We start from the raw sequence: 56951 nt of genomic DNA, 5'->3' as shown, positions 1-56951 counted from the left end.
TTTTGCCTGCCGCGCTGATGGGTAAAGACTTTGCTACCTTGCGGGAATTCGACGCAGCACTGGCTCAGCTCGACCCGTCGCCCCAGTTCAACCTGCTTGGCGGTAACGTCGCGATTGCTGCCTCCTTTGCATTCGCAAAGGGCCTCGCAGTATCACGTGGCGTTCCCCTGCATCGGGTGCTGTCGGACACGGAAGTGGAGCGGTTCCCTCTGCCCATGTTCAACATTATTGACGGCGCGACGATAGCGGGTTCGGGAATCGGCGGAGTTGAGTTTTTGCTGATTCCCGACCGCGGGATCAACATCGAGCTCGCGATTCAGATGGGCATCGACATCCGGAACGCAGCGCGCACGTTGCTTGCGCGTCGGAACATCGTTACTGGCGATAGTCCACAGGGAGCCCTTCTGCTCGCATCGGCCGACTGCGAATATCCGTTAGCTACGATTCTGGAGGCTGCCGCGGAGGTCGGCTACAAGGCCGGTACTGATTTCACGCTTGGACTGGACCTCGCAGCGTCGGACTACTACGGCGAGAATGGCTGCTATACCTACCCGTGGCCGGCGCTCGGCGCGGACAATGCAATTGGCCGTTCCCAGAACCTTAATGCCCTGTGTGATGAATATCAGCGGCTGATTGCCAACTTCCATCTGTCGTTCATCGAGGACGGATTCGCCGAGGTGGATACGGACGGATGGTGCGCCTTCGCACGGCAGCGCGGGCAGACGCGGATGATTGCGGACGATCTGTGCGCGTCGAGTCCCGCCCGTATCGAAGACGCCGCCCGTGAAGGTCTGATTCAGGGTGTACTGATCAAGCCGAATCAGATCGGCAGCCTGACCGGAGCGATGGATGCACTGCGAGTGGCGAATGCGCACGGCTTGCTCAGTATCGTTTCGCAACGTAGCGGTGAGAACGACGACGACCTCATCACACATCTCGCGATCGCGGGTCAGGCCGATTATCTGAAATTTGGCGGCCCGGCACGCATGGATCGCATTATCAAGCTCAACTCGCTGCTGAAGTGCGCCCGAGCAGCGGCACTTCTGAGTTCATAACGTCGGCTGAGGAGGAAGGAGATGGAAGAGGTAATTGGTCGCGTATTCGTTGAAAGGAATCATTCTGGAGCCGTGCCAATCGGATCCATGCCGGAGCGCTACTTTGTCCCACGCATGATGCACGCATGGGTGTTGATACCTGGTCAGCATGGCAACCCATCCACGGCATTTTGTCAGAGGCTGGTTCCCGTGCCGCGGCCGAAGTATGGGGAAGTGCTTATATTCGTGATGGCGGCTGGCGTGAACTACAACGGCGTATGGGCTGCGCGCGGCGAGCCGGTTTCTGTATTTGACATGCACGGTGCGGCTAGCCATATCGCAGGATCCGACGCATCAGGTATTGTCTGGGCGGTGGGTGAGGGCGTGACACGATGGAAAGTCGGTGACGAAGTCGTCGTACACTGCAATCAGATCGGCTACGAGGATATTGAGTCGAATGGGGGTGATCCCATGTTGTCGCCGAGTCAGAAGATCTGGGGCTATGAGACACCCGGTGGTTCGTTCGCGCAATTCACAGTGGTTCAGGCGCAGCAGCTACTGCCGCGACCGAAGCAATGCTCGTGGGTGGCTTCCGCCGCGTACCTCCTAAAACTGGCCACGGTTTATCGAATGCTCTACGGCCATCCGCCACACGTGTTGCGGTCCGGTGTCAGCGTGCTGATCTGGGGTGCCGCGGGTGGCCTTGGTGTCTTTGCGGTCCAGTTATGCAGGCTGGCTGGCGCGAAGGCGATCGCCGTCGTGTCAGACGAAAAAAAGGTGCAATATGTACAGGCGCTGGGGGCGTCTACGGTTATTGTCCGCACCCGTTTTCCCAGTCTTTTCACTAACGCATCTCATGGCAGTACTGATTGGATGCAGGAGGCCAAAGCGTTTGGCGGCGAAATTTGGGCGGCCACGGGTAAGGGCAACAATGTGGATATCGTTCTCGAACATCCGGGGCAGCAGACTTTTCCGCTGTCTTGCTTTCTCGCGAAGCGCGGCGGGCTTGTCGTATTCTGCGCTGCTACGACGGGTTACAGGTTCGAATTCGACGCGCGCTACGTGTGGATGCAGCAAAAGCGGATTCAAGGATCGCACTTTGCGCACATGAAGCAGGCCCATGAGGCGAACTCACTCGTGATGGATGGGCATGTGGACCCATGCGTTTCGAGGGTTTTCAATTGGGAAGACTTGCCGTTGGCGCATGAATTGATGGCGAGAAATGAACACCCTCCCGGCAACATGGTGGTGAAGGTGGGGTGTTGAGATTGCGTTTGGATGTGTGCTGAATTATCCATATAGAGACTAATGAATCACGATGATGACCACATCGGTCTCCAGAAAACATTTTCGACATCTACCATGCCGTTGAAAATTGCAATGTTGTGCGGAGGCACGAGCGAGGAACGAGAAGTGTCCCTCGCGAGCGCCGCCATGGTGGTTCCGGCGCTGCGCGGCTTGGGACATTCGGTGCGGGTGCTGGATCTCGGGCGCGGACTGCTCGTGGAGGACAGCAGCGAGGAGCGACGCGCGCTGTCCGCTCCGCCAGCGCACCACGAATGTCAGGAGCACGCAATCAGCGCTCTTATGGCTTGCAGGCCCAGTGTTCTGGAACTTACGCGATCATTCGACCTGGTGTTTATCGCGTTGCATGGCGGGACGGGAGAAGATGGGACGGTGCAGGCGACGCTCGATCTCATCGGCATTCCCTATACGGGCAGTGGTCACGTTGCCAGCGGTGTCTGCATGGACAAGGATTTGACGAAGCACCTGTTGCGAGCGGCTGACATCACCACGCCCGACTGGTGCCTCTTGACCACTGATTCTGCAATCTACCCCGGCGACTGCAGGTATCCAGTGGTAGTCAAGCCAAACCGGCAGGGCTCGACTGTGGGCCTTTCCATCGTCAGACACCCCAACAAACTCGAGGCGGCCATTCAACATGCGTTCCGCTTTGATTCGGAGGTCTTGATCGAGCAATTCATTGCAGGGCGGGAATTCACGGTGGGCGTGCTGGACAACGAGCCCTTGGTGGTAGGCGAGATTCTGATCCAAGCGGACAGTGCGTTCGGTTACGAGGAGAAGTACACACCTGGTGCGATCAAAGAACAGTTTCCGGCGCGGATCGGGTCGGAATTGACCGAACAAATGAAGGACGTCGCACAAGCTGCGCATCGGCTCCTGAAGTTGCGCGGCTATAGCCGCGCAGATTTCCGGGTCGACAGTGCGGGCAAGGTCTGGCTCCTCGAAGTGAATTCCCTGCCCGGTTTGACGGGCACCAGTCTGTTCCCACAATCGGCTCGTGCGCATGGCATCGAATTTCCGCAACTGTGTGGCATGATCTGCCAGCTCGCGATGCGTCATGGCCATCATGATCGGGAGGCGTGATGGTGAGCCGCTCGCGGCGCTCCTTTACAGACGCGGTATGGGAAAACGGCGAGGCGAGCAGCGCGCAGATAGAGCGGTCAGTGGGATACTGTACACAGTGCTAGCTACGTTGCTGCTGACCGTTGGCTTGTATCTGCCGCGACTGATTTCGTCCAATGCCGACCCGGTACAAGTCTCATTTCTCCGCTACGCGGGTGGCACGCTGTGGCTTGTGGCCATTTACTGCGTACGGCGTCGAGGCGGGAGAGCCGCGCTTTTTAGTGGGGCCGATCTGACCACCCAGGCGTGGCATATCGCGAGAGCCGTGGTCGGATTTGGCACGCTTACTTTGACCGTGATGGCGTCACGGCTGCTGCCCATCGGCAACGTTCAGGCTATTCTTGCCTGTAACGGATTGCTGGTACTCGTGTGGCTGATTCTTCGCGGCATTGAACGCATTCAGGGTTCGGTCATTGTCGGCACGCTGCTATGCGTTACTGGCGCGTTGCTCGCCAGTAACGTTAAAGTGACGATGCATGAGATGGTGGGCTACGGCGCGGCGTGGGCGGCTTGCGCGTGCTGGGCCACGGAGATCGTCATTTTCCGGCACGCCGTGGTGAGATCGCCTGGAAAAACGTCGTTGCTTTTCATAAATCTGGTGGGCGTGATCCTGCTTATAGTGCCGGGCGTGCTGCGCTGGCATAGCGTCCCGGTCACGCACTGTCTGCTGCTGCTCTCGGTGGGTGTCATTCTAGTGGCTTCTCAGGCTGCGTTGATCAAGGCGCTGGAGCGTGTTCCGCTGTCGGTGACTGTCCCTTTTCGGTATCTGAACGTGCCGGCGGCTTTACTGCTCGGTTTCCTCGTATTGAATCAGACGCCGTCGCTGGTCGAACTGGCGGGTGCGGCGCTCGTCATGATTGGCGGTACGGTCCTGAGCGAGCGGCTGGCGCGCAAGACGGCATGATCATACGGCTATGGCTTCCTCGTTGACTGCCAGTTTGCGGTCGGCTTGCACCGATTTTCTCTGTTACTACGCCTCGAGCTCGTTAGTCACTCCCGGCTCCGCGGTGGGAACTGGTTTGTCAACAGACGCAATGCTGCATACAGGGGGGCACTTCGAGACCATGGCAGACGACCGGCGTTCGATCATCCGTGTCGAGTAAGGCCATAAGCGTAGGCCTGGCACGGGCATATTCAACGGGTACACATTGCGGTCGACAAACGAAGCCATAGCCGCTCCGGTGACGAAGGATACAAACGCACGCGCAGCAGCAACGTCCATATGGCCGTCGGAATCTTGGACAGTTTCTCTCTGTGCCCCAATCTGTCATATATATTTAGGACGTAGAATGCGTTGGAAGATCACGTCGGAACAGGATTTTCGGTTAGGGTAGCCAGACTGACGAGAATCTCGAATTGAGCGTTGAACAATTCGAGCAATTTGTTGTTTTCAACTTTGATTTGAGTGAGATTCTGTCGTGGTGGCTGATGCTGGAAGCCAGCACTGCCCGTGCAGACCAGATTGACTGAACTCAGTCCAGTAATCCCTGCCTGGCCGCGTAGGCCGCTGCTTCGAGTTTGGTGCTGACGCCAAGTTTCCGGCGTGTGTTGTGCAAGTGGAAGTTGATGGTCGACTCGGAGATGCCCAGTATGTCGGCCACTTCGAAGGCCGTCTTGCCGTTCGCACTCCAGCGCAGAATTTCGATTTCGCGTTCGGTCAATGACGTGCGCTGAACTCTCGGCAGCGAGCCACCGAGAATATCCTGTGCTCTCAACGTTACGATATTCGACAGTAGGAGAACGTACGGTTCCAATTCTGCTGCAGTTTGGCTATCGAGTGGTACGCTGCTTCGTGCCAGGGATAGGACGGTGTAGGTGCCATTGCGCGACCATGCTGACTGTGATACGCCTACGCTCAGCCCTGCCTGTTTCGCTTCCTTCCAAAAACTGGATGCACGTGAAAATAGATTGTCCGACCAGACCACAAGACCGCAGGTGCGTGCACCCTGTCGGAGGATCGGATCGACCTTGCTATAACTGCTTCGTTTGTAATGCTCGATCCAATGATTTGGATAGTTGCTGAGCAAATGTGATTGAAGTCCAGTGCCAGGGAGCGATTGTCGGAACACGAATGCGAAAAATTTGAAATCCAAACGCGCTGCGAAATGTGCCATTGCTAGAGAAAGCGCGGGTTCGTCCATAACCCGTTCGAATTCGTTGCTTACTTCCTCCCACCACCGCGTCAAATTGTTATTCAACATAGGTTCTCAATTCGATCGAAGTTTGTGCAACTTATCCTATCCAGCTGATTGCTGCCCTTTTTGAGAGCACCAATCTTTTACGCCAATCGCGCTGGGGCTGGATTGGCAGTCAGGATAGCCTGATCGGCTAAGATCTGGCGCCTCCGGGTGTATCGCATAAATGAAAGCCAACGCTGGCACGTGATCCACGTGAAATAACGGACCTTAATAGTACTAGAAATTAGTTTACCTAAGATATTGGTGTGAGGAAATGTTGGCATGCATTCCATGCTGGCATTGCACAAGCTCGTTAGGGGGTGTTAGGCACTTTCTGCCAGAACAGAGAGGATTCTCGTTTCGATTAATGAAACAGGAATGTACGTGAGATGAAACTCAGATGAAAGCTGTCGTTAAGCTGGTTCGACCTGGTCGAGTGCGCTGTCAGTTGCGCGTACCGTTGTTCTTCCACTCCGAAGGCGGCGTGGTGGCTTCCATGAACAGGTCTATCTGCTCGGACGGCAGACCGAAACCGGTCCAGCCGAACCCGGAGTGGCGCAGGAACAGCAGCGCGCCGTCGAACAGCGGATTCTGGTGAACGTGCCACTCCGTATTCGTCTCCACCGCGTAGCGCTCCGCTTTGGACACCGTCTGCTCCGGTGCGGACGTGAGGTCGGCTCGCAGGAGGCCGAGCACCTCGATAAGCTCGTCCAGTTCTTCAGCCGCGAGCGCCGCGGTCCGGCCGTCGAGCGTCAGGAGCAGCGACGGCTTGCCGTATTCGTTGACCAGCTCCAGTTTGATTTGCTGTGTCATCAGCTTCTCCCTCTACCTCGGTGTCTGGTTCGCGTTCCGGCTGCGCGGCGCGGCAGCAATCCGGCATGTTCCCGCATGCTATCTCGCGCCGCTGCTCAGACCGGTAGCGCGAAGATGAAGGAATATTTCATGCCGGAGCGCCGCCCGTAGTGCGACGGCTCCGCTTACGTCGACGAGCCCGGCGTCTGATGCAGGCAGTCGCGGGCGTAATCGCTCTGAAGCAACTCCTCGGCGTGCTGGATGCCGGCGGGATAGTCGTTGTCGTCGTCGCCCGGCGTGTAGCCCTCGCCTTCGACCAGCGCGAGTTCGAGTTGAAGATCGTCGTGCGTCGGCTTGTGGTTATGGACGAACGGGTAGCCGTTGCATTGTTGCGGCGTCAGGTGTTCTGCGTGTGCCGAAAGGCTCGTGATGCCGACGAGCGAAATGGCGGCCAGCTTGATCCATGTTTTCATGTGTGCTCCTGCAATGAAGTCGAATGTCGTGCTCAGGCCGGTTTTTGAGTCCGCACCATGCGAACGAGGCAAGTGAACCGGCAGCGAGGCGAGAATAGGCGTCGGCAGGCGAGCGCGCCAGATCGTGAGCATGAAAACTTCTTCATTGCGTTGCGAGCGCAGGCGTAAAAAAATCCCCGACGCGCCAACGTGTCGGGGATTAACGCGTGGATAAAAGTCCCGGAGAACGTTCGAGACCGGCCGCAAGCTTAACCCGGAACGCGCGTGCGTTGCGCGCGTAATTGGGCAATTCAGTTTTTCGGCATTGTGCATTTCACGTAGAACGCACGTCTCGCCTGGCTTCGCAGCTAACATTAAAGACTCTTCATGTTTGTGGAGAGGACGGGTTAGTCGCATTCGACGATCATCCGTCGCATTCCGACGAAACGATGTGCCATGAAACGTCTACAGATCGATTCCTCCCCGGGCCTGGCAGCAGGACTCGCACGCCGCCCGCACGCAGTGGTCCGCGAGGCGAGGTCATGACGCGCGTTCTCTCGGTCGACGACGACGAGCTCGTCGCGAAGGCCATCCGTTCGTCGCTCTGCGCGTTCGGGCACGAGGTGGACATCGCCACGACGGGGCGCGATGGACTTGCGAAGGTGATGGTCGGCAGCTACGACGTGGTGACGCTCGACCGCGTGTTACCCGACCTCGATGGTCTTGCCGTGCTGTTGACCATGCGCAGCGTGGGCATCATGACGCCCGTGCTGCTCGTGAGTGCGATGTCGGCCATCGACGAGCGCGTGCGCAGCCTGCGGGCCGGTGGCGACGATTACCTGACGAAGCCGTTCTCGGCCGACGAGATGGCGGCGCGCGTGGACGTCCTGGCCCGTCGCGGCAGCGTTGCTTCGAGCGCCGCGCCGCGACTCGCGCTCGGCGCGCTCGAATGCGATCTGCTCGCGCATGCGGCGCGCTTTCACGGCCGTGCGCTCGACATGCTGCCCACCGAGCAGCGGATTCTCGAATACATGATGCGCCACCCGGGCCAGCTGCTCACACGCACGATGATCTTCGAGGGCGTGTGGGGCTACCGCTTCGATCCTGGCACGAACGTGATCGACGTCCACGTCAGCCGCCTGCGCAACAAGCTCGCGCAGGCCGGCGCGTCGCCCGCCATCCGCACCGTGCGCGGCACCGGCTACATGCTGTCCGAATGACGCGCTCCGCGCGCAAGCTTCGCTTACTGAAATGAACGCCATTGTCCTGGTTGCGCTGCGACGTCCGCTGACGTTCGTGGTGATGAGTCTCCTTATCGTGCTGTTCGGCGTCATGGCCGTGTTCCACATGCCGACCGATATCTTCCCGGCCATCCGGGTTCCGGTCGTGGCGGTTGTCTGGACATACAACGGTCTGTCTCCGCAGGACATGTCCGGGCGTGTCATCTACTACTACGAGCGCGCGCTGACCTCCACCGTCGAAAACATCGAGCACATCGAAAGCCAGTCGCTGTACGGGCGCGGGATCGTCAAGATCTTCTTCCAGCCGGGCACGAACGTCGCAGCGGCGCAGGCCCAGATCACGTCGATCTCGCAGACGGTGCTCAAGCAGATGCCAGCCGGCATCACGCCGCCGCAGGTGCTCTCGTACAACGCGTCGTCGGTGCCGGTGCTCGATCTGGAGGTGTCCGCCAAGGGCATGACCGCGTCGCAGGTCTACGACATGGCGTCGAACCTGATCCGGCCGCAACTCGTGGCCGTCCGCGGCGCGGCGATTCCGACGCCATACGGCGGCGCGTCGCTGAACGTCGAGATCGATCTCGACCAGAACAAGCTGCTCGTGCACGGGCTCAGCGCCTCCGATGTGGCCGCCGCGCTGCGCGCGCAGAACGTCGTGTTGCCGGCCGGCGACCAGAAAATCGGTGCGCTCGACTTCATGGTGCGGACCAACTCGAGCCCGATCGAAGTTGCGAAGTTCAACGACCTGCCGATCAAGACCATCAACGGCGCAACGGTGTATCTGCGCGACGTGGCCTACGTGCACCGTGGCTCGCCGCCGCAGACGAACGCCGTGCTCGTCAAGGGACAGCAAGCCGTGCTGATTGAGGTGCTCAAAAGCGGCGACGCTTCGACGCTGTCGGTCGTCAACGGTGTGAAAAAGGCGCTGCCCGGCATCATGCGCACGCTGCCGCCCGGCGTGAAGATCAAGGTGCTCAACGACGCGTCGGGATTCGTGCGCGACTCGGTGGCAGAGGTCGTCCAGGAGATGGTCACGGCGGCCCTGCTCACGGGGCTTACGGTCCTGCTGTTTCTGGGCAGTTGGCGCTCGACGCTGATCGTCGCCACCTCGATTCCACTCGCCATCCTCAGTTCGATTCTCGCGCTCTCGTGGCTCGGGCAGACGATCAACGTCATGACGCTCGGAGGACTCGCGCTCGCGGTCGGCATTCTCGTTGACGACGCAACCGTGATGATCGAGAACATCGACACCCACCTGGAAGCCGGTGCGCAGCTGGAGGGCGGCATTATCGCCGCCGCGAACCAGATGGTCGTGCCGACCTTCGTCGCAACGCTCTGTATCTGCATCGTCTGGCTGCCGCTGTTCGAACTCGGCGGCGTAGCGGGTTATCTGTTCCTGCCGATGGCCGAAGCGATCATCTTCGCGATGGTGGCCTCGTTCATCCTCTCGCGCACGCTCGTGCCGACGATGGCGGCGTGGCTGCTAAAGGGGCAAGTCCGGGGGCACGAGCGCAGGCACGCAGCCGGGCACCACGGCCACGCGCTCGCGCACAGTACGGGCGGCAACCCGTTCACGCGCTTTCAGCGCGGCTTCGAGCAGCGTTTCGACCGCTTTCGCGCGCGCTATCGCGTCGTGCTGACCGCAGCCGTCGCGCGGCGGCGCGGGTTCGTCATCGCGTTCGCGGCGGCTGCGCTCGCATCGCTCGCGCTCATCGGCCAGCTCGGGCGAGACTTTTTCCCGGGGATCAAGTCCGGCGAAATCGACATGCACATGCGTGCCCCCATCGGCATGCGTCTGGAAGAAGCGTCGAAGCTCGCCGTGCTCGTGAACGGGGCGATACGCGAGATCCTGCCGGGCCAGGTCACGAATGTGCTTGATAACTGCGGCTTGCCCGCGAGCGGCATCAACGAGGCCTACAACTCGTCCGGGACGATCGGGCCGCAGGATTGCGATATCACGATCAGCCTGAAAGACGAGCACTCGCCCGTCGACGACTACCGTTTTCAGCTGCGCCGCGAATTGCCGAAGCGCTTTCCCGGCACGACGTTTACGTTCCTGCCCGGCGACATTACCGCGAAGATTCTGAACTTCGGCTTGCCCGCGCCGATCGACGTGCAGATCGCCGGGCGCGGCCAGGTCGCGAACTTCAATTACGCACGCGAGCTCGCCGCGCGCCTGCGGCGCATTCCCGGCAGCGCCGACGTCAACATCCAGCAGGCGTTTTACGAGCCCACGCTGCAGATCGACGCGTCGCGCTCCTACGCCTCCGGCATCAACCTGACCGAGGCCAATATCGCCGACAACACGCTCGCGACGCTCTCCGGCAGCGGGCAGACGGCGCCGACCTACTGGCTCGACACGACCAACGGCGTGTCCCACCTCGTCAACATGCAGACGCCGCAGACGCAGCTCAGCTCGATGAACGATCTCGAAACGATTCCGATCGACAGCGGCACGGGCGGCCCGAATGCGCCGCGCGCGCAGTTGCTCGGCGCGCTGAGCCGGATCACGCAGACCGGCACGCCGTTGCTCGCGTCGCACTACAGCATCCTGCCGGCCATCGACATCTTCGTGAGCAGCCAGCGCCGCGACCTCGGCGCGGTCTACGACGATGTGGCGAAAACGGTCGCGCAGATGCAGAAGGATCTGCCGCCCGGCGCGAGCATTCACCTGCGCGGCCAGGCGCGGACGATGTCGAGCGCCTACGTCGAGTTGATCGGCGGCCTCGCGCTCTCGATCCTGCTCGTCTATCTCGTCATCGTCGTCAATTTTCAGTCGTGGCTCGACCCGTTCATCATCATCACCGCGCTGCCGGCTGCGCTCGCGGGCATCGTCTGGAGCCTCTTCATCACCGGCACGACGCTCTCGGTGCCTGCGCTCACGGGCGCAATCATGTGCATGGGCACGGCCACGGCTAATTCGATCCTCGTGGTGTCGTTCGCACGCGAACATCTGGAGCGCTACGGCAACGCCGTCGAAGCCGCCATCGAAGCCGGTTTCGGCCGCATCCGCCCCGTGCTGATGACGGCACTCGCCATGATCGTCGGCATGCTCCCGATGTCCTTCAGCAACACGCAGAACGCACCACTCGGCCGCGCCGTCATCGGCGGGCTGCTGTTCGCCACAGTGGCGACGCTGCTGTTCGTCCCCTGTGTGTTCGCGCTGCTGCATCGCGACCGGGAGCAGCCCCCAACGGAGAAGCAAGCATGAGCATCAACATCAACAGAGAGGCGCCGCTGCCCGCGCGCGTTCGTCCGCGCGCCTGGGGGCTCGTGGCCGCGCTTGCCGTCGCGGGCGTTGTCGCGCTCGGCATGATCCAGCGGCATCGCAATCTGACCGAGCTGACCCAGGTGGCGAACGAAGACGCGACGCCGATGGTGCAGGTGGTCTCGCCGAGCCCCGGCCCGGCCACGCGCACGCTGACGCTGCCCGGCAACATCCGCGCGTGGTATTCCGCGCCGATTTACGCGCAGGTGTCCGGTTACGTGCGCCGCTGGAACAAGGACTATGGCGCGACCGTGAAGGCGGGCGAGGTGCTCGCGACCATCGATGCGCCAGCCGTCGACGAGCAGTACCAGAGCGCGCAAGCCGATCTAGACGTGGCGCGCACGCGCTACAACCTCGCGCAACTGACGGCGCAGCGCTGGCTCGCGCTCGCCGGTACCCAGGCCGTCGCGCAACAGGACGTCGACGTCAAGGTCGCCGATGCCGCCGCGCAGAAGGCGCAGGTGCGCGCGGCCGAGCACGAAGTCGCGCGGTACCGCGTGCTCGAAGGCTTCAGGAATATCGTTGCGCCGTTCGACGGCGTCGTGACCGCGCGCAGCACCGACGTCGGCAACTACGTGAACGCCGCGGGCGTCGACGTGGGTTCGCGCGGCTCGGCTGACGAACTGTTCACCGTCGCGAATATTCACGAGATGCGCGTGTTCGTGTCGGTGCCGCAGGACTACGCCGCGATACTGAAGCCGGGGCTGACCGCGACGCTGTCGTTGCCGCAGTTCCCGGGCCGCGAATTCAAGGCGTCGTTCCAGACGGCCGCCAACGCTTTCGACCCGCAGACGCGCACCGTGATCGCCGAGCTGCTCGTGCCGAATCCCGATCGCCTGATCTGGCCGGGCGCCTACGCGAGCGTGCATCTGAACGTTCCGCTCGACCGCAGCACGCTCGTCGTGCCCGAGCAGGCGCTGCTGTTCCGCGCCGAAGGGATGCAGGTGGCGGTTGTCGATGCCAACGACAAGGTGCATCTGCGCAACGTGAAGCTCGGCCTCAACTTCGGCAAGACGGTGCAGGTGCTCGAAGGTGTGAGCGCAACGGACCGGATTGTGATGAGCCCGTCGGCCGGTCTGCTCGACGGCCAGGCCGTGCATATCGAGCCGGGCGAGAACGGTGTGGCGGTCGCTTCGGCCGCGCCCGGCGGCCACGCGGAGGTGGCGCGATGAGGGCGAGGTGCAGCGGCGCGTGCGACCGCCTCAGCCGCCTCGGCGGCATGGCCGTGCTCACGCTGACGATGCTCGTCTCCGGATGCAATCTCGCGCCCGTCTACCATCCGCCGAACATGTTGTTGCCGCCGCAATATTCGGGCATGGGACCGTTCGTGAAGGCCGATCCGTCCGACCCGCCGGAACAGAGCGCATGGTGGAAGATTTTCGACGACGCGGAACTCGACACGCTGGAGCGCAAGCTCGACGCATCGAATCCCGATCTGAAAGCGGCCGTGCAGACGTATGCCCAGGCCCGCTACACGGTGGCGGCGGCGCATGCCGGACTGCTGCCCGAACTCGGCATGAACGCCTTCACGAGCGAGAACCACGAGTCGGCCCACACGCTGTTCCATAGCGGCACGGGCCCTCGCCAGCAGATGTCGAACGGGTACGGGCTCGAAGCCTCGTGGGCGCTCGACTTCTGGGGCGAAACCGGCAATCGCGTGCGTGAGGCGCAGAGCGGCGCGCAGCGTGCAGCTGCGCAGCTTGCGCTAGCGCGGCTCAGCCTCGAAACCGAACTCGCAAGCGACTACATGGCGATGCGCGGGCTCGATGCCGAGCACGCGGCCTACGGCCGGGCCATCGCGCTCTATCAAAACGCGCTGGAAATCACGCAAACCCGCTACGCGGGGCGGATTGCGGCAGGGCTCGACGTTGCGCGCGCACAGAACCAGCTAGCCTCCGCGAAGGCCGCCGACACCGAGGTGGTCTCCCAGCGCCGCGTGCTCGAACACGCGGTGGCTGTGCTGGCGGGCGAGAACCCGATCGGCTTCCATCTGGCGAGCGAGTCGGTCATGCATGTGGCCGTGCCCGTCGTGCCCGTGAGCATGCCATCGCTGCTGCTGCAGCGGCGGCCCGACATCGCGGCGGCCGAGCGCCGCATGGCCGCCGCGAATGCCGCAATCGGCATCGCGCGCGCCGCGTTCTATCCGAACGTTCGGCTTGCCGCGCAGGCGGGCTTCGAGGACACGGCGTGGGGCCTCGCCTCGCTGCCCAACACCCTTTGGGCAGTCGGTGCGTCCGCGATGCTGCCGCTCTTCGAGGGCGGCCTGCGGCGCGCCCAGTTGCAGGCGAGCTGGGCGCAGTTCGCGCAGACGGGCGACCAGTACCGCGCGGTGGTGCTGCAGGCGTTTCGCGAAGTCGAGGACAACCTTGCGCTGACCGATGGTCTTGCGCAGGAGTCGCAGCAACAGGACGCGGCGCTTGCCGCCGCGAAACAGGTGCAGAAGCTTGCGCTGACGCTTTACACGGGCGGCATCGACAACTATCTGAACGTGACCGTCGCGCAGATCGCGGCGCTCAACGCACGGATCGCCACCATCCAGTTGAAGACGCGCCGCCTGCAGACCTCGGTTGCGCTGATCGGCGCATTGGGCGGCGGCTGGAGCCGGGCGGACCTGCCGGACGAGGCGCAAACGATGCCGGGCCGCGACGATGTCGCCCGCACGCGCGAAGCCGCCGTGGCGGCAGGCGCGCAACTTTAGAAACTTGACGCTCTCTTCATGGAAATGATGTCGTTGCGCCGCAGCACGGAGGCCAGGATCGCTGCCCGTCTGGAAGGATGGGCGCGAGGCGGGCTGAAAATGCGTGGATATCGGACAGGGTCGACGTGTTCACTGGATTGACGCCCGAATGATGAATCTGTCCCGACCGCTGGCCATGCCCGTTGTGCAGGCAAGGATTCGCGTCCCCGTTGCCGACCCGCGGCACGAGCGCTGGCGAAGCACCGTGTTCCGGTGGTTCATCGCCTACGCCGTGATTTTCTCCGTGGCATTCACGGCGCTGCTCGGGCTCATCGAGTATTCCGTCAACGCGGCGATGCAGCGCGAGACCGATAGCGGGCTGCGCTGGCAACTGCGCTATTTCGACGGCTACGCGAACGACGATCTCGCAACGTCGATCGACGCGCGCATCCGGCGCCAGGCGCACCAGCGCAACTACTACGGCCTCTTCGCGCCCGACGGCCGCCGGCTCGCGGGCGACCTCCTCAGCGTTCCGCCCGCGCTCGTATTCGAGCGCTTCACCCATCCGCACGATCTGGAGCAAGGCAACACGCTGTGGTTCGATGTCGGCGCATGGCGTGTGCGCGTGCGGGCGATGGGCGAAGTGCGCGCCGACGGCTCGCGGCTCGTGGTCGCGCGCACGCTCGACGATGTGCAGCGCGTGCGCGACGAGCTGCTGAAGGCGCTCGTGGTCGGCGGCTGTGCGTGCCTGCTTGGCGGCCTCGCCGCAGGACTCTTGCTCAGTGTCCGGCAGATGCGGCGCGTCGCCGATATCCGGCGCGTGACCTCGCGCATCGCGGGCGGCGATCTCGCGCAGCGTCTGCCCGTGAGCGGGCAGGACGAATTCGACATGCTCGCGCGGCTCGTCAATCAGATGCTCGATGAGATCGAGCGGCTGATGGACGAAGTGAAGGGCGCGTGCGATGTCGTCGCGCACGACCTGCGCACGCCGCTCGTGCAGTTGAAGCTGCGTCTCGCGACGCTGGCCGAGTCGTTGCCGCACGCGGGCGCGGCCGAATCCGCGAGCGTGCTGGCGGCTGCGCGCGACGACACCGATGCGATCCTCGGCCGCTTCGCCGCGTTGCTGCGCATCTCGGAGATCGGCTCGCTGCGGCGGCGCCGCGCGTTTTCAAGCGTTGCGCTCGACGTGCTCGTCACCGAACTGTGCGATCTCTACACGCCGCTCGCGGACGAGCGGCGCATTGCGTTCACGGTCAGCATCGAAAACGTCGGGGCGGTCTGGGCCGACCGCGCGCTGCTCTTCGAGGCGTTCACGAACCTGCTCGACAACGCGATCAAATTCACGCCCGATGGCGGGCACGTCGGCGTGCGGCTGCGCCAGCTCGAAGCGGGACCGCAATTCTCCGTCGTCGATTCGGGGCCCGGCATTCCCGAAGACGAGCGGCAGTGCGTGCTGACGCGCTACTACCGTGGCGAGCGCACGCGTCACGTGCCGGGCACGGGGCTCGGGCTCGGCATCGTCACCGCCGTCGTGCGGCTGCATGACTTCCGGCTCTCCATCGCGGACGCGGACGGCCCCGCATCGGGCGCGTTTATCCGCGTGGATTGCTGGCCGCACGATTCATGACGGACCCGACCCACCGATGAGAATCCTGTTGAGCTGCGCATCCGACGCGGAGCGGGTCTATCTTTGCAAGGCGCTGAGCGAAAGCCTGCACAGCGTCGAGGCGACCGACGATCTGCGCTTCGCGCATTACCTCGCCGCGCAGGAGCTGTTCGATGCGCTCGTGGTCTGCGTGGCAGGCGGACCGTCGCAGACCGGTCTCGAAGCGGCGCTGCCGACGCTTGCGCGTCTGCCGGGCCGGCCTTCGCTCGTCGTCGTGCTGGACGCGGCCTCGCCGGCCGACTGCGCGAGACTGCTGCGCGCCGGGGCCGACGCCTGCTTTGTCGCGCCGTATTCGGTGATGGAGATCACCGAGCGCATGCGCGCACTGTCGCGCCACGCGCCGGGCCGCGCGGGGGGAAGCGGACGCGAAGTCCGCCTCGATCCGGCCACGCGCGAACTGGTGGAGGGCGCGCAACGGGTCGGGCTGACGCGGCGCGAATATCTCGTCGTCGAATGCCTGCTGCGCGAGGCGAATGCGCCGATTGCGCGCGACTATCTGATTCGCTATGCCTGGCCCGAGAAGGAGGGCGTGGAGCCGACGAGCCTGAATCTCGTCGTCCTGAGACTGCGGCGCAAGCTTGGCGCGTGCGGGATGCGCACGAGCATCGAAACCGTGAGCCGCTATGGCTACCAGCTTTGCACCGGCTGAGCGCCGCACACTGCGTGGAGGACCGCGCGCCGCTTGCGGGGCTGCTATCGTAGGGAAAATGAAATTATTTTCATGAAAATATCGGCAGGACGGCGCAAACGCGCCGGTAAAATTCCCCGCTTCTGAGCGATTCGCGCTCGCTGGCTGCCGGAGCCCCCCATGAACGAGGTACGCGTGCTGACCGTTGAAGACGACGCCATTACCGCGAACGAAATCATCGGCGAGCTAACTCAGCACGGTTTTCAGGTTAATTGGGTCGACAACGGCCGTGACGGCATGGCCCATGCGCTGAGCGACCAGTACGACGTCATTACGCTCGACCGCATGCTGCCCGGCGTCGACGGCCTCTCGATCCTGACCGCCATGCGCACGGTCGGCGTGCAGACCCCCGTGCTGATGCTGAGCGCGCTCGGCGACGTCGACGAGCGCGTGCGCGGCCTGCGCGCGGGCGGCGACGACTATCTGACCAAGCCCTTCGATCCCGACGAACTCACGGCGCGCCTGGAAGTGCTGCTGCGCAGGCGGCAATCCACGGGCGCGGCGCCCGAGACCGTGCTGCATGTGCGCGATCTCGAGATCGATCTCATTTCCAGACGGGTCAGCCGGGGCGGCGAAGACATTGCGCTGCTGCCCACCGAGTTCAAGGTGCTCGAATTCATGATGCGCCACGCGGGCAAGACCATCACGCGCACGATGCTGTTCGAGGCCGTATGGGGTTACCACTTCGATCCGGGCACAAACCTGATCGACGTCCACATGGGGCGCCTGCGCAAGAAAATCGATCCGCCGGGTGTGGAGCCGATGATCCAGACCGTCCGCGGTTCCGGCTACATGCTCGGCTAGGAGGACGCAGTGAGTCGTTCCACGCCGGAGGCCCACGATCTGGCCGGCCATCGCTGGCATACGGCCACGGTGCGCTGGCTCTACGTATTCACCGCGCTGTTCGGAGTCGTGCTGACGCTGCTCGTCGGCGTCATCTCGTGGGTGGCGACGGGCTCGATCGAGCGCGACACCGACGCGATTCTCAACTGGCAGCTCAACTATTTCGGTTCCGTGCCCGATGGCCAGCTCGCCGGTGTGATCACCCGTCGCCTCGAATACGGGCACAGGCATTCGAACTACTACGGGCTCTTCGACAGTGCGGGCCGGCATATCGCGGGCGACGTTGCCGTGTTGCCGTCGCACGGCGTCACCGACGGCACCGGCCGCACGGGCGTCACGCTCAGGCATACGCTGCTGCTGCTCGATGGCGTACGCTCGCCGATCGTCCGGTCAATGACGGACAAGCGGCCGGATGGCCGGCAACTCGTCGTTGCGCGCGACATGACGAGCGTCCTGCTGATCCGCGAGATCGTGATCCGGTCGCTCATGGCGGGCGGCGGCATTGCGGTGCTGCTCGTCATCGCCAGTTCGCTCGTGCTGGGCGTGCGGCAAATCCGGCGCGTGTACGAAATGCGCCGCGTGACGCTCTGCATCGCGCAGGGCGACCTCGCGCAGCGCCTGCCCGTGGGCGGCAGCAGCGACGAACTCGACATGCTCGCGCATCTGGTGAACCACATGCTCGACGAGATCGAGCGCCTGATGGGCGAGGTCAAGGGCGCCTGCGACGGCATCGCGCACGACCTGCGCACGCCGCTCGCGCGCCTGCACACCGTGCTCGGGCGCGTCGCCGCGCTCGAATCCGTGAGCACCGACGCAGCGGGCGCGGCGCTGATCGATTGCGCACGCGACGAGACGGATCGCCTGCTCGAACGGTTCCGCGCCATGCTGCGGATTTCGGAAATCGGCACGCTGCAGCGTCGCGGCGGTTTCGGGTTCGTCGATCTGGCGGAGCTCGTGCAGGAACTCGCGGAACTCTACGAGCCGCTCGCCGAAAGCCGCGCGCTGAAGTGGCGCGCACAGATCGATGAGGCCGCACCGATTCACGGCGACCGCGCGTTGCTGTTCGAGGCGTTCAGCAACCTGATCGACAATGCGATCAAGTTCGCGCCGCAGGGCGGCAGCGTGAGCGTGGCGTTGCGCGCGACGGCGTCTGGCGCGGTAGTCGAGATCGCCGATAACGGCCCCGGCATTCCGGATGTGGAGCGGGCCGCGGTATTGCAGCGCTTTTATCGCGGCAGCGCCGCACGCCAGGTGCCCGGTTCGGGACTCGGGCTCAGCATGGTCGCCGCGGTGCTGAGGTTGCACGATTTCAGGCTTCGCATCGAAGACGCGAACGGCGAACTGAACGACAGCGCGAACCACGATGCAAACGAAAGCGCGGAATCGGGTGCGCGTATCAGCGTCGAGTGCTGGCCGGGCGCGCTCGTGGCGAATGAGCCGGATGCGCGATGAGGATCCTGTTAGTGTCGCCGCCACGCACCAAGGTACGTGAATTGCCCGTTCGCTTCACGAGCACGCGCCTGGCCTCAAGGAAGCTCGGGCAGCGCAGCTACGTCGCGCGCTTATTGTGCGATTCGTTGTTCAGGAGAGGTTCAGGCGGCGCTGCGCAGCCCGTTCGACGCTTGCGCCGTATCCGTTCTGAAGTGGTCGACGGCGAAGTCGATGAAACTGCGCACCTTCATCGTCAGATAGTTGCGGCCCGGGTACACGATCGAGATATGCAGCCGCCCGCCGTTGACGTCATGCCGTTCGAGCACGCGCCGCAGCGCGCCGCTTTCGACATCCTGCTCGACAAGCTTCGCCGGTAACAGCGCGATGCCCATGTCCGCCAGCGCCGCCGCGCGCGCCATGGCGTAGTTGCTCGTGGTGAGCGGCCCGTTCACGGTGATGCGCTGGATGTTGCGATCGATGCCGAATTCCCAGATGCGCGGCCCGTCCGCGAGCGCGATCAGTTCGTGCGCCGAGAGATCGGATGGTTGATGCGGCTGGCCATGCGCGGCCAGATAGGCGGGCGAGGCGACCGCGATTTCCTGCTCCGACGTGAGGCTTCGGCTCACGAGCGAAGCGCTGGCCGGATGCCGGCTGGTCGCGAAGCAGATGTCGTAGCCGCCGTCGATCAGGTTGATCGGCGTATCGTAGACCGTGACCGCGAAATCGACGCGCGGGTTGCGCTCGCGGTACTCGCGGAACAGGCCCGCCAGATCGCCGCCGGCGAATACGGCAGGCGCCGCGATGCGCAGCACGCCGATCGGCGCGCGCGTGGCGCGGACGAGATCGGACTCCACTTCGTCGAGCTTCTCGACGACAGCACGGCATCCTTCAAGATAGAGCTGTCCCGCTTCTGTGAGCGAGAGGCTGCGTGTGGAGCGATTCAGAAGCCGCATGCCGAGATGCGCTTCGAGCATGCCGATGCTGCGCGTGACCGCCGCGCCCGACATGCCGAGCTGCTTCGCGGTCAGATTGAAACCGCCCAGATCGACAATGCGGATGAACACCCGCATGGCTTGCAGTTGGTTCATTCACGATTCCGTTTTGACCCGGGGAGATGCCGCATCGGCTCGTCCGGGTTTTCCGATTTTTAAATACGTGAGCATTATCGAAGAGGCTCGAAGCATGTTGTTTTAAGAAGCGCTAAGAAGAAGATGAAACGAAGTTTAGTAACTGAAACGAAGCGCAAAGATGTGCAACGCGCGGGCTGCGGGCAACGCCACATACGATGTGGACGCGCGAAGCGAAGGAGCAAAAAAACGCCGCGGACATGACGTGCGCGGCGGGGCCGAATCCGGCCCGCAGGCCGGAGACAGGGGAGGGATCGTCGCGAGGCGACGACCGATCAGAAGCGGTGGCGGATACCGACCATGACCATGCCCTGGCGGTCGTTGCTCGCGTCGTTGCCGAAGTCGCCCATCGACGCAACAGCCGTGGACAGGACGCCGCTCGAGTTGAACGTGTTGCCCGAAGCTTTCTGGTAGCCGCCGAGCGCATAGATGTCCGTGCGCTTCGACAGCGAGTAGATCGCGCCGAGGCTGACCTGGTTATACGTAACGTCCACGCCGTTGCCGCCGCCCTTCGTGTAGTTGTAGCCGACGCCAACCACCATTGCCGGCAGGAGCTGGTAGTTCACGTAGGCTTGCCCGGTGTTGAACTCCGTGCGGTTGTTCGAGCCGGACGTTGCAGTCTGGTAATTCTGGTACTGGACGTTGCTGTACGAAATGCCGGTCGTGACGGGGCCGATCGCGTAGCTGCCTGCCGCACGCACGATCTGCAGCGAGTTGGCCGACACGAAGCCGCCCGAGATGCCTGCGGAATCGTAGTCAACGCCGCCGGTCGTCGGGCTCTGGAGGCCGTCGAACGAAGACACGGTGCCGTTGCCGCTCGTCGCGCGGAAATAGCCCGCGGCGAGGCCGATCGGGCCGTTGTTGTACGACACGGCTGCTGCGTAGGTCTGGCCTGCGCCCATGCTGCCGGCCGCGCCGCCGAAGCCGTACATGGCCGACACCTTGAAGCCCGAGATATCGGGGCTCATGTACTTGATCGCGTTGCTGGTGCGGAAGCTGTTGTCGTAGTTGTCGATGTCGCCCGGCGTGGCGAACGTCGAAGCGAAGACGTCGTCATTCGTGAGCGGCTGGATCAGCTCGATCAGCGGATCGTACTGGCGGCCGAGCGTCACCGTGCCCATGTTGTTCGACTGCAGGCCGACGTAGGCTTGACGGCCGAAGAGGCGCTGACCCTGGTTCGAACTACCCGTGTTTAAGTCGAAACCGCTCTCGATCCGGAAGACCGCGTGCAGGCCGTTGCCGAGATCCTCGTCGCCCTTGAGGCCCCAGAGGTTCGGCGAGACGTTGCCGGCCGACATCTTGACCAGATTGCCCGAGCCGTTGGCGCCCTTGACGTTGCCGAACCAGGCGATGGCGTCGTCGAGCGTGCCGTAAAGCGTGACGCTGCTTTGCGCATGAGCGGCGGTGGCGAAAGTCGCCAGCGCTGCCGTTGCGATCAGGAGTTTTTTCATGGACGTTTTATTGATGAACATTTATGTCGTCTATCTCCGGTCTCCAGCGAAGCTGGAAGGCCGGTCCGGATTGAATGGGCCTCACCAAGGGTGGAATGGCATGAGCCGCGAGTCCAATCAATTCGCGGCGATTATGCAAAAGGCCGGAATGTCCAAAATGCAAAAAACTAAAACTCTGAATTTCAGAATGCCGTTGGTCCCGCGAGCCCTGTCGGCAGGGCGCCGCAAGGCCGGATGGTGATCGTGGCGTTGTTTTTACGTCAGCGAAAAACAACGCGTGGCGAGCACCGGAAGATGATGCGCATGCCCGTGGCCGCGATGTAGCCGGTCGACTGGTTCGGCCGATTTTGACGATTGAGTGTTGGCCGGAGCCGAATGAATATTTGTTCATGTGTTCGTCGATATCGGTACAGGCGCGCACCGTTATCGTAGCTTCGCCTCCTGGCTCGTTGTCGCTTCGTCACGCGCGATCAAATGCGATCGAACGCAAAAGCGGCGGCCATGTGGATCGTGAAAGACTTATCGACGCGGAGATTGAAGATGAAGAAACGGGTGCAATGGACTGCCGCGCTCGGCGCGGCGCTACTTGCATGCGGGGTCGCGCATGCACAGGACGCGCCAACGACGCCGGAGCTGCAGCTCGCCGCGAGTCCTGCCCAGACCGGGCAGGCCGCAGCGACTGCAAACACGCGCGGCAAGACACGGCAGCAGATCAAGGACGAATACATCGAAGCTGTTCGCAGCGGCGAACTAAAGGAACTGAATCGTGAGTTTTATGCGCATCACTAAATGCACAGGGAAAAACGCCATGCCGAATCGCCATGATGAGCAACCGCGCAAGCGCCGCAGTTGGACGCGTTTCGCGCTCGGTGCAGCGCTGACGTTTGCGCTGGCCGGCTGCGCCGGCCTGCATGGACAGCCCGACGGACCGGACGCCTGCGTTGGCCCGGCTGGTTTTTGTCAGCCGTATTTCGGCGCGGGCTGATGAAAGCAGTAGGGAAAGCGGTAAAGGCGTCGCAACAAAAGAGCCCTCGACACCGGCGGGTGTCGGGGGTGCAATGAGCGTCTGAGAATGACCCATTCTGTTATTGCACGTGGCATTTTCAGCGACGTGAACGATTTTTCATCGAGGCGAAATTGAAGGCCCGGGCAGACGGTGCCACGATTGCCGTCAGGAACGGTTTTTCTGGCGAAACGGGACAGGGCGCGAACAGCGCGTTGGGGAGCGAAGATGCGCGAACAAGGTGGGTTGCAAGTCGCTCGTGTAGAGCGTGAAGGCAAGGCTGCCTTGCTGATCGAGTGCGGCGGGGCCTCGACGATACTCGACGGCGCGCAGGCCGAAGCGCTGATTCAGAAACTGGCGCTCTGCCGGTCGGCGATGAAACCACCCGTCGCGCCGCGGCTTTCGCCCACGCACAACTATCACATCACCCTCCAGCCGCTCTGGTTCGCGGAGCCCAACCTGACAATCGACGGCATCGTGCTGTTGTTGCGCCACGGCGGGTTCGGCTGGATCGGATTCTCGTTCGACCGTGCGGCGCTCAAACGAATGCGCCGCGACCTGAGTCGCGCCACCGCCGCATCGCATCGCGTTCGGCTGGTGGAGTCGCTGGCGACCCAATAGCGGTCCAGCTTTACGGCGCTTACCGCTGCTCTTACCGCGGCTCTTGCGATCACCCGGGCGCCTTCCCGAGCGTCTGGGCAGCCCGGCTTTCGCGTGCGGCAACCCTCTTCTCGCGCGAACCCGACACAACATCTCACTCGATCGAATGCTGCGTCCGGCAGATGCGCGCTGCCGGACAGCCTGCGCATGCTCCATGCGCGCCTACATCATGATCGATGCTGATTCTTTGCGGATGTATCGATCGTATCGGACGATCGGGCGCCCGGTAACGCACCGAACATATGCTGGCCGGATTTCGCTTCGCGCCATGCGGCCTTCAGCCTGAGACCCGAAAGTACATGGCGCGCGATGGGCAATATCTGCTCGCCCGCCAGCATGCCGAGCAGGCCCGCCAGCGCAATTGCGGGCGGAGCCGGAGATTGGACGCCGATCGTGTAGTAGACGATACCGGCGAGGATACCGGCGAGTAGCGAAAATGCATACGATTTCATGAAGCGAATCTCGTTGACAATTTGCTGGGTATCACGAACTGGATCGCGAATTTTTTAAAGCGTATCGGGTTTGATGCAACAAGAAAAGGCTAAATGCGCGGTAAGCATGGTGATTTGACATTCAACTTTCGGGGTTGCTCGAACGCTATTTATTTGTTTTCCTCTTTTTTGATTTACATGTTAAATGGCGCGGGCTGGACGGCGAATTGCCAGCTCATCCTCTATTCCACCCATTCCGGTTATTCCGGTCTGGTGGCTCTTTTTACGCATCAAACGTCAGGTGCGCCATGACCAATTCGAAGCTCGAATTAATTACCCCGCAGAACAGCCAGCTGATTTTCATCGATCAGCAGCCGCAGATGGCGTTCGGTGTTCAGTCGATCGATCGGCAGGTGCTGAAGAACAACGTCGTCGGGCTGGCCAGGGCGGCCAAGGTGTTCGAGATTCCCACCACGATCACGACAGTCGAATCGACGAGCTTCTCGGGATTCACTTATCCGGAATTGCTCGACGTGTTCCCGGGTAAAACGCTGCTCGAGCGCACCTCGATGAACTCATGGGACGACCAGAAGGTTCGCGACGCGCTTGCCGCGAACAACCGCAAGAAGGTGATCGTGGCGGGCCTGTGGACCGAAGTCTGCAATACCACCTTTGCGCTGTGCGCGATGCTCGAAGGCGGCTACGAGATTTATATGGTAGCCGATGCATCGGGCGGTACGTCGAAGGAGGCGCATGACTACGCGATGCAGCGCATGATCCAGGCGGGCGTCGTGCCCGTCACCTGGCAGCAGGTCCTGCTCGAATGGCAGCGCGACTGGGCTCGCCGCGAAACCTACGATGCGGTCATGGCGATTGCGCGGGAGCACTCGGGCGCATACGGCATGGGCATCGACTACGCCTACACGATGGTTCACAAGGCGCCCCAGCGCGCGGCGAAGCTGGGCGAGGTGCTGCCGGCGGTTGCAGCGCACTGATCGTTATCGTCGCGATTCCCGAAGCTGATCGCGTGAAGCCGATGCGCCGCTTTCCACGCGAAGGCGTCGCACCGGCCGGTCGTAAACCTTCGGAGAGACTGATTGTATGGAGCCGTATCTGGTGTCACTGGGCGCGGGCGCGTTGATCGGCGTGATCTACAGCGTGATCAAGGTCCGCTCGCCCGCACCGCCGCTGGTTGCTCTCGTCGGCCTGTTCGGCATGACGATCGGCATGCAGGCCATTCCGTTGCTGAAACCGTTTTTGGGCCTTTAATGCGCGGCCTTTGGTTCGGTTTTGAAGCAATGCAAGCGCGAATTGATTTCGAAGTCAACGAAGTGAGGACATTCCCATGAGTGCAACCGCAGCCCAACCCGATCTCATTCTGTATAACGGACGGTTCATCACATTGGACCGCTCGAATCCGGGTGCCACTGCGGTGGCGATGGCCGATGGCCGCTTCGTCGCGGTCGGCAGCGATGCCGATATCGTGCCGCTCGCGGGCGGCGCGACGAAGCGCATCGATCTCGGTGGTCGTCCCGTGTTGCCCGGCCTGATCGACAATCACCTGCATCTGATTCGTGGCGGCCTCAACTACAACATGGAGCTGCGTTGGGATGGCGTGCGCTCGCTCGCCGTCGCCATGGAAATGCTCAAGCAGCAGGTGGCGATCACGCCTGCACCGCAATGGGTGCGCGTGGTCGGTGGCTTCACGGAGCATCAATTCGCGGAAAAGCGCTTGCCGACGATCGAGGAACTCAACGCAGTCGCGCCCGATACGCCGGTGTTCATCCTGCATCTTTACGACCGCGCGCTGCTCAACGCAGCCGCGCTGCGTGTGGTCGGTTATGGAAGGGACACGCCCGATCCGGCAGGGGGCAAGATTTTTCGCGACTCCGCGGGCGATCCAACCGGTTTGCTGCTGGCGAATCCGAATGCCGCACTCCTGTATGCGACGCTTGCGAAAGGCCCCAGGCTGCCGCTGGAGTATCAATACAATTCGACGCGCCATTTCATGCGTGAACTCAACCGCCTCGGTGTGACCGGCGTCATCGATGCGGGCGGCGGTTCCCAGAATTATCCGGAGGATTATGAAGTCGTCAGCAAGCTGCACGAAGCGGGCGAGATGACGGTGCGTGTCGCGTATAACCTGTTCACCCAAAAACCGAAGGCGGAGAAAGAGGATTTCGTGAACTGGACCCGCACGGTCAAGTATCACGATGGCACGGATTACTTTCGCCATAACGGCGCTGGCGAGATGCTCGTGTTTTCCGCGGCCGACTTCGAGGACTTCCGTGTTGCGCGCCCGGATCTGTCGCCGGAGATGGAAGGCGAACTCGAAGGCGTGGTGCGCGTGCTCGCGCAGAATCGCTGGCCGTGGCGGCTGCACGCCACGTACGACGAATCCATCAGTCGCGCGTTGGACGTCTTCGAGAAGGTGGACAGAGACATTCCGCTCGACGGCATCAACTGGTTCTTCGATCACGCGGAAACTGTCTCCGAACGTTCGATGGACCGCATCGCGGCGCTCGGGGGCGGCATCGCGGTTCAGCACCGGATGGCGTATCAGGGCGAATACTTCGTCGAGCGATATGGTGCGGTCGCGGCGGAAGCGACTCCGCCCGTCGCGAAGATGCTGGAAAAGGGGTTGAAGGTTTCCGCGGGCACCGATGCGACGCGTGTGGCTTCGTACAACCCGTGGGTGTCGCTTGCGTGGCTGGTGAGCGGCAAGACGGTCGGCGGAATGCGGATGTATCCGCAACGTAATCTGCTCGACCGCGAGACGGCGCTGCGCATGTGGACGGAGTACGTGACGTGGTTCTCGAACGAAGCGGGCAAGAAGGGCTGCATTGCTGTCGGGCAGCTTGCCGATCTGATCGTGCCGGACCGCGACTTCTTTTCGTGTCCCGAGGATGATATTGCAGACACAACCGCATTGCTGACGGTCGTTGGCGGAAGAATCGTCTGGGGTGCCGGCCCGTTCTCGCAATACGATGCGCCGATTCCGCCAGCGATGCCCGACTGGTCGCCGGTGCACGCGTTCGGAGGCTATGGCGGCTGGGGCGCGCAGCAACGCAGCGTCGCACCGCTGCAGCGTGCTGCTGCGGCGGCAATGTGTGGTTGCGCGAGTGCGTGCAACCTGCACGGTCATGCGCATGCGCTCGCGTGGAGCCGCGTATTGCCGACCTCGGATGCGAAGGGTTTCTGGGGCGCGCTGGGCTGCTCCTGCTGGGCAGTGTGATCGGCTTTTTTCGAGCATCTCGGTTCGATCGCGGCACGCGTGCCTGCGGCCATGATCGGCGATTCAACACGTTCCGCCTGCGATCGCCGCGCGTGATCAATCGAACGTTACGCTGCAATCACAGGAGAATTACGTTATGAAAATCATTCGCCCGGTATTGATCGGCGCAGCAATCGCGTTTGGTTTTTTGGCTACGCCAGCGTCGTTTGCGAAGCCGCCGGTGATTGCAGCCGCATCGCCGTCCGTCGCAGTCGGCCCGCAGTACGACACGACACACGTGTATGTCGCGCCAGAAAACTTCGACCGCTTCACGGATAGCGTCGTGGCGACATTCGGCGGCAGCAAGTCGAAGCAGGGCGTTTTCCAGGTCACGCCGACGCCGAGCCAGACGATGTCGCAGCTCGTATTGACACCCGTGGGCACGATGTCCGTGTTCGGCTTCAAGACGCCTGTGCCGTATCCCTTCGGCGCCGAGCGTACGGGTTACCTCGTCACGGACATGGATGCCGCCGTGAAGGCGGCGCGCGCGCATGGTGCGGATGTGATCGTCGATCCGTTTCCCGATCCGATTGGCCGCGACGTGGTGATCAGATGGGCGGGCGGCGTGAATATGCAGCTCTACTGGCACAACCAGGCGCCGCAATACGATGCGCTGCAGACCATTCCCGAGAATCGCGTCTACGTTTCGGCGCAAAGCGTACGCAAGCTGGTTCACGATTTCGTGAAGTTCTCGAATGGCAAGGTGGTGTCCGATGTGCTGAAGGCGCCGGGTATCGAAATTGGCCGCCCGAACGACACGTATCGCCGCATTCGCATCGAATCGGGCTTCGGCAAGATGACCGTGCTCGTAACGGATGGTCAATTGCCATATCCGTTCGGGCGCGAAACGACGGGATATGAAGTCGCGAATCTCGACGACACGCTGCAAAAGGCGAAGGCCGCTGGCGTGAGCGTGCTCGTGCCGCCGTTCACATCGGACGGACGTGAAGCCGCGATTGTCCAGTTCCCGGGAGGTTACATCGCTGAAATCCACGCTGGCGTGACTAAATGAAATCCGAGGACACGGTCCTTGCAGCCATTGCCGGTTTTGTCGATACGTTGAGTTTTGTCGCGCTGTTCGGGTTGTTCATCGCCCACGTGACGGGCAACTTCGTGTTGATCGGTGCGGGTGTTGCAGGCTTCAGTGGCGGAGTCCTGCTGAAATTGATCGTGTTGCCTGCTTTTGTCGGCGGGGTCGTCCTCAGCAGTCTGCTCGTGCGGTCGCTGTCCGGGCGGCATGCGCGCCAGGGCGCGCGCATGCTGCATGCGGTCCAGGCCGTGCTCATGTTCGGCTTTTGCTTCGCTGGCGTCTGGGCAACGCCGATTAGCCAGCCCGATGGTCTCCCGGCCATTGTGGCGGGCGTGGTCGGCGCGATTGCGATGGGCGTGCAGAATGCACATCCGCGTCTGATCAAGCGTGCCGGTGTGCCGAATACTGTGATGACGGGCAACGTCACACAGTCGATCCTCGACGTGATTGACATGCTATCCGCGACCACCGAGATCGGCGTGCGCGCGGCGGCACGCGCACGATTTGCCAGAATGATGCCGGCCATTATCGCGTTCGCGTTGGGCGCGGTGGCAGGCGCGATGGGCATGCTTTACGTGGGATTCTGGGCGCTGCTCGCTCCCGCATTCGTACTCGCGGGGCTCGTTTTTACCACTGGCGAGCAGGATCGCGTGTCCACCTCGGGGCATCCATGATTTCGCGAGACCGGGACGACCGGCGCGGATTCCGTGCGCCGCGCGAAGGGGCGGAGAGATATCGCCACACGCTCGTGGCCGGAAGGGAATGGATGGCGTCGATCGGAAGGCGCAGGCGTCGCTTCGAAAAGGCTGCGGGCGCCACGGCTTTTGTGGGTCTGTTGCTGACCGCGACAGAGGCGGCACAGGCGGATACGGCTTCACAACCCGCAGCAGCGGCAAACCATGCGGTCGATGCGGGCGCAAGCACTTCGGCTGGCACAGGGACATCCACGTCCGTGTGCGCCGCAAAACGGCCTGTGGTGCTGTTCAATCGCTGGCAGGAAGACTGGTCGGTGCTCGCCAATCCCTGCGTTGCGCGCGAGCCGCTCGACGGCCTGAAGTACATCGCGCGCAGCGATGATGCCGCGTCCTGGCTGTCGCTCGGTGCGAATCTGCGCGAGCGCGTCGAAACTAACAATGCGCCGTTGTTCGGAATCGGTTCCGCGCAGTCGGACACGTATCTGATTCAGCGCGTCGAGGTCCACGCGGATGCGCGTCTGGCCAAGCATTGGCAGTTCTTCGTGCAACTCCAGGATGCGCGCGCGTTTGGCAAGAATCAGGTCACGCCGGTCGACAAGAATCCGCTCGATCTGGAGCAGGCATTCGTGACCTATACGGGCACGCTCGGCAGCGGCACATTCAAGTTTCGCGTTGGCCGCCAGCAAATGGCATTCGACCTGCAGCGCTTCATTTCCGTGCGCGACGGACCGAATGTGCGTCAGGCGTATGACGCAATCTGGGCAGACTATGAATACCAGAAGTGGCGCTTCATCGCCTACGCCACACAGCCTGTGCAGAACCGCGATGAAACGGCGTTCGACGACGTGTCGAACCGCGATCTGACGTTCAGCGGAGTGCGTTTCGAGCGCCAGTCGGTGGGGCCGGGCGATTTGTCGGGCTACTGGTCGCGCTACAACCGTAGCAACGCACGGTTTCTCGATGCGAATGGCGTCGAGCGCCGCGACGTCTGGGACATGCGCTATTCCGGTACGCGTGATCGCTTCGACTGGGACGTCGAAGGCATGCTTCAGACAGGGACCGTAGGCGGCAACACGATCCTTGCGTGGGCAATGGGTTCGATTGCGGGCTACAAGCTCGACCTGCCGTGGTCGCCGCGCGTCGCATTGCAGATCGATGCGGCTTCGGGCGACCGCCATCCGCATGACGGCCGCGTGGAGACGTTCAATGCATTGTTTTCGAATGGCTACTATTTCACGCTCGCGGGCTACACGGGTTATTCGAACCTCATTCATATCAAGCCATCCATCGCGCTCAAGCCGAGCGCGAATCTCGCGCTGCTCGGTGCGCTCGGCTTGCAGTGGCGCGAGACAACCGGGGACGCCGTCTATCAGCAGGCGAACCGGCCCGTGCCGGGCACCGCGGGCAAGGGCAGCCGGTGGACGGGGATGTATGTGCAATTGCGCGCCGACTGGACGATTGCAGCAAATCTGATCGGTGCGATTGAAGCGGTGCACTTCCAGGTGGGCGACTCGATCCGGCAGGCGGGCGGGCGTAACGCGGACTATGCCGGTGTCGAACTGAAGTATGGGTGGTAGGCAGGGATGCATTGGTTGATGCCGGGGAATTTGAACCGGCCTGGTTCATTCCTTCGAGCGATCGCGTAGACTGCGTCGTATCGCGTGCATGCTGCGCAACGGGCCAACCGCCGCAAATACGGCGCGTCAACCGGCGCAGCGGTTTCTCGCTCGTTGCTGCAAGCCGAATGTATACAACCCGTGGCCTCGTCAGACGAACCAGCGTGCGTGGTCGGGATGCCCGGCGATACCGCGTGACGGTGCGGCGTCAGGATGCTGGAGTGATAGCGATTCAGTAGGGCGATCGACATGATCGCTGGTATGTGTTGAACCAGAGTGCGCTGCCTCTATGGCGTTAATCGATCCCGAATACGGATCACCGTAAAACTGGAGAAACCTGATGAGCAAGATTCTTGTGCTGTACTACTCTTCGTACGGTCATATCGAGACGATGGCGAAGGCCGTCGCGGAAGGTGCGGGTTCGGTAACGGGCGCCGTCGTAACCCTCAAGCGCGTGCCGGAAACGATCCCGACTGAGCAGGCGAAAGCCGCTGGTATCAAAGTCGATCAGAATGCGCCGATCGCAACGATCGACGAACTGGCCGGCTACGACGCGATTATTTTCGGCACGCCGACTCGCTTCGGCAATATGGCTGCGCAGATGCGCAATTTCCTCGATCAAACCGGTGGCCTGTGGATGAAGGGCGCACTCGTCGGGAAGATCGGCAGCGTATTCGCTTCAACGGGCACACAGCACGGAGGCCAGGAGACGACGATCACGTCGTTCCACTCCACGCTGCTGCATCATGGAATGGTGATCGTGGGTGTGCCATACGCTTGCGCGGGCCTGACGAAGATGGACGAGATTACCGGCGGTTCGCCCTACGGCGCGACGACGCTTGCCGGTGCCGATGGCAAACGCCAGCCGAGCGCCAACGAACTCGACATCGCGCACTACCAGGGCAAGCACGTTGCCGAACTGGCGGCGAAGCTCGCGTTGTAATCACATGACTGACCGCTACACGCACGCAGCGGTCAGTCATTCACCTGGTTGTACTAGAAACTATTTCCCAAACCCGATTTACGACTGGTAAGTGACCGGTAATGGCTCGCGTCACATGGCGTTTCCGGACGTCATTGTGCGGCCCGCAACATGCGTGTACGCCATTCTCCGGAAGTGTTGATAGAGTTGCTCTCAACCATCCTTACAGTTACGTAAATATCGGTCGCCGCTTCGCGCGGCGTCCGATTTCTCCTGAATGTGCGGCATTGGCGAGCGCTGCAAAGCGCTGAGCGCGATACGCGTCAATGTCCGGCCACACCGTCACGCCAGCCATTTCCACCTTGGATCCGTAGTGATTCCGGGGTTACATCAAGCGACACGAAACGGATCGAACGAGTCGGCCTTGCGTCGCTGCGTCGTCACATCTACGATGCACATTACCGATGCAAATCCAATCCATGCGGGATGCATGGCGAGTCTGGCCGCCAGTCGTCCACATGATTCGCGCCGTACTTCTTCACCCCGGACCCGCATTTGCCCCGGCATAATGCGCGCCAGTCCGGGCGCCAACCGGTGGGAAATGTATGGACAGACTCGCGCGTGATGTCGGCATAGCGGCTCCTGCAAAACCGGATACAGGCGCGGCTGGGCCGGGCAATATCCTGCCGGCCGTGTGCGACATCTCCGTCACGAATGTATGTAACGCCGCATGCGATTTCTGCGGTTTTTCCCGCGACAAAAAACTGGTGGGGCCGCGACGTTATCTCGATCCTGAAGCGTTTGCGCGCGCGCTGCCTGTTTTGCGTCGACGCCATATCAAGTACGTGACGTTTCAGGGCGGTGAGCCTCTGGTTCATCCGGGTATGGCGGCGATCGTTGCCTCGGCGTCGCAGGCCGGCATGGAGTGCGGCCTCATTACCAACGGCTGGTTTCTTGCGCGCCATATTCCCGATCTGGCGCACGCTGGACTCAAGCGTTTGCTCGTTTCGATCGATAGCCACGATTTGGGCGAGCACGAGTTAAATCGCGGACTAAACGGCCTCGGCAAACGTATTAAAGAGGGCATTGCGGCTGCTCGCACCCACGGGATTTCTACCACCGCTTCCGTTACGGTGAGCAGGCTGGTCAACTACGAGAAGCTTCCTGAAACGTTCGCGCAACTCGGCTTCGATTCCGTCGCGTTTTCTTACCCGCGGCGCGCACCATTTGGATCGAGTTCGCTCGTCTATGACGAGGATTCGAAGCTTATCGATCTCGATGAGAAAGAACTGGTTGATGCCTTGCATGCCATCGCGAGGATGAAACGGCATTTTCGTGTGCTTGATCCGGCGGGCGCACTCGCCGAGGTCGAGCGGTTCGTGCGCGGAGAGCCGCAACGCGTACCGTGTATCGGCGGAAACAAGTATTTCTACATCGACTGGAATCTGGACATCTGGCGTTGCGAGGCGTGGCCCGAACCGATGGGTTCGGTGTTCGATCTCGACCATATCCCGGCCGACAAGGAACCTTGTAACGCCTGCATGATGGCGTGTTACCGGCATGCCAGCGTACTGATGCATGGTGCGAGCGCGACAGCGGACGCACTCCAGGCCATCAGTCACGGGGATGTGAGGCGTGCAGTTGCCGCGTTGCATCAGGGAGGGATTCTGTATTCGTTATGGTCTCTCTCCCGGGAAACGCTGCCTCGACAGGCGCTCAGATCAAAAATAAAGATTGTGCCCGCACCCACTGCACCAGCGGGCCAATAACAGCGCGCTATAAAACTGACTTTACGCTGATCTGCAACAGGACGGCGCGCATCGGAAGCGCCGTACGAGCGCCCAAAGACGATAAGAGACAGGCAGACCGGGCACATAACCCACCGTGCCAATTCCCGCCCTGTTATTCTGTTTCGAAACAGAATAGGCGAGCAAAATCGCGATTCGACGCAGTGAAGCTCTCGTCGTACCGGCAACGAACCGAGCACGAAACCACGACGCACAGACATTGAAGCCGGCCGGGGAGGGCGAGGACGCAACGTTACGAGGCGCAAAACGATGACACCCATTCCCTCGGCAACCAATATCGCCAGCCTGAATCTCGTGGAGATGTCCGGCCTTCTCGTCGGCGGTCTGGCGCTCTTTCTGCTCGGCCTGCAATTCATGACGGGAGGCTTCAAGGCCATCGCCGGATCCAGATTGCAGGCGCTGCTTGGCGTGCTCACGGCAAACCGGTTTCGGGGCGTGCTGGCCGGTGCCCTCGTCACCGCGCTGCTGAATTCCTCCACCATCACCACCGTCTTGATGGTCGGCTTCGTTTCCGCCGGGCTCATGACGTTGGCCCAGTCCGTGCCCATGATCATGGGCGCGAACATCGGCTCCACGGTCACGGCTCAAATCATCGCGTTCGATGTTTCCAAACTGGCGCCATTCATGCTGGCGGTCGGTTTTGTCTTGTATGCGTTCGGAAAACGCGAGCTGGTTCGCCAGATCGGTGAAGTTACCATGGGGTTGGGTCTGCTGTTCATCGGCATTGAGTTCATGGGCGACGCCACGCGTCCGCTGCGAACCTTCCCGCCGTTTATCGATGCGATGCAGAATATGGAGCATCCGCTGCTCGGTATTCTGGTGGGTGCGGTGTTTACCGCAATCGTACAAAGCTCCGCCGCAACGCTCGCCATCGTCATCGCGTTGGGCGCACAAGGGCTGATGCCGCTTGAAGCCGGTATTGCCATTATTCTGGGCGCGAATGTGGGCACTTGCGGAACGGCGTTGCTTGCCTCGATCGGAAAGTCGGCTGAAGCGGTTCAGGTTGCCGTCGTGCACCTCATATTCAATGTTGTCGGGGTGCTGTTCTGGATCTTCTTCATTCCGCAGATGGCCGAACTGGCCCGCTACGTTTCGCCGTCGTTTCCTGAGTTGCAAGGCGCTGCCAGGATGGCGGCGGAGACGCCGCGCCAGGTGGCCAATACCCACACGATATTCAACGTAGTGAATACCTTGGTACTGATCTGGTTTTCGGAGTGGATCGCCCGATTAGCCCGCATGATCGTCCGCACGCGGCAGGTGGAAACGAAGCCGCTCGGCAATCCGCAATATCTCGACGAAACGTCCTTGACGGTGCCATCGCTTGGCCTTCAGCGCGTGCGTCTGGAATTGTTCCGCCTTGGTAACGAAGTGCTCAAAATCGTTCGGAGCAGTGCACGCGTCGTGGTCAGCGGCTCAATCGAAGAAATTAATGCGCTGCTGGACTGTGACAAGGAAATGGGCAGGCTGGCGGCCGAGATTCTGAATTACATCGGGCTGCTGTCGAAGTCGGAGCACTCGGAAGAAGAGGGCCTGCAGATGGTGGGCTTCACGCAGATTGTCATGACGCTCGAGAACATCAGCGAGATTATCGGGATCAATCTGACTTCCGTGAGCCAGCAACGATTGACGCAGCAGATGGATCTCACGCGCTTGAGCGAAGTCGCGAATTCCCGCTTTGCCGCCCTCGTCATCGAGAATCTGGCACGCGTCATCGGCACGATTTCCGAGGCCGACACGCAGGCCGTGTCGCAAGCGATTGGGAGCAAGCCTGAGATAAAGGCACTCGCCACGGAGGCGCGGCAGGGTATTCTCGGCAATCTTCAGCTGGCCAAAAAATCGGAGGTGCTGGACTACCAGTCTGCCGTCGACATGATCGAGCAGTACAGGGCGATTGCGCGGCTTACGCGCGCAATCGCCAGGATCATTGCGGACTTGCGCAAGAACCAGGGCCTGCAAAGCTTTTCAGGAATGGCTCAAGCGCAAGATCCAGTGGCATGAACACGCAGTAACGACTGCCGGGCGTGTCATCGCCGGGAGGCGCATCGATCGGCTGGCGGATGTAACGCCACGATCGATGCGCGAGACGCTTAGTCAACGTTCGAGTTCGCGAGTTCGGTGTCGAACGCCAATTGCCGTCCGCCGCGATTCACGACGATCGACGTTTTCTCACCGGCCCGCGCGATCATCTGCTGCAGTTGCTTGACGTTGGTCACTTCGACGCCGTCGACCGCGATGATCACGTCGCCGGCGCCAATACCCGCAGCTGCCGCCGGGCCGGTTGCGCGCTCAACGACCACGCCGCCATCCACGCCGATCTGTGCCGCTTCATCGCTGGAGAGCGGACGCACGGCAACGCCAAGGCGCGGGCGCGGTGTTGCTTGCTGTGCACGGGCTTGCGGCGCGGGACGGCCAGCGGCGTCGCCGCCGGTGACGAGTGCGAGCGTTCGCGTCGCGCCATTGCGCAGCACGGTAAGTTTGGCGGGGGCGCCGGGTTCGAGTTCCGACACGCGCGCAAGCAACTCCGCGGGTGTTGCGATTGCGTTGCCATTGAGCGCGACGATCACATCGCCTTGCGCGACGCCCGCAGTCTGCGCGGGACTACCGGGTTCCACTCGCGCGACAAGCGCTCCGCGCGGCGAACTCAAGCCGAGTTCGCTTGCGGTGGTGTCATCGATTGCCTGAACGGCAACGCCAAGGCGAGCGTGCGATACGTGTCCGGTTCGAACGATCTGATCCTTGATTCGCATGGCTTCGTCGATAGGAATGGCAAACGAAAGCCCCTGGAAACCGCCCGTGCGCGAATAGATCATCGAATTGATGCCGATGACTTCGCCGTTGAGATTAAAGAGCGGCCCGCCCGAATTGCCGGGATTGACCGGCACGTCGGTCTGGATGAAATGCGTCGGGCTGTCGTCCGAAAGCGTGCGCGATTTCGCGCTGATGATGCCCGAAGTCACCGTGTTATCGAGGCCATACGGCGAGCCGATGGCGACGACCCAATCGCCCACGCGGCTATTGGTCGGATTGCCGATTTTCACGGTGGGAAAACCGCTGCCGTCGATTTTCAGCACGGCGACATCGCCTGCCTTATCGGTGCCGATTACCCGGGCGTCGAACTTTCGGCCATCGGTGAGCTTGATCGTCACCCGGTCGGCATTCTCGACGACGTGATTGTTCGTCAGGATGTATCCGTCCGGACTCACGATGAAGCCCGTTCCCAGCGCGCCTGAGTGTCCCTCGCCCGAATCGTCGCCCTCGCTCTTCGCCTCTACATGAACCACAGCGGGGCCATACGTCGCCACGATCCCGGCAAAATCGGGCGCTTGGCCCTGATTGTGAATTGCCTTGTCCGAGGGGACGGACAACGTCGTTTTCGCGGTGCCGGACTCGTCCGCGCTAGCGTGCTTATGTCCGACGAACCACGTTCCGGCGAGCGCCATCGCGACGCCAGCGATCAGGCCACGGCCCCGATACTTGTTGATGTTCATTGCTGTGATGACAAGGAGGTTGATCGATTAGCGCGTAAGTTACTCACCGCTGCTTAAACACAACTTAAAGAAACAGGGTGGTGTAAACGCTAAATTGATCCCTCGAATTCAGTAGTCTGAAAAGCGGGATGGCCTTGAGTTGGCTTGTGCGTTGGCGGAGATTTCGCCCTTGAAATTAGGGCTTGATGTGCTCGCACTCGTGGTTGCAGGCGCAACGAAGTGCGGATCGATGACGCCGATTGGCTGGGGCCGGATCGAAGCGGATCGCGGTTGCAGGTCAGGCTTCAAGCGGGCGTCAAAGCGGCGTGCGGAAGAGGGGCGTGCAGAAGACGGGCGTGCGGCGATCCGGTTTTTGCTAGTCCGTATCGAGATCGCCGCGCGCGTATTAACAACTGGGAAGTGACGGGACGCGGTGGCAGGCGTTCGTCAAAGCTCGAAGGCACGGACCGCCGAACGGAGCGTTTCGGCCTGGGCTTTCAGTGCACTCGCGGCATGCGCGCCGTCCTGTACAAAAGAGGCGTTCTGCTGCGTGACGCGGTCCATGACGGTGACTGCCGCGTTGACCTGATCGATGCCGGCGCTTTGCTCTTGCGAGGCATCGGCAATCGAATCGACGAGATCCGCCACGCCCCTGACCGCACCGAGCAAGTCCACAATGGTCTTTGCGGCTGACTCGACCGCGATGCCGCTCAGGTCCACCTCGCTCGTCATCTCCTTGATGAGCACGTCGATTTCCTTGGCCGCACGCGAGCTGCGCTCGGCAAGCGCCCGGACTTCCTGCGCGACGACTGCGAAGCCCCGCCCCTGATTACCCGCACGCGCTGCTTCGACCGCCGCGTTCAGCGCAAGCAGATTGGTCTGAAACGCGATGCCGTCGATGACCGAAGTGATCTCGCCGATGCGCGCTGAGCGTTCTGCAAGCGCACGCATGCGCTCGCCTGCGTCGCGGGTCGCGCGGTCACCATCGCCGGCCTTGGAAGAAGCAATGCCAGCGAGCGATCGGGCCTGTACGGCGTGCTCGGCATTCGCCTTCACCATCGAGGCGAGCTGCTCCATGCTGCTCGAGGTCTGCTGAATGCTGGCGGCGTGCTCTTCAGTTCGATGCGCGAGCGTGCTGTTTCCCGACGCGATTTCCGAAGTGGCTTCCGCGATCGTTTCCGCCGAGTGACGAATCCCGCCAATGATCGATGCGAGACGTCCCTGCATGGTTTTCATGGCGTACAGGACGCTACGCGTGTCGCCTGGCTGGACGGTCACCTCGAACGACAGGTCACCCGCTGCAACGCGATTCGCGATTTCGGCAGCCACGAACGGTTCGCCGCCGAGTTCACGAAAGAGGCTTCGCGTCATCGAGGCGGAGAGTACGGCGACAACCAGAAGGCCGACGAGAATGAGGCCCGCCACGAGCCATTCGACTCGCTGCCCCGTTCTGCGTGCGTGTTCATATTCGGATTGCGCATCGGCGAGTTCGAGTTTGCGAAGTTCGGCGCCTTGCGCCTTGACCGCTTTCGCGACGGAATCGATGGCCTGCGTCTGGACCCACTGCGCTTCCGAAAGATTGTTGGCCGTCAACAACTGAATCGCGGGACGAAGACCCTTGTCTCGCAGTTTGCTCCAGTTGGCGGCGAACGCTGCGGCGCGCTTTCGTCCCTCATCCGACGAACTGCGCGACGCATACTGCTTCATGAGCGTGTCGATCTGATCGATGCGATTTGCCGTGCTTGTGGCGACAAGCTGGGTTTTCTGCGCCGATGGATCGAGAATGGCGTCGCTTACCGAAAAGCTGGCTTCGGCGATCAATTCATCGATGGACGAAATTGCCTGAAGCGCTTGCGCGCGGCCTTCGAACATCTGCTGAAGCGCATCGGTCGATTGCGAGACGCCTGCTACGCCAGCCGCTCCGACACAAAGAGAAACAATCGCAAAAGCGATGGTGAGCAGGAGAAGCCGGGCTTTGATGGTTAGCTTGCGCATTTGATACTCAACAGGTGACGCGCCGCAGGGAGCGGGACCACAACGGGGACGGTAAGGATGCAGCCACAACGGCCGCGCGTCTTTTTACGGCAGAATCCATCAAATATTGAATGAATCTTTTGTGACAAGGCGACTCTGCATGCGCACATGATGAACGCTAACGCGGTGAAGGTGTTTGCGAGTCTCCAGCCGGCAGCCAGGAAATGTGCTGACGAATTGACGATTCACCGGGCAGCGTGGCATGGCTTACCTTGCCCGCTCCGTTGCTAATACCTGGTGCCCATGCATCTGCTGTGGCGCAAAACACAGTTTTTTTCTTCGATCGCGACGTATCTGAAATTCCGCGTTTATCGAACCAGCGATTTCGAATGGGAAACGACCGGTTGAACGCCCACGACAATTCAATCGCTGGAATGCTGGACTCTTGGTTCGCGTGGATCAATCGCGATTACGGATTGATTTTTGATCGCGTGCGGTGGTCCGCGGCTGCGCAATATGTCACCCCGATCTTTCACTCGAATCGTCCATCGATACTTCGCCTTAATTTCGGGATTAGGGACGTACCAGCCGTCCGATGTAATAGGACGTATCTCGACGTCGTTCCACTTGTCGCACGCAACTGCCAAAAGGATTGCCCCCGCATCGTCGCGTCGTTCGCCCGTTCACGGACGATATTCTGACGAGTCGATCCGGTGAGTTCCGAAATCAATGATTTACTGCTGCCAATTAATTTGCATGTATCATTGTTTTGAAGCGATAATCCCGAACGGGATCTGGTATCGAACACTCGCGCCGTGCCGTTTTTCTACACGGTGGGGGAAATCCGGGCGGCCACCTGGTCGCGTAATTCTGACAGGGACGGAAAAATGATTACATTGGACGCAATTCAGTTGAAGATCGCAAAGCTTCAAAAGCAGGCAGCGGCAATCGCCGAAAAGCAGACTTCTATCGGTCTCGAAAGGATCCGTGATCTGATGCACAAGCATGGATTGAGTCTTGCCGACATCGAGTCGTTCGTTGGGAAAAGGCGCGGTCGCAAGCCTTCGGTCAAGGCCGGAAATGGCATGACGAAATCCGCAGGGAAAAAACTGCAGACCGTTGCGCCGAAGTACGCCGATCCGAAATCGGGCGCAACGTGGAGCGGCCGCGGCCGCGCGCCGGCCTGGATCAGGGATGCAAAAGATCGCACCCGGTTCCTTATCGATGGGAATGAAGGCAAGAAGGCTGCCGGTACGAAAGCTGCTGTTGGAAAAAAGGCTCCCGTGAAAGGCCAGGCTGCGAAGAAAGTCGCTCGTAAGGCAGTAGCCGCGAAGCGGGGCCCGGTTCAACGCCGTGCAGCGTCGGTAACGGGCGCAACGGCTCGCAAAAAGGCGGCACCCGCGAAAAAACGCGCGGCTCCCCGTAAAACTGCGGCGAAAAGAAATGTTGCCGTAGCGGCAAAGATGGAAACACCCGCAGTGGTCGCGGAATAAGCAAGGTAGTCTCGGCTGGCGCGGTGCGGGACGTCCGGATTTCGGGCAACGTCTCGAGTGGCAATTCACGACGCCGCGCCGCCGCTAGCGCAACCAGGCTTTGAACGCTGCCTGACGCGTTCGCCAACCGTCCATCGAATGGCCATCCTCGCGGATCGGTCATGAACCCAAATTGGGTTATTCCAGCGGCCCGCGTCCGGGCCATCATATCCTCGACACGTTCTTGGCGCATAGGGCGATCCGCTTGCAGGCGCAGTTCAGCCTGAAGCTTTGCCGCTGCAGCGCATCGTCGTCTGGCGTGATTCAGTCTTCCACGGATGATTTCCCGAGGTGAGACGAAACCGTTTCAACCCTGGAGGTGCATGCCGAAGCGCGCCACGATGCACGGTGGGCCCGATCGATCTCCAGTAAGATGTTGAAGAATTCGCCTAGTTAATTAAGTATGCAGATCAATTGGAGATGTGGTTCGTCTGCCTTAAGGGCGCTGTGCCAAACCGACGAGCCAGTATCCGAGCGGACCGTGGATGCCGCAACGTTAATAAACGACGATCCCGATTGATGTGCCAGCCTCCATCTCGTAGGAGCCTCACAAAGTGCAACCATGCATTTCAGTACTCCTCGTCGACGATCATGCAGTTGTGCGCGAAGGGTACCGGCGGCTGCTTGACCTCGAACCTGGCATGCGCGTGTGCGGTGAGGCCGCAGATGCGGCCGTGGCGTATCAACGCTTTTGCGTATTGCAGCCCGAGGTGGTCATCATGGACATCTCGCTGCCGGGGACCAGCGGGATCGAGGCGATGCGCCGCATGCTCGCGCGCGATAGCGCGGCGCGCATCCTGATCTTCAGCGTTCACGAGGATTCGGTCTTTGTGCGCCGCGCACTCGATGCGGGCGCGACCGGCTACGTGACGAAATCCAGTGCGCCGGACGTGCTGGTCGAAGCGGTTCATGCGGTGGCGCGCGGCGTGCGGTACCTGAGTGCCGACGTGGCACATGCGCGGTCGGCCAACGACGCGCTTCGCGAAGGACTACCGCACAGGCGTCTTTCGGCGCGCGAGTTCGAGGTGCTGAGGTTGCTCGTGCAAGGTTATACGCTGCGTCACATCGCCGAGAGGCTCGGTGTGAGCCAGAAGACGGTGGCAAACCATCAATCGGCGATTCGCCGCAAGTTCGGTGCGGACAACAGCGTGCAGCTTGCGCGCATTGCAAGTCGTTCTGGCGTATTGCTTTCGTCCGCATCCCTGAGTCCGGCGTGAGTGTGGTTTGTTTCCAAACCGCGCGCAGCACGACATCGCGTGAAAGACGAAGCGACTTGCAATCTCCGTGCGACCGGCGCATGGTTCAATCGCCGTCCAATCGCCGTCCAATCGCAACCCGTCCGAATCTGGAGGTGTCGAGATGCCGCTCGTGCTTTATGGTCACCCTTTCTCCTCGTACACACAGAAGGTGCTCGTTGCGCTGTATGAGAACAACATGCCATTCGAGTTTCGTTGTCTCGGGCCGGATGAGCCGGAACACTCGGCCGAGTGGCTGCAGCGCTGGCCGTTGCACAAGTTTCCGCTGCTGGTGGACGGCGAGCGCAACATCGTCGAAACGAGCATCATCATCGAATATTTGCAGTTCACGCACCCAGGACCGCTGCGCTTGCTGCCCACGGACCCAATGAAGGCGCTGGACGTGCGTTTTCTCGATCGCTTCTTCGATCTGCACGTCATGACACCCATGCAGCGTGCGGTGGACGGTGCATTGACGGGGGACCCGGCGAGGCGTGAGGAGGGACTGGCCTTCGCGGCGAAGAAGCTGGATCTCGCCTATGCGTGGCTCGAAGGACAGCTTGCGGGCCGCGAGTGGGCGGCTGGAACGGAATTCACGCTCGCGGACTGTGCCGCATCTCCCGCGCTTTTTTATGCGGACTGGACGTACCCGATTCCGGAAACCCTTCCGGTGCTGCGCGCCTATCGTGCACGCTTGCTTGCGCGACCATCCTTCGCACGGGCGGTGGAAGAAGCGCGGCCGTTCCGGTCGTTCTTTCCCCTCGGCGCGCCGCAGCGGGATTGACGTTTCGTTCCTCCACGCTCGGTGCGAAGGTCGGCTGCGGTGCGCATGAGCGACGCCTGCGCTTTGCGCGCTCCAATCGTCTCGGGGCACAATGCCTGTCCGGGCAACGATTTGAACGAACCAGCGCGGCGGCCCGGGCTGGCCGCGCCGCAAGGAATCGCGAGCGATGAAATATTCGAATCTGGTCGAGCGGTTGCAGGGAAGAAGGACGACGGCGTGGGAAATCCACCAGGCTGCCGTGCAGGCAAGTGAACGCGGTGAAGACGTGATCGTGCTGAGCGTGGGCGATCCCGATTTCGCCACGCCGGACATCATCGTCGAGCGCGCGGTCGCTGCGCTGCGCGAAGGCGATACGCACTATTCGGCCATCATGGGCCGCGCACCGTTGCGTGCGGCCATTGCGCGCGAGCACACATTGCGTAGCGGTTGCGCGGTCGACAAGGACAATGTGATGCTCTGCGCGGGCGCGCAAAACGGCTTGTTCGCAGCGTCTTTGTGTCTGTGCGAAGCGGGCGACGAGGTACTCGTGCCCGAGCCGATGTATCTCACCTACGAGGCCGCCATTCGTGCCTCGGGCGCGACGCTCGTGCCGGTGCCGGTCGATCCTGCGCGCGGTTTTCATCTCGACTGCGATGCGCTGGAGGCCGCGGTTACACCGCGCACGCGGGCGATTTTCTTCGCGACGCCGTGCAATCCGACCGGCGTCGTGATGCCGCGCGAGGATCTGGAGCGCATCGCGCGGATCGCGAAAGCACACGACCTGTGGGTCGTTTCCGATGAGGTCTACGCCGACCTCACGTTCGAGCGCGAACACGTGAGCATTGCGTCGCTCGACGGCATGGCGGAGCGCACCGTCACGCTCGGCAGTCTGTCCAAATCGCATGCGATGCCGGGCTGGCGCCTTGGCTGGGCAATCGCGCCGCAGACGCTGATCGGCCATCTCGGGCGGCTGACACTGTGCATGCTCTACGGCCTGCCGGGTTTTATTCAGGAAGCGGCGCTAACGGCGCTCGATAATCGCGCGCAGATTGTTTCGGATATGCGCGGGATTTACCGGCGGCGGCGCGACGTTGTCTACGAGCGGCTCGGCAGTGTGCCGGAGCTGAATTGCCTGTTGCCCGAGGCGGGCATGTTCATGATGATCGACGTGCGCGGCACCGGTCTCGATACGCACGACTTTACGTGGCAACTCTTTAATGCCCAAAAGGTGTCGGTGCTCAATGCGAGCGCATTCGGGGAAACGGCGAGCGGCTACGTGCGGCTGGGATTCGTCGTGGATGAAACCCGGCTTGTCGAGGCATGCGACCGGATTGCCGCATTCGTGCGGCAACGCGGGCGTTGAGCGAGAGGCGCGCTTTGGCGCGCCTCCTGCCAGGTTGGGGCACAGAAAGCCGGTTCCGGAATCAGCGGTTTCCGTCCAGCAAATCGTTGAGCAGTTCGTCGAACGCTGCCTGGGCGTCTTCGAGTTCCTGCAGCGCGGCGTCGAAGGTCGTCAGCGCGAACTGCGACGGGCGGCCATCGCCCTCTGGGAGAAACTGCGACTGCAACGATGCGAACGCCGACTTGACCCGCTGCGTGGCGGTCAGGACGCGCTCCATGGCTTGGGATTCTTCGGCTCGCGCCTGTTCTGGATTCATCGAAAACTCCGGTTTCAAATGGGATTCGCCGGGTAGGGCGGCGCTCACGGCAAGGGCAGGCCGCCGTCGGCCTTTACTTCGCGCAACGACAGCGACGATTCCACCGACGTCACGCCCGGCAGGCTGCGCAACTGGTCGCGCATGAATGTGCCGTAGTCGTCGAGATCGGTTGCGACGATCTGCAGAATGTAGTCCGCGGTGCCGGAAACGTTATGGCACGACAGGATACGCTCAATCGCACAGACTTCACGCTCGAAACGGTCCGCGAGCGCGCGGTCGTGCACCGCAAAACGCACGAGCACGAACGCGAAGACGCCATAACCGAGCGCACGGCGCGAGAGCACGGCACGGTAGCGCTCGATATAGCCATCCTGTTCGAGCCGTTTGAGGCGGCGCGCGCACGGCGTTTCGCTCAGGCCAACCGTTTCTGCGAGTCGTGCATTCGGCATGCGCCCGTCTTTTTGCAGCGCGCCGAGGATCGCCCGGTCGAGTTTGTCGGGTTCGCTCATTGGGTGCGAGTGCTTATCCTTTGGTGAAGCCTGAATATTAGTGCATTGCGCTAAAAATGGCTGCGACGAAAACGAAAATCGCCAGAAATCCCTCCACCAATAGCGGCAAGATAGAGCCTCTTTCAAACGAGGCCATCATGATTTCCGCCCACCTGTTGCTCATGTTCATCATCGCTCTGATCGTCGTCTGCGCAATGCCAGGCGCAGACATGGCGCTTGTGATGCAGACCAGCATGAGTCGCGGCACAAAAAGCGGATTCGCGGCGGCTTGCGGTTTGGGCGTTGCCCGCACGACGCACGTGACGCTCTCGGCGTGCGGGCTCGCCGCGCTGCTGCGTAACGCGCCGTGGCTCTACGAAGTCGTGCGCTATGCCGGAGCGGCCTATTTGGTCTGGGTGGCCGTGCAGATTTTCCGGGCGCCGGTGTTTGCGCTACCCGTGGATGCGGCCATGCCTGCCACGCGCTCGCGCCGCGCTGACTTTCTGAAGGGCCTGCTCACGAACCTGCTCAATCCCAAGGCGTTGCTGTTCTGCTCGGTGTTGCTGCCGCAGTTCATCCGGCCGCAGGCGGGCTCGGTTTGGCTTCAGGTGCTCCAACTGGGCGTTCTGCTCGTGATCGTGTGTGCGCTGTTCGACGTGATTTACGTCCTCGGGGCGGCGCGCATTGCCGTGTGGTTGCGCAAGCACCCGCTTGCACAGACCCTGCAGAAGTGGGCGTTTTCGTCCGCACTCTTTGGTTTTGCGGTGCGCTTGACGCTCGATTAAACCGCGGACTGAGCGGTGGAATAAGCAGCGGAATAAGCGGTGAATTGAGCGACGGCGCGCAACGCGCCGCCCTTTTTCGCCGTTTCGGCGAAGCTGCGCCGCCCTGGGCGGGCAGCGCGCGTTACGCTTCCTTCAGTCTTTATTGCCGGCCGAGGTAATCGAGCTTGCCGATTTCCACGCCGTTGTGACGCAGGATGTCGTACGCGGTCGTGATGTGGAAATAGAAATTGGGCAGCACGAACGTCAGCAGGTAATTCAGGCCGGTGAACTCGATCGGGCCGGTGCGCATTTTGAGCGTGATGGCGTGCTCTTCCGTACCGTCGATCTGCTCGGGCTTGAATGTCTGGAGATAGTCGATGGTCTTCTGGATGCGCGTGTGGAGTTCGTCGAACGTCACTTCGACATCGTCGAACTTCGGCGCTTCCACGCCCGCGAGGCGCGCTGCGCAGCCCTTGGCGGTGTCGGTCGCGATGTGGATCTGACGCGAGAGCGGCAGCATGTCGGGGAAGAGCCGCGCGCCGGTCAGCACAGTCGGGTCGATCTGCTTTTCGGACGCATGCGCCTGCGCCTTGCCGATGATCGCTTGCAAATTGGTGAGGCCGCGGACCAGGACGGGTACCGAAGCTTGAAACATGGAAATGGACATGGGTATTCCTCGTGTCTTCGATTGTGCACGCCGTGCTCCGAGCCGGAGCTAACGGGCGAATCATTATGCGCTATCGGACATGTCGCTGCCATTGAGCCATCGGTCGATTTTGCACGCGCGCCGCGCTGTTGCGACAGTTCACGATGAGTAATGCGTCGTCGTGACTCCGATCGCGCAGGCCGTACACGCCGTAATTAACGTCGCATTCCTAATCTGATTTCTCGTGTGAAATCCCGAGGTTGCGCGCGAGGTTCCGAATCAGCCGCGACGGAAATGTGGCATCGTGCGCGCCGCAACTATTGGGATTGGATCGCAATTTTCACGGCGGCTTTTAATCTGTTGCAACGCTGCGGCGACGGCCATTCAATTCGCATCGTGCAAGTGCGACACATTGCGCCACTGTTTCCTGCGACGGGCATTGCCGATCTCCTGGCTGCGCCGCTGCGCGAAACCGGCAGTCAACCGATGCGCGCGCGATCCGGCCGTGCCGTGACGACGCGATCGACCGGCCCTGCTACAGCTTCACGACAATATGCCGCAGAGCAGTGGCGGCGCGTTAGGCATATCCTGACATTCATCAAGAAGAGGAGGTGCAAAATGGTCGTGTCCACTTTGTTGCTGCTGTCTGTTGCGGCTGTGCTTGGACGGGCAGCGTGGACTCAGGCGCGTGCTCGTGCGAGCCTGCAACCGGTCCGTGTGCGCGCGGATCGCCCGCGTTATCGCCGGTAGGCCGTCATGCATCTCACCGTCTGGAATGTCCCCGAATCCTGTAGTGAGCAAGATGTCCGCGAGTTTTTCGTGCGCGAACTCGGCCACTACGCGAAAGGTGTGACGGTCTACGACGCCGGTACGCCGAACGCACACGCGGACCTGGAACTGAATGCCGACATACCGTACATCGCCGAGGCGGTGGCGCGCGAACTTCAGGGCCGCCGTTTTGCGGGCGTTGCGCTGAGGGTCAGCGCACAGCCGTTCGACGGCGAGGCGCCGCAGCCGCAGCGCTGATCCGTCGGCGTCTTGTTCACGAGACGCTTCGGTGCACCCAGCGCCCGCGCGAGTGCGCGCACGCGGCGCTTGTTCACAGGCCCGCGAGCGGCAGCACGTCCGCGCCACCGTCCCCGAACTTCGTAAAGAAACCCATCAGCGATTCCGCCGCGTGGTCGGTCCCGATCACGAGACCCGCGCGCTCACCCGCCACCGCGTATTGCGCAATCATCCGTTGCCGCGCCTTGATATTGCCGCGCACGAAGTCCTGCTGCACCGCGTCGGCGAACGCGAATCCACCGGCCTGCAGCGACGCGAGCATCGCATCGGCGTCGGGCGCAACGCCCAGTGCCGCGATGAGTTGTTGCTGGGCGAGCGTATCGCCAGCGTCGGGTGTGAAATCCATTGACGGCTCCTGGCAAGACCGGCGACAACGCCACGCGGCATATAGGCGTTGTCTGGTTTAATGGTGAGTGATCGTGGATCGCCATCCTCGACGGGGCTGCGCCGTTGCGCGGCCCCACAACCGTCACGATGCATCCGAATCCGCACAATACCCATAATCAGGCCGCACTCGCGATGAACAAAAAAATCTCGCGCCCGCCCGGCACAAATATGAATGCAGACATTCGGCCGGGCGCGCCGACACGACTTCAGCAACTCAAGGTGCGCCGGTCATCGTTCGCGCGCCGCGCGCTCTGTGCCGCAGCTTGCGTGTGGTGGGCTGCGGGCGCGGCGCCGGTCGCAGGCGCGACACCGGCCTCTGCCGCGCACGTGGCGTCGGGCGCGGTGCAGGCCGCGAACGGGCTGGCAATGTCGGCGGCGGCATCGGCGGCATCGGCGGCGCGAACAGCGTCGGCCCCGGCATCCGCGCCTTTGCCCGCCTCGCCCGCCACGGCGCCTTCCGGCAACGCCGCTTCGGTTGGCGCACCGGCTTCCACGCCCGCTCCGGCGTCCGCACCCGCCGTGCTCAAGCTTCCCGAACATGCGGCGCTGACTCACGCCCAGGATGTCGAGGAGACGCACGCCGCGTTGCGGATGCGCGCCGTTTTTGCACGCGAGGTGACGCGCCGGTTACGCGTGCCGCTCGCCGACCAGCGCGCCTACGGCGCGCGCCTTCAGGCGGCGCTCGACGACCATAACCTCGGCGCGCTGGCGGGCGAATTCGTGGTCCTCGTCGATCGCAACGCGAACGTTCAGGCGCTCTTCATCTACTTTCGCGCCTCGCCCGGCGAGCCGTGGCTCATGATCGGCGCGTCGCCGGTCGCGACGGGGCGGCCCGGCGAGTTCGACCATTTCCTCACGCCGCTCGGCGTATTCGAGCACACGCCCGCCAACATGGACTTTCGTGCGGAAGGCACGATGAACCAGAACGGCATACGCGGCTACGGCCGGCGCGACATGCGCATCTACGATCTGGGCTGGGTGGATGGCGAACGCGGCTGGGGCAAAGGCGGCGTTTCGCAGATGCGCTTCCAGATGCACGCCACCGATCCGGACCGGCTCGAACCGCTGCTCGGCATCCGCCACTCGAAGGGCTGCGTGCGGATACCGGCATCGCTCAATGTGTTCCTCGATCACCACGGCATCATCGACGCCGAATACGAGGCGCTCGCCGCATCGGGCAAATCGCTCTGGGTGCTGCACTCGGACCGGGTGGTCACGCCGTGGGCGGGCCGCTTTATCGTCGTCGTCGATTCGGAACGGAAGACGCGTCCGGCGTGGTCGCCCGCGCCCGGCAGCAAGGCGCGCGCGAAGGTGCCCGTGGGCGGCGATCAGGCGGATTGAGCGGCGCAGTCAAAAGCCGTACAGGATTGCCGCCGCACCAAGTGCGGCGCCGCACAGCGCGCAGGCCAATAGCCAGGCGCGCGTGCGCCGTTGCTCGCGGATCAACCCGGCCACGACGCCGGTACGCGCGCCAGCCGTGGCCGCGCCGTGGATGCCCGGCGTCTTCGCACGATGCTGGAGGTAGTGAAAAACGAGCTGCGGCACGCGCGGCGCGACCTGCGCGAGATGCGGGAATTCCTGCGATAGCCGCCGGATCCAGCCGCGATGATCGAGATCGCGCTGCGCAATGCCGGCGAGCGTGCGCTCGGCGATGCCCCAGGCGTCGACGTCCGGATGAATCGTGCGCGCCAGTTCCTCGGCCTGGGCAAACGCGCGCTGCGCGGCGGCGAGTCGCGGCGACACGGAACCGCCGAACGGCTGCACCACGTGCAGCAAATGATGGAACAGGTCGCCCGCGCTGCGCGTGTCGGCGGCGTCCGCGAAGTGCGACTCCGAGCGCGTGCGCAGTTCCGCCTCGATCTGTTCCGTGCGCGCGTGCGCGGGAACGTGCCCGGCGGCGCTGTGCAGATCGGCGAGCCTGCCATAGTCCTGCTGGAACAGCGCCGTCGCGCCGTGGACGAAGAACTCGCGCTCCGGCGACGAAAGGCTCGTCATCAGCGTCGATCCCGCGAACACGAGGCGTCCGAGCGTCGGCGGCTCGATGCTGACCGCGATGCGGCGCGCGTCCAGCGTCGCATGAAAGAATCCGTGCTCGAAAGCCTGCTGCGTGACGACTTCGACCAGATGCATGGCGACGTGCGCCGCGTTGATGCGATGCCCGGCGAGACCGGCGACGTCGGTAACCGGCACCGAGTCGATGTGCTGGACCGCAAGCGTGTGCGGCGTGCACAAGTCCCAGATCACGTCGGGCACGACGACGCGCGGATTCCTCTCGAGCTGGTGGCCCGACTGGCTCATATTCGCCGCCTGTGCACGCAGATCGAAGCGGTGTTGCAGGTCATTGCGCAGATCGAGCGCCAGGTCGTGCAGCTGCAGCGTGCGCGCCGCGCGCGAGAACCGCTCGAACCAGCGCGCGACGACGCACAGCAGCATGGCATCCTCGTCGACTTCCTCGATGTGGTCGGCGCGCAGCACGCGCAGCGTCACTGTCTGATGGCCGTTGAGCGGCAGCGCGAGCCGCGCGATGTGCGTCTGTTCGCACCAGCCGTGATGGATCGGCGTGGGGTCGATCGACGCGAACAACGTATGCGGCGGCTTGCCGAGCGCGGCATGCAGCGCCGAATCGAGCGCATCGGGCGTGAGCGGGGCGTCGAAGTGTTCGAGGGCTTCGATGCTGTCGTGCAGCGTCATCGCGGCGAGGTCGGGGCGTGTCGCGAGCGTCTGCGCAAACACCGCCGCAAGCGGTGCGAGGCGCGGCAGCGCGCCGTGCAGGCTCGCGGTGAGGCGCGCATCGTCGCGCATGCGTGACGCGAGCGAGACGAACCAGTGCAGCTTGTGATGCTCGGGCGCGGCGAGCCAGATCAGCCTGACGCCATAGCGCAGCGCACAAAAGAGCAGCCGGAGTTGACGAAATAGTGATCGCATTGGCGCAGCAGTCGATGGGGCGCGTGCCATTCGCGAGCGCGCACGGCAAAGGGCGAGAGTAGCAGGGATAGACACGCGATGGCAGTGCCGCCGCGCCGGGAAACCTTGCCCGATGTGCAAAAAGGGTGTGCAAGCAGGGTGTGCAAGAGGGCTGGCGTAAAGGGGCGTGAGGCGCGTGCTGCATCGTGCGAAGCAGGATGTGCGTACCTGCGTAATACAATACGGCGACCATTCGGGGCGACCACGCGACCATATTCGGCGAGCGTTCCGGATCCACGCGCTCCAGATGCCGACCGAGAAGATGCTTGCAGAACAACGTCACCAATACATCCTGTCGCAGGTAAACAAAAGCGGCGCGATTTCAGTGGCGGACCTCGTGCGCGAACTGAGCGTGTCGCGCGAAACGATCCGGCGCGACCTGAACACGCTGGCCGCGCGCGGGTTGCTCGTCACCACGCACGGCGGCGCACTCTCCAGCGACCGGCGTGAGCCCGACCTCGACGTGCGCGAGGCCTCGAACGCGAGCGCGAAGCGCGCCATCGGCGAACGCGCCGCCGAGTTCGTGCAGGACGGCGCATCGGTCATCATCGATTCGGGCAGCACGCCGCATGCCGTGGCGCGCGCGCTCACCGACCGCCATCGGCTGACCGTCTACACGAACGACTGGCGCATCGCCATGTTGCTCGGCCGCCGCAACGAGAACCGCGTGACGATGCTGGGCGGCGAGCTTTCCGATCACGAGGAAGCGACGTTCGGCCTCGACACCGTGCGGCAGCTCGACCAGTATCACGCCGATTTCGCGTTCGTCGGCGCGGGCGGCATTACCGCCGACGGCTGGCTGACCGACTACTCGCGCATGGTCGCGGAAGTGCGCAGCCGCATGCTGCTCGCGACGAGCTGCGCGATCATCGTCGCCGATCATTCGAAGTTCGGGCGCGTGACGCCGGTGCGGATCAACGGATTCGAGCGTGCCCGGTACGTCATCACCGAACTGGCGCCGGAGAAATCGCTTGCGCGCGCAATCGCTGCGCGCGGGCCGGAACTGGTGGTCGCCTGAGGCCCGCGCGGCGCTTTCCATTCGCCGGTCATCTCGACCCGGCAGATTCATCTCTCCCGGACGTGCAGTGGCACTGGCACTTGCGTTAGCCGGTGTTCCGGCGCGCCCGCGCCCTTTCGTCAGCCCTTTTCCGTAGACAAAAGCGTGCCTGCGCGGCGGCACATTGCGCCGTCTCATATGTCGTTAATTGGCAATTTGTGGATTTTGTTGCAAAACCCCACAAAAGTCATGTCGCTGTCATAGAAGTCTGTGATTCTTGCGGGGCCTGTTCTGACAGTGTTTTGCGCGCCGCGTGGATGGCTTTCCAGCGTGTCAGGCCAGTGATCGTCGTCAGGCGAGCCGGGCGGATTGTAGACAATCCGTAATCCGCGCGGCGGCACACGGGAAAAGCAGGCGGCACGATCCGCCGACGTTCGACTACACAAGCATCGGGTATCCCCGAGCAACCTGGTTTTTGCCTTCGGAGAGTGACATGAACCACCAGAATCCCCTTCGCGCGGGTTTCGCACGCAAGCTTCTGCCGATGCTTGCGGCCGCAATGATGCTCGAAGGCTTTGCATTGAGCGCGCACGCTGCCGACGCAGTGGTGCTCTACACGGCCGACGGCCTCGAAAATCTCTACCGCGACGTGCTGCCTGCCTTCGAGAAGAAAGAAGGCGTCAAGGTCAACATCGTGACGGCCGGTAGCGGCGAAGTGGTGAACCGCGCAAACGTCGAAAAGGATTCGCCGAAAGCCGACGTCATCGTGACGCTGCCGCCGTTCATCCAGCAGGCGGCGCAGAACGGCCTGCTGCAGTCGTACCAGAGCGTGAACTACAAGAATGTGCCGGCGATCGCGAAGGCGTCGGACGGTGCGTGGGCAACGTTCGTGAACAACTACTTCTCGTTCGCGATCAACCCGGAAGTCGTGAAGAACCAGCCGAAGACGTTCGCTGACCTGCTGCATCCCGACTACTCGGGCAAGGTTGCGTATTCGAACCCGGCAACGGCGGGCGACGGCATGGCCGTCATCATCCTGACGACTTCGCTGATGGGCGAAGACAAGGCATTCGACTATCTGAAGAAGCTCGAACAGAGCGCCAGGTTCCACACGAAGGGCACGGGTTATCTCGACGTGCTGCTCTCGCGTAACGAAATCGCGGTGGCCAACGGCGACCTGCAGATGGACCTCGACGACGCGGCGAACGGCGGCCTCTCGCTCAAGCCGATCTTTCTCGCAGCCGATGCCAGCGGCCATCCGACCACGTTCCAGCTGCCGTACGCGATCGGCCTGATCAAGAGCGGCCCGAACCAGGCTGAAGGCAAGAAGCTGATCGACTATCTGATGTCGACCGAAGTGCAGTCGAAGGTGCCGGATATTTTCGGCATCCCGGGCCGCACGGACGTGGCGCTCGCGGGCAAGAACGGCGAAGCGGTCAAGCAGGCGATCGCGGGCGTGAAGCTGGTTCCGGTGGACTGGAGCCACGTGATGGCGAAAAAGGCTGACTGGACCACGCGCTGGAAGAACGAAGTGATCGGCACGTCGGGCAAGCAGACCGAGGTCGTGAAGCCGAAATAAGCCTTCGGGCTGTGCGTCGGTCACGTTGTACGGGACCGGAGTCGGGGCGTAGCGCCGGCTCCGGTCGATAGTTTTGGATGCGACTAAGCGCTACAGCGCCAGGTCGCATCGACAGCTTTGCATGGGATGCGACTAAGCGCTGAAGTGCCAAGTCCCATCGACAGGAGACGAACCCGGTGAATACCGCAAGCCTTGCGCCGTCCGGCATGACGGGCGAAACAAGTGCGATTGGCGCGATTGGCGCACTGCAGGCCGCAGGCGCCGCAGGTGTGCAGATCGACAATCTGAGCGTGCGCTTCGGCACGCGCACTGTCCTCGACGATCTGTCGCTCACGATCCGCCGCGGCGAACTGTTGACCGTCCTCGGCCGCAGCGGCTGTGGCAAGACCACGCTGCTGCGCTTCATCGCGGGATTCATCGAAGCCGATGGACTTTCCGGCTCGCTCACCGTCGCGGGCCGCGATTTGACCCATGTGCCGCCGCACCGGCGCAACCTCGGTTTGCTGTTTCAGAGCTATGCGCTTTTCCCGCACTTGACGGTGTTCGAGAACGTCGCGTTCGGGCTCAAGGCGCGCAAGGTGGCGGCGCGTGATATCGCCCGCCGCGTCGCCGATGCGCTCAAGCTCGTGCAGCTCGGCGACGCGGGTCACGTCATGCCCGCGCAACTTTCGGGCGGCATGCAGCAGCGTGTGGCGCTTGCACGCGCGCTCGTGATCGAGCCGGACGTGCTGCTGCTCGACGAGCCGCTTTCGGCGCTCGACGCCAATCTGCGCGCTTCGGTGCGCTCCGAACTCAAGGCGCTCCACGAGCGTCTGCCCGACCTGACCATCGTGTGTGTTACTCATGACCAGGACGATGCGCTGGTGCTCTCCGACCGCACGCTGTTGATGCGCGACGGCCGCATCGCGCAACTCGGCACGCCGCAGGAACTCTACGACACGCCGACTGACGCGTACGGCGCGCGCTATCTCGGCGCGGCGAACCTGCTGCCGCCCAACATCGTGTTTCCGGTCGGCGATCCGCGCCACGACGTGCGCGACAAACTCGCCTGCCTGCGCCCGGAAAGCCTGCGCATCGTGAAGCTTGGCGAAGGCGCGCTGCACGGCACGATCGAATCGGTCGAATGGTATGGCGCGGTGCTGTCGGTGCCGGTGTTGCTCGATGCGATGCCGAACGAGCCGGTTCTTGTCACCATGCAGCGCGGCCACGGCGCGATGCCGGAAAAAGGCATGCGCGTATCCCTGCGTTACGAGGCAGACGATGTCGTCCTTGTTCACCCCTGAAGCGGCGAGCCTGAAGCCGCACACCGCCGATGCGCACGCGGTCGTCGCACGCCGCCGCGAGCGGCGCGCACAATGGCACATCGCCTTCCTGCTCGTGTTCGTGCTCGGGCCGATTGTCGTGTACCCGCTCGTGCGTCTCGTGCTGTTGAGCCTGACTGGCGCGCATGGACTGAGCTTCGATGCGTACGCATCGTTCTTCGGCAACCCCGATACGCGCGGCGTCATCGCCACGACGCTCTGGATCCTGTGTGTGAGCGCGGGCGTGGCTTCGGTGCTCGGCGTCGCGCTGGCCGCGATCCTGTTCTTCAAGCCGTTTCCCGGCGCACGCCTCGTCACGCGCTTTCTCGAACTGTTCGTGGCGTTCCCGTCGTTTCTCGTCGCCTTTACGCTGATCTTCCTGTACGGCTCGCAGGGCTCGGTGAGCATCGGCTTGCAGCGCCTCTTTCATCTGCAAGCGCCGCCGCTCGATTTTCTGTTCGGCATGGGCGGCGTGATTCTCGCGGAAGTCGTGTTTTACGCGCCATTCGTCGTGCGCCCGACGCTCGCCGCATTTGCGCTGCTCGACATGCGCCTGATCGAAGCTGCGCGCAGTCTCGGCGCGAATACGCGGACGGTGGCCGCGCGCGTGATCCTGCCGCTCGCGTGGCCGGGTATCGCGGCGGGCACGATTCTGTGTTTCCTGCTGACGTTCAACGAGTTCGGCATTCTGCTCGTGCTCGGCAGCGCGCATCTCGTCACGCTGCCGGTTGCGATCTACAGTGCGGCGACCGTCGACCTCGATCTGCCGACCGCCGCAGCGGGTGCGGTCGTCATGCTCGCGATGTCGCTCTCTCTTTACGCGTTCTACCGGCGCGTGAACCGCCGCAGCCAGGGAGGTGTGCGCCATGGCCGCTAATCCCGATCGAATCGCACTGCCGCCGCTGCATCGCCGCGTAAGACCCGTCGAGCGCAACCTCGCCGCACGGATCGCAGGCGGCGTGCTGCTCGGTTTTGCTGCGCTGCTGTGTTTCTGGCTCTTCGTGCTGCCGGTGATCGTCGTGGCGCTGTCGAGCGTCGCATCGCACTGGTCCGGCACGATCTTCCCCGATGGCTTCAGCATGCGCTGGTTCGAGCGCCTCGGCTCGAGCGACTTCGATGCACTCGCAACGAGTCTTGAAGTCGGCTTCGGCGTGGCGATGCTCGGCACAGCGCTGGGACTCTGGCTCGCACTGGCGCTGGAAGGGCGCGACCGGCGTGGCCTGGGTGCGGTCGTCGATACGCTTGCAATGGTGCCCAACGGCGTGCCGAGCGTCGTGCTCGGTCTCGCTGTGCTCATCGCCTATCACAAGGCGCCGCTGGATCTGTCCGGTTCCGCCGCGATCGTCGTGCTCGTGCAGCTCGCGCTGGTGCTGCCGTTCTGCTATCGCTGCACGGCCGCCGCGTTGCGCCCCGAATTGACCGTCCTGCGCGAAGCTGCGGCGAGCCTCGGTGCGCCGCCGTCGATGGTGCTGCGCCGGGTCGTGCTGCCGCAACTCGTGCCGGCGATCCGCGCGAGTCTTGCGCTTGGTTTTGCGCTGTCGCTCGGCGAACTCGGCGCGACGCTCACGGTGTATCCGCCGGGATTCGCGACGGTGCCGATCGTCGTGGTGGGTGCGGTCGAGCGCGGCTATTACCTGCCGGCGTCGGCGCTCTCGCTGATTCTGCTGATCGTGTCGCTGGCGGCGCTGCTGCTGATCGCGGCAAGGGTGCCGCGCCGCCGTGCGGACTAAACGAATGAATGGTGCACCGCACGCAGGGCTTCGCCAGCGCGTCGTGGGCGAACGGCACGATGCTTGATCGAGACGCTGTCACGCCGATTGAGATGTCGCACCAGCACTCGCTGAGCGAGTTCGTGCGCGGCGAGATTGAGCGACGCATCGCGGCAGGCCTGCTCGCGCCGGGCGACAAGCTCAACGAGGCGGCCTGGGCGGCGCTCTTGCGGGTTTCGCGCGGACCGGTGCGCGAGGCATTCCGCGCGCTGGAGCAGGCGGGGCTCGTGCGTAACGAAAAGCATCGCGGCGTATTCGTGCGCAGCGTTTCTGTCGCCGAGGCTGCGGAACTGGGCGTGGTGCGTACGATTCTCGAAGAGGCGGCGTGCAGGATGCTGGCCGCGCGGATCGATGCGGCTCAGGTTGCGGTGCTGCGCGAGTGGCTGGGTGCAATGCGAGACGCGCTCGTGCGCGAGGATCGCGCAGCGTATGGCCGTGCACGCGATGCGTTTCGCGATGCGCTCGTTGCCGCCGCGGGCAATCAGAAGCTGCATGAAACCTATCGACGATGCGTGGGCGAGCTGTGCCTGTCGCGCACCACGCAGCCGGAGGCCGACACGATGGAGGTATCGTATGCGGCGCACCGTGCGATTCTGAATGCGTTGGCGTCGCGTAACGCCGACGATGCCGCTGCGCTGATGCGCTCGCAGGGCGGCGCGTACGCGTGGTGAGCGGCGACGAATGTGGAGGGTGGCGGCGCGCGCTGTCGCCATCGAAAAAGGGGGTAGTGAAGGATGGCGCTGAGTCTGGCGGATATTAAAGGGCTGTTTGACGGCTACGGCGCGCTCACCTACAGCGGTGAGCCGGTCACGCAACTGGAGCACGCGCTGCAAAGCGGCGCATTGGCCGAGGAGGCCGGAGCGAGCGAGGAACTGGTGGCGGCTGCGTTCCTGCATGATTTGGGCCATTTACTGAGCCGCCAGGGCGAGACGCCGACGAAACGCGGTATCGACGATCTGCATCAGTATTACGTGCTCTCGTTCCTGCGCCCGGTTTTACCGGACGCCGTGCTGGAGCCGATCAAGCTGCACGTCGACGCCAAGCGCCACCTGTGCGCCACCGATGACACGTATTTCGGTCTTTTGTCGGCCGACTCCGTGCGCAGCCTCGAATTGCAGGGCGGCATCTTTAACGCGGAGCAGTCGCGTGAGTTCGCGCAGCGCCCGTACGCAGACGATGCAATACGCCTGCGACGGTGGGACGATCTTGCCAAGGTGGCGGGCAAACCGACGCCGGGTCTCAATCATTTCCTGCGGATTGTCGAACGCGTGATGCAGCGTCACTCATGATCTGGCGCTGCCGGATCGGTACATAGAGGTCTCGTTCGGGGCTTTTTAAAAACCGCTTGCAAGAACGGACCGGGATCACTAGAATTCCGGTCTTTCGCGCTTTCGAGTAAGGCGCGGGGGAAGTGGAAGGCCCGAATGGGCGGGGATTTACGGGTGGCAGCGGTTGTGCCGGACAGGTTAAACGAAGTAAAAAACCTGTTGACAAAAAACCTGACGATCTTCATAATCTCATTTCTCTGCTGCTGACGCAGCGACGCAGAAAGCGCCGGATAGTAAAAAGTTTTACGGCGGTTTCAGCGAACGATCTTTAAAAATTTACAGCCGATAAGTGTGGGCGCTTGATGCGGTAAGCGACCCCGGCGC

The 56951-nt window shown here is 62.5% G+C and carries 51 protein-coding genes and 1 pseudogene (1 of these 52 running past the window's edge); 39 read left to right on the top strand and 13 right to left on the bottom strand.

Going from position 1 to position 56951, the window contains the following annotated elements:
* The 4 genes in view from ACFPTO_RS08395 to ACFPTO_RS08380 are tightly spaced (at most 42 nt apart) and all read left to right on the top strand, a layout consistent with a single transcriptional unit that may run on beyond the window.
* Nucleotides 1-1055, top strand: the 3' portion of a protein-coding gene (locus ACFPTO_RS08395) for an enolase-like domain-containing protein (protein ID WP_377710785.1). The gene continues 214 nt to the left of window position 1, outside the view; only the last 1055 of its 1269 coding nucleotides appear in the window; the start codon falls outside the window, past its left edge; it ends in the stop codon at nucleotides 1053-1055.
* A gap of 21 nt (nucleotides 1056-1076) precedes the next feature.
* Nucleotides 1077-2300, top strand: a complete 1224-nt coding sequence (ccrA, locus tag ACFPTO_RS08390; protein WP_377710784.1) for a crotonyl-CoA carboxylase/reductase — start codon at nucleotides 1077-1079, stop codon at nucleotides 2298-2300.
* Between the two features lie 42 nt (nucleotides 2301-2342).
* Nucleotides 2343-3422 carry a D-alanine--D-alanine ligase family protein gene (locus ACFPTO_RS08385; RefSeq protein ID WP_377710782.1) on the top strand — a complete coding sequence of 360 codons (1080 nt, stop codon included), beginning with the start codon at nucleotides 2343-2345 and terminating at the stop codon, nucleotides 3420-3422.
* A complete protein-coding gene (locus ACFPTO_RS08380) occupies nucleotides 3397-4365 on the top strand; it encodes a DMT family transporter (RefSeq protein WP_377710780.1) in 969 nt (322 codons plus the stop codon). The genes ACFPTO_RS08385 and ACFPTO_RS08380 overlap by 26 nt, the downstream gene beginning before the upstream one ends.
* A 568-nt stretch (nucleotides 4366-4933) precedes the next feature.
* On the opposite strand, the gene ACFPTO_RS08375 is transcribed toward ACFPTO_RS08380, so the two are convergent.
* From ACFPTO_RS08375 to ACFPTO_RS08365, 3 genes are all read right to left on the bottom strand, one after another.
* Complete coding sequence (locus ACFPTO_RS08375; protein WP_377710779.1) at nucleotides 4934-5662, bottom strand: autoinducer binding domain-containing protein; 729 nt, start codon at nucleotides 5660-5662, stop codon at nucleotides 4934-4936.
* A 420-nt stretch (nucleotides 5663-6082) separates the two neighbouring features.
* Complete coding sequence (locus tag ACFPTO_RS08370; RefSeq protein ID WP_377710777.1) at nucleotides 6083-6451, bottom strand: hypothetical protein; 369 nt, start codon at nucleotides 6449-6451, stop codon at nucleotides 6083-6085.
* A gap of 164 nt (nucleotides 6452-6615) precedes the next feature.
* Nucleotides 6616-6903: a hypothetical protein gene (locus ACFPTO_RS08365; RefSeq protein ID WP_377710775.1), complete on the bottom strand. Its 288-nt coding sequence runs from the start codon at nucleotides 6901-6903 to the stop codon at nucleotides 6616-6618.
* Between the two features lie 521 nt (nucleotides 6904-7424).
* On the opposite strand from ACFPTO_RS08365, the gene ACFPTO_RS08360 reads away from it, so the two are divergent.
* The 8 genes from ACFPTO_RS08360 (at nucleotide 7425) to ACFPTO_RS08325 (ending at nucleotide 18714) form a co-directional block, all read left to right on the top strand.
* Nucleotides 7425-8102 carry a response regulator transcription factor gene (locus ACFPTO_RS08360; protein ID WP_377710773.1) on the top strand — a complete coding sequence of 226 codons (678 nt, stop codon included), beginning with the start codon at nucleotides 7425-7427 and terminating at the stop codon, nucleotides 8100-8102.
* A gap of 31 nt (nucleotides 8103-8133) precedes the next feature.
* Nucleotides 8134-11331, top strand: a complete 3198-nt coding sequence (locus ACFPTO_RS08355; RefSeq protein WP_377710771.1) for an efflux RND transporter permease subunit — start codon at nucleotides 8134-8136, stop codon at nucleotides 11329-11331.
* Nucleotides 11328-12560 carry an efflux RND transporter periplasmic adaptor subunit gene (locus tag ACFPTO_RS08350; RefSeq protein WP_377710769.1) on the top strand — a complete coding sequence of 411 codons (1233 nt, stop codon included), beginning with the start codon at nucleotides 11328-11330 and terminating at the stop codon, nucleotides 12558-12560. The genes ACFPTO_RS08355 and ACFPTO_RS08350 overlap by 4 nt, the downstream gene beginning before the upstream one ends.
* Nucleotides 12557-14086, top strand: a complete 1530-nt coding sequence (locus tag ACFPTO_RS08345) for an efflux transporter outer membrane subunit (RefSeq protein ID WP_377710767.1) — start codon at nucleotides 12557-12559, stop codon at nucleotides 14084-14086. Before ACFPTO_RS08350 ends, ACFPTO_RS08345 begins: the two co-directional genes overlap by 4 nt.
* A 175-nt stretch (nucleotides 14087-14261) precedes the next feature.
* Entirely contained in the window at nucleotides 14262-15692 is a 1431-nt protein-coding gene (locus ACFPTO_RS08340) for a sensor histidine kinase (protein ID WP_377711012.1), read from the top strand.
* 28 nt (nucleotides 15693-15720) lie between these two features.
* Nucleotides 15721-16380, top strand: a complete 660-nt coding sequence (locus ACFPTO_RS08335) for a response regulator transcription factor (protein WP_377710766.1) — start codon at nucleotides 15721-15723, stop codon at nucleotides 16378-16380.
* A 159-nt stretch (nucleotides 16381-16539) separates the two neighbouring features.
* Nucleotides 16540-17223: a response regulator transcription factor gene (locus tag ACFPTO_RS08330; RefSeq protein WP_377710764.1), complete on the top strand. Its 684-nt coding sequence runs from the start codon at nucleotides 16540-16542 to the stop codon at nucleotides 17221-17223.
* Between the two features lie 9 nt (nucleotides 17224-17232).
* Nucleotides 17233-18714: a sensor histidine kinase gene (locus ACFPTO_RS08325; protein ID WP_377710762.1), complete on the top strand. Its 1482-nt coding sequence runs from the start codon at nucleotides 17233-17235 to the stop codon at nucleotides 18712-18714.
* Nucleotides 18715-18854: 140 nt separating this feature from the next.
* Here ACFPTO_RS08325 and ACFPTO_RS08320 read toward each other — a convergent pair whose 3' ends face one another.
* Nucleotides 18855-19781, bottom strand: coding sequence for a LysR family transcriptional regulator (locus ACFPTO_RS08320; RefSeq protein ID WP_377710761.1), 927 nt, complete (start codon nucleotides 19779-19781; stop codon nucleotides 18855-18857).
* A gap of 314 nt (nucleotides 19782-20095) precedes the next feature.
* The gene (locus ACFPTO_RS08315; RefSeq protein WP_377710759.1) at nucleotides 20096-21271 is read right to left on the bottom strand and encodes a porin; all 1176 of its coding nucleotides are present in this window, start codon (nucleotides 21269-21271) and stop codon (nucleotides 20096-20098) included.
* Here ACFPTO_RS08315 and ACFPTO_RS08310 point away from each other — a divergent pair.
* From ACFPTO_RS08310 to ACFPTO_RS08295, 4 genes are all read left to right on the top strand, one after another.
* Nucleotides 21270-21512: a hypothetical protein gene (locus ACFPTO_RS08310; protein ID WP_377710757.1), complete on the top strand. Its 243-nt coding sequence runs from the start codon at nucleotides 21270-21272 to the stop codon at nucleotides 21510-21512. The genes ACFPTO_RS08315 and ACFPTO_RS08310 overlap by 2 nt on opposite strands.
* Nucleotides 21513-21811: 299 nt before the next feature.
* Nucleotides 21812-22060 (top strand): hypothetical protein, encoded by a 249-nt coding sequence (locus ACFPTO_RS08305; RefSeq protein ID WP_377710756.1) that lies wholly within the window; start codon nucleotides 21812-21814, stop codon nucleotides 22058-22060.
* Complete coding sequence (locus ACFPTO_RS08300; protein ID WP_377710754.1) at nucleotides 22038-22256, top strand: hypothetical protein; 219 nt, start codon at nucleotides 22038-22040, stop codon at nucleotides 22254-22256. The genes ACFPTO_RS08305 and ACFPTO_RS08300 overlap by 23 nt, the downstream gene beginning before the upstream one ends.
* A 246-nt stretch (nucleotides 22257-22502) precedes the next feature.
* A complete protein-coding gene (locus ACFPTO_RS08295; protein ID WP_377710752.1) occupies nucleotides 22503-22895 on the top strand; it encodes a hypothetical protein in 393 nt (130 codons plus the stop codon).
* Nucleotides 22896-23101: 206 nt separating this feature from the next.
* On the opposite strand, the gene ACFPTO_RS08290 is transcribed toward ACFPTO_RS08295, so the two are convergent.
* A complete protein-coding gene (locus ACFPTO_RS08290) occupies nucleotides 23102-23386 on the bottom strand; it encodes a DUF1427 family protein (RefSeq protein ID WP_377710751.1) in 285 nt (94 codons plus the stop codon).
* Nucleotides 23387-23673: 287 nt separating this feature from the next.
* Here ACFPTO_RS08290 and ACFPTO_RS08285 point away from each other — a divergent pair, with 287 nt between their 5' ends.
* The 9 genes from ACFPTO_RS08285 (at nucleotide 23674) to ACFPTO_RS08245 (ending at nucleotide 34708) form a co-directional block, all read left to right on the top strand.
* The gene (locus tag ACFPTO_RS08285) at nucleotides 23674-24360 is read left to right on the top strand and encodes a hydrolase (protein WP_377710749.1); all 687 of its coding nucleotides are present in this window, start codon (nucleotides 23674-23676) and stop codon (nucleotides 24358-24360) included.
* Between the two features lie 106 nt (nucleotides 24361-24466).
* Entirely contained in the window at nucleotides 24467-24634 is a 168-nt protein-coding gene (locus ACFPTO_RS08280; RefSeq protein WP_377710748.1) for a DUF1427 family protein, read from the top strand.
* Between the two features lie 76 nt (nucleotides 24635-24710).
* Nucleotides 24711-26600 carry an amidohydrolase gene (locus ACFPTO_RS08275; protein ID WP_377710746.1) on the top strand — a complete coding sequence of 630 codons (1890 nt, stop codon included), beginning with the start codon at nucleotides 24711-24713 and terminating at the stop codon, nucleotides 26598-26600.
* Nucleotides 26601-26736: 136 nt separating this feature from the next.
* Nucleotides 26737-27651, top strand: a complete 915-nt coding sequence (locus tag ACFPTO_RS08270) for a VOC family protein (protein WP_377710745.1) — start codon at nucleotides 26737-26739, stop codon at nucleotides 27649-27651.
* A complete protein-coding gene (locus ACFPTO_RS08265) occupies nucleotides 27648-28343 on the top strand; it encodes a YoaK family protein (protein WP_377710743.1) in 696 nt (231 codons plus the stop codon). Before ACFPTO_RS08270 ends, ACFPTO_RS08265 begins: the two co-directional genes overlap by 4 nt.
* Nucleotides 28344-28435: 92 nt before the next feature.
* The gene (locus ACFPTO_RS08260; protein ID WP_377710741.1) at nucleotides 28436-29941 is read left to right on the top strand and encodes an alginate export family protein; all 1506 of its coding nucleotides are present in this window, start codon (nucleotides 28436-28438) and stop codon (nucleotides 29939-29941) included.
* 379 nt (nucleotides 29942-30320) lie between these two features.
* On the top strand, nucleotides 30321-30923 hold the full coding sequence (gene wrbA, locus ACFPTO_RS08255; protein WP_377710740.1) for an NAD(P)H:quinone oxidoreductase: 603 nt from the start codon (nucleotides 30321-30323) through the stop codon (nucleotides 30921-30923).
* A gap of 584 nt (nucleotides 30924-31507) precedes the next feature.
* Nucleotides 31508-32671 (top strand): radical SAM protein, encoded by a 1164-nt coding sequence (locus ACFPTO_RS08250; protein WP_377710739.1) that lies wholly within the window; start codon nucleotides 31508-31510, stop codon nucleotides 32669-32671.
* 288 nt (nucleotides 32672-32959) lie between these two features.
* Nucleotides 32960-34708, top strand: coding sequence for a Na/Pi cotransporter family protein (locus ACFPTO_RS08245; RefSeq protein ID WP_377710737.1), 1749 nt, complete (start codon nucleotides 32960-32962; stop codon nucleotides 34706-34708).
* A gap of 89 nt (nucleotides 34709-34797) precedes the next feature.
* On the opposite strand, the gene ACFPTO_RS08240 is transcribed toward ACFPTO_RS08245, so the two are convergent.
* Both ACFPTO_RS08240 and ACFPTO_RS08235 read right to left on the bottom strand, forming a co-directional pair.
* Nucleotides 34798-36198, bottom strand: coding sequence for a Do family serine endopeptidase (locus ACFPTO_RS08240; protein WP_377710735.1), 1401 nt, complete (start codon nucleotides 36196-36198; stop codon nucleotides 34798-34800).
* 426 nt (nucleotides 36199-36624) lie between these two features.
* Nucleotides 36625-38172 (bottom strand): methyl-accepting chemotaxis protein, encoded by a 1548-nt coding sequence (locus ACFPTO_RS08235; RefSeq protein ID WP_377710734.1) that lies wholly within the window; start codon nucleotides 38170-38172, stop codon nucleotides 36625-36627.
* Between the two features lie 794 nt (nucleotides 38173-38966).
* Between ACFPTO_RS08235 and ACFPTO_RS08230 the strand changes: the two genes are divergently transcribed.
* The 4 genes from ACFPTO_RS08230 (at nucleotide 38967) to ACFPTO_RS08215 (ending at nucleotide 43044) form a co-directional block, all read left to right on the top strand.
* A complete protein-coding gene (locus tag ACFPTO_RS08230) occupies nucleotides 38967-39644 on the top strand; it encodes an H-NS histone family protein (protein WP_377710732.1) in 678 nt (225 codons plus the stop codon).
* Between the two features lie 593 nt (nucleotides 39645-40237).
* Nucleotides 40238-40900 carry a response regulator gene (locus tag ACFPTO_RS08225; RefSeq protein WP_377710731.1) on the top strand — a complete coding sequence of 221 codons (663 nt, stop codon included), beginning with the start codon at nucleotides 40238-40240 and terminating at the stop codon, nucleotides 40898-40900.
* Between the two features lie 142 nt (nucleotides 40901-41042).
* A complete protein-coding gene (locus ACFPTO_RS08220) occupies nucleotides 41043-41702 on the top strand; it encodes a glutathione S-transferase family protein (protein WP_377710730.1) in 660 nt (219 codons plus the stop codon).
* 166 nt (nucleotides 41703-41868) lie between these two features.
* Nucleotides 41869-43044 (top strand): pyridoxal phosphate-dependent aminotransferase, encoded by a 1176-nt coding sequence (locus ACFPTO_RS08215; protein ID WP_377710728.1) that lies wholly within the window; start codon nucleotides 41869-41871, stop codon nucleotides 43042-43044.
* 61 nt (nucleotides 43045-43105) lie between these two features.
* On the opposite strand, the gene ACFPTO_RS08210 is transcribed toward ACFPTO_RS08215, so the two are convergent.
* The gene (locus tag ACFPTO_RS08210; RefSeq protein WP_377710726.1) at nucleotides 43106-43339 is read right to left on the bottom strand and encodes a hypothetical protein; all 234 of its coding nucleotides are present in this window, start codon (nucleotides 43337-43339) and stop codon (nucleotides 43106-43108) included.
* Nucleotides 43340-43383: 44 nt separating this feature from the next.
* On the bottom strand, nucleotides 43384-43848 hold the full coding sequence (locus ACFPTO_RS08205; RefSeq protein ID WP_293033013.1) for an Lrp/AsnC family transcriptional regulator: 465 nt from the start codon (nucleotides 43846-43848) through the stop codon (nucleotides 43384-43386).
* Between the two features lie 137 nt (nucleotides 43849-43985).
* On the opposite strand from ACFPTO_RS08205, the gene ACFPTO_RS08200 reads away from it, so the two are divergent.
* Nucleotides 43986-44612, top strand: a complete 627-nt coding sequence (locus tag ACFPTO_RS08200) for a LysE family translocator (RefSeq protein WP_377710724.1) — start codon at nucleotides 43986-43988, stop codon at nucleotides 44610-44612.
* 139 nt (nucleotides 44613-44751) lie between these two features.
* Here ACFPTO_RS08200 and ACFPTO_RS08195 read toward each other — a convergent pair whose 3' ends face one another.
* A complete protein-coding gene (locus ACFPTO_RS08195) occupies nucleotides 44752-45258 on the bottom strand; it encodes a DUF1993 domain-containing protein (RefSeq protein ID WP_377710722.1) in 507 nt (168 codons plus the stop codon).
* Between the two features lie 735 nt (nucleotides 45259-45993).
* Between ACFPTO_RS08195 and ACFPTO_RS08190 the strand changes: the two genes are divergently transcribed.
* On the top strand, nucleotides 45994-46263 hold the full coding sequence (locus ACFPTO_RS08190) for an RNA-binding protein (RefSeq protein WP_377710721.1): 270 nt from the start codon (nucleotides 45994-45996) through the stop codon (nucleotides 46261-46263).
* Nucleotides 46264-46265: 2 nt separating this feature from the next.
* Here ACFPTO_RS08190 and nadE read toward each other — a convergent pair.
* Nucleotides 46266-46585 (bottom strand): annotated as a pseudogene (gene nadE, locus ACFPTO_RS08185) (NAD(+) synthase); the annotation flags it as partial.
* Nucleotides 46586-46857: 272 nt separating this feature from the next.
* On the opposite strand from nadE, the gene ACFPTO_RS08180 reads away from it, so the two are divergent.
* On the top strand, nucleotides 46858-48030 hold the full coding sequence (locus tag ACFPTO_RS08180) for a L,D-transpeptidase (protein ID WP_377710720.1): 1173 nt from the start codon (nucleotides 46858-46860) through the stop codon (nucleotides 48028-48030).
* 9 nt (nucleotides 48031-48039) lie between these two features.
* Here the strand turns inward: ACFPTO_RS08180 and ACFPTO_RS08175 are convergent, their stop codons facing one another.
* On the bottom strand, nucleotides 48040-49614 hold the full coding sequence (locus ACFPTO_RS08175) for an ABC1 kinase family protein (protein ID WP_377710718.1): 1575 nt from the start codon (nucleotides 49612-49614) through the stop codon (nucleotides 48040-48042).
* A gap of 301 nt (nucleotides 49615-49915) precedes the next feature.
* Between ACFPTO_RS08175 and ACFPTO_RS08170 the strand changes: the two genes are divergently transcribed.
* The 7 genes from ACFPTO_RS08170 to ACFPTO_RS08140 all read left to right on the top strand — a co-directional run bounded on the left by ACFPTO_RS08170 (nucleotide 49916) and on the right by ACFPTO_RS08140 (nucleotide 56588).
* Complete coding sequence (locus ACFPTO_RS08170) at nucleotides 49916-50671, top strand: DeoR/GlpR family DNA-binding transcription regulator (protein ID WP_377711011.1); 756 nt, start codon at nucleotides 49916-49918, stop codon at nucleotides 50669-50671.
* A 472-nt stretch (nucleotides 50672-51143) separates the two neighbouring features.
* Nucleotides 51144-52229 carry a 2-aminoethylphosphonate ABC transporter substrate-binding protein gene (gene phnS, locus ACFPTO_RS08165; RefSeq protein ID WP_377710717.1) on the top strand — a complete coding sequence of 362 codons (1086 nt, stop codon included), beginning with the start codon at nucleotides 51144-51146 and terminating at the stop codon, nucleotides 52227-52229.
* Between the two features lie 176 nt (nucleotides 52230-52405).
* A complete protein-coding gene (gene phnT, locus ACFPTO_RS08160; protein ID WP_377710716.1) occupies nucleotides 52406-53512 on the top strand; it encodes a 2-aminoethylphosphonate ABC transport system ATP-binding subunit PhnT in 1107 nt (368 codons plus the stop codon).
* Entirely contained in the window at nucleotides 53490-54407 is a 918-nt protein-coding gene (locus tag ACFPTO_RS08155; RefSeq protein ID WP_377710714.1) for a 2-aminoethylphosphonate ABC transporter permease subunit, read from the top strand. Before phnT ends, ACFPTO_RS08155 begins: the two co-directional genes overlap by 23 nt.
* On the top strand, nucleotides 54397-55260 hold the full coding sequence (gene phnV, locus ACFPTO_RS08150) for a 2-aminoethylphosphonate ABC transport system, membrane component PhnV (RefSeq protein ID WP_377710712.1): 864 nt from the start codon (nucleotides 54397-54399) through the stop codon (nucleotides 55258-55260). The genes ACFPTO_RS08155 and phnV overlap by 11 nt, the downstream gene beginning before the upstream one ends.
* 59 nt (nucleotides 55261-55319) lie before the next feature.
* Nucleotides 55320-55970 carry a GntR family transcriptional regulator gene (locus ACFPTO_RS08145; RefSeq protein WP_377711010.1) on the top strand — a complete coding sequence of 217 codons (651 nt, stop codon included), beginning with the start codon at nucleotides 55320-55322 and terminating at the stop codon, nucleotides 55968-55970.
* Between the two features lie 63 nt (nucleotides 55971-56033).
* Nucleotides 56034-56588 (top strand): phosphonate degradation HD-domain oxygenase, encoded by a 555-nt coding sequence (locus tag ACFPTO_RS08140; protein WP_377710711.1) that lies wholly within the window; start codon nucleotides 56034-56036, stop codon nucleotides 56586-56588.
* The last annotated feature ends 363 nt before the right edge of the window (nucleotides 56589-56951 follow it).

It is taken from the genome of Paraburkholderia denitrificans, assembly GCF_042655705.1.
Taxonomy (GTDB): domain Bacteria; phylum Pseudomonadota; class Gammaproteobacteria; order Burkholderiales; family Burkholderiaceae; genus Paraburkholderia; species Paraburkholderia denitrificans.
This window is presented reverse-complemented; position numbering and strand designations above follow the sequence as displayed.

Excerpts from the sequence above, each read along its gene's own strand:
- ACFPTO_RS08215 (WP_377710728.1), top strand. The coding sequence starts at position 41,869 with ATGAAATATTCGAATCTGGTCGAGCGGTTGCAGGGAAGAAGGACGACG.
- ACFPTO_RS08290 (WP_377710751.1), bottom strand. The coding sequence starts at position 23,386 with ATGAAATCGTATGCATTTTCGCTACTCGCCGGTATCCTCGCCGGTATC.
- ACFPTO_RS08205 (WP_293033013.1), bottom strand. The coding sequence starts at position 43,848 with ATGAGCGAACCCGACAAACTCGACCGGGCGATCCTCGGCGCGCTGCAA.
- ACFPTO_RS08315 (WP_377710759.1), bottom strand. The coding sequence starts at position 21,271 with ATGAAAAAACTCCTGATCGCAACGGCAGCGCTGGCGACTTTCGCCACC.
- ACFPTO_RS08365 (WP_377710775.1), bottom strand. The coding sequence starts at position 6,903 with ATGAAAACATGGATCAAGCTGGCCGCCATTTCGCTCGTCGGCATCACG.
- ACFPTO_RS08320 (WP_377710761.1), bottom strand. The coding sequence starts at position 19,781 with ATGAACCAACTGCAAGCCATGCGGGTGTTCATCCGCATTGTCGATCTG.
- ACFPTO_RS08360 (WP_377710773.1), top strand. The coding sequence starts at position 7,425 with ATGACGCGCGTTCTCTCGGTCGACGACGACGAGCTCGTCGCGAAGGCC.
- ACFPTO_RS08295 (WP_377710752.1), top strand. The coding sequence starts at position 22,503 with ATGCGCGAACAAGGTGGGTTGCAAGTCGCTCGTGTAGAGCGTGAAGGC.
- ACFPTO_RS08145 (WP_377711010.1), top strand. The coding sequence starts at position 55,320 with ATGCTTGATCGAGACGCTGTCACGCCGATTGAGATGTCGCACCAGCAC.
- phnS (WP_377710717.1), top strand. The coding sequence starts at position 51,144 with ATGAACCACCAGAATCCCCTTCGCGCGGGTTTCGCACGCAAGCTTCTG.
- phnV (WP_377710712.1), top strand. The coding sequence starts at position 54,397 with ATGGCCGCTAATCCCGATCGAATCGCACTGCCGCCGCTGCATCGCCGC.
- ACFPTO_RS08195 (WP_377710722.1), bottom strand. The coding sequence starts at position 45,258 with ATGTCCATTTCCATGTTTCAAGCTTCGGTACCCGTCCTGGTCCGCGGC.
- ACFPTO_RS08340 (WP_377711012.1), top strand. The coding sequence starts at position 14,262 with ATGCCCGTTGTGCAGGCAAGGATTCGCGTCCCCGTTGCCGACCCGCGG.
- ACFPTO_RS08350 (WP_377710769.1), top strand. The coding sequence starts at position 11,328 with ATGAGCATCAACATCAACAGAGAGGCGCCGCTGCCCGCGCGCGTTCGT.
- ACFPTO_RS08260 (WP_377710741.1), top strand. The coding sequence starts at position 28,436 with ATGGCGTCGATCGGAAGGCGCAGGCGTCGCTTCGAAAAGGCTGCGGGC.
- ACFPTO_RS08285 (WP_377710749.1), top strand. The coding sequence starts at position 23,674 with ATGACCAATTCGAAGCTCGAATTAATTACCCCGCAGAACAGCCAGCTG.
- ccrA (WP_377710784.1), top strand. The coding sequence starts at position 1,077 with ATGGAAGAGGTAATTGGTCGCGTATTCGTTGAAAGGAATCATTCTGGA.
- ACFPTO_RS08385 (WP_377710782.1), top strand. The coding sequence starts at position 2,343 with ATGAATCACGATGATGACCACATCGGTCTCCAGAAAACATTTTCGACA.
- ACFPTO_RS08355 (WP_377710771.1), top strand. The coding sequence starts at position 8,134 with ATGAACGCCATTGTCCTGGTTGCGCTGCGACGTCCGCTGACGTTCGTG.
- ACFPTO_RS08370 (WP_377710777.1), bottom strand. The coding sequence starts at position 6,451 with ATGACACAGCAAATCAAACTGGAGCTGGTCAACGAATACGGCAAGCCG.
- ACFPTO_RS08330 (WP_377710764.1), top strand. The coding sequence starts at position 16,540 with ATGAACGAGGTACGCGTGCTGACCGTTGAAGACGACGCCATTACCGCG.
- ACFPTO_RS08250 (WP_377710739.1), top strand. The coding sequence starts at position 31,508 with ATGGACAGACTCGCGCGTGATGTCGGCATAGCGGCTCCTGCAAAACCG.
- wrbA (WP_377710740.1), top strand. The coding sequence starts at position 30,321 with ATGAGCAAGATTCTTGTGCTGTACTACTCTTCGTACGGTCATATCGAG.
- ACFPTO_RS08375 (WP_377710779.1), bottom strand. The coding sequence starts at position 5,662 with ATGTTGAATAACAATTTGACGCGGTGGTGGGAGGAAGTAAGCAACGAA.
- ACFPTO_RS08190 (WP_377710721.1), top strand. The coding sequence starts at position 45,994 with ATGCATCTCACCGTCTGGAATGTCCCCGAATCCTGTAGTGAGCAAGAT.
- ACFPTO_RS08175 (WP_377710718.1), bottom strand. The coding sequence starts at position 49,614 with ATGCGATCACTATTTCGTCAACTCCGGCTGCTCTTTTGTGCGCTGCGC.
- ACFPTO_RS08345 (WP_377710767.1), top strand. The coding sequence starts at position 12,557 with ATGAGGGCGAGGTGCAGCGGCGCGTGCGACCGCCTCAGCCGCCTCGGC.
- ACFPTO_RS08155 (WP_377710714.1), top strand. The coding sequence starts at position 53,490 with ATGTCGTCCTTGTTCACCCCTGAAGCGGCGAGCCTGAAGCCGCACACC.
- ACFPTO_RS08240 (WP_377710735.1), bottom strand. The coding sequence starts at position 36,198 with ATGAACATCAACAAGTATCGGGGCCGTGGCCTGATCGCTGGCGTCGCG.
- ACFPTO_RS08210 (WP_377710726.1), bottom strand. The coding sequence starts at position 43,339 with ATGAATCCAGAACAGGCGCGAGCCGAAGAATCCCAAGCCATGGAGCGC.
- ACFPTO_RS08140 (WP_377710711.1), top strand. The coding sequence starts at position 56,034 with ATGGCGCTGAGTCTGGCGGATATTAAAGGGCTGTTTGACGGCTACGGC.
- ACFPTO_RS08380 (WP_377710780.1), top strand. The coding sequence starts at position 3,397 with ATGGCCATCATGATCGGGAGGCGTGATGGTGAGCCGCTCGCGGCGCTC.
- ACFPTO_RS08275 (WP_377710746.1), top strand. The coding sequence starts at position 24,711 with ATGAGTGCAACCGCAGCCCAACCCGATCTCATTCTGTATAACGGACGG.
- ACFPTO_RS08200 (WP_377710724.1), top strand. The coding sequence starts at position 43,986 with ATGATTTCCGCCCACCTGTTGCTCATGTTCATCATCGCTCTGATCGTC.
- ACFPTO_RS08180 (WP_377710720.1), top strand. The coding sequence starts at position 46,858 with ATGAATGCAGACATTCGGCCGGGCGCGCCGACACGACTTCAGCAACTC.
- ACFPTO_RS08305 (WP_377710756.1), top strand. The coding sequence starts at position 21,812 with ATGAAGAAACGGGTGCAATGGACTGCCGCGCTCGGCGCGGCGCTACTT.
- ACFPTO_RS08270 (WP_377710745.1), top strand. The coding sequence starts at position 26,737 with ATGAAAATCATTCGCCCGGTATTGATCGGCGCAGCAATCGCGTTTGGT.
- ACFPTO_RS08280 (WP_377710748.1), top strand. The coding sequence starts at position 24,467 with ATGGAGCCGTATCTGGTGTCACTGGGCGCGGGCGCGTTGATCGGCGTG.
- ACFPTO_RS08245 (WP_377710737.1), top strand. The coding sequence starts at position 32,960 with ATGACACCCATTCCCTCGGCAACCAATATCGCCAGCCTGAATCTCGTG.
- ACFPTO_RS08220 (WP_377710730.1), top strand. The coding sequence starts at position 41,043 with ATGCCGCTCGTGCTTTATGGTCACCCTTTCTCCTCGTACACACAGAAG.
- ACFPTO_RS08310 (WP_377710757.1), top strand. The coding sequence starts at position 21,270 with ATGGACGTTTTATTGATGAACATTTATGTCGTCTATCTCCGGTCTCCA.
- ACFPTO_RS08265 (WP_377710743.1), top strand. The coding sequence starts at position 27,648 with ATGAAATCCGAGGACACGGTCCTTGCAGCCATTGCCGGTTTTGTCGAT.
- ACFPTO_RS08170 (WP_377711011.1), top strand. The coding sequence starts at position 49,916 with ATGCTTGCAGAACAACGTCACCAATACATCCTGTCGCAGGTAAACAAA.
- ACFPTO_RS08235 (WP_377710734.1), bottom strand. The coding sequence starts at position 38,172 with ATGCGCAAGCTAACCATCAAAGCCCGGCTTCTCCTGCTCACCATCGCT.